This window comes from Streptomyces sp. CWNU-52B, assembly GCF_047444975.1.
Taxonomy (GTDB): domain Bacteria; phylum Actinomycetota; class Actinomycetes; order Streptomycetales; family Streptomycetaceae; genus Streptomyces.
The window spans coordinates 99,574-157,244 of sequence record NZ_JBLFJV010000021.1 but is presented as its reverse complement, the minus strand read 5'-3'; the positions used below and the strand labels follow the sequence as shown (position 1 = coordinate 157,244).

General features: G+C 71.3%; 43 protein-coding genes. 28 read left to right on the top strand and 15 right to left on the bottom strand.

What is annotated here, in order from left to right:
* Positions 1–3 precede the first annotated feature (3 nt).
* Positions 4–2,682: a cellulose binding domain-containing protein gene (locus tag ACLVWQ_RS21620; RefSeq protein ID WP_414110725.1), complete on the bottom strand. Its 2,679-nt coding sequence runs from the start codon at positions 2,680–2,682 to the stop codon at positions 4–6.
* Positions 2,683–2,876: 194 nt separating this feature from the next.
* Entirely contained in the window at positions 2,877–5,789 is a 2,913-nt protein-coding gene (locus ACLVWQ_RS21615; RefSeq protein WP_414110724.1) for a glycoside hydrolase family 48 protein, read from the bottom strand.
* Positions 5,790–6,317: 528 nt separating this feature from the next.
* Here ACLVWQ_RS21615 and ACLVWQ_RS21610 point away from each other — a divergent pair.
* Positions 6,318–8,039, top strand: coding sequence for a glycoside hydrolase family 6 protein (locus ACLVWQ_RS21610; protein WP_414110723.1), 1,722 nt, complete (start codon positions 6,318–6,320; stop codon positions 8,037–8,039).
* Between the two features lie 207 nt (positions 8,040–8,246).
* Positions 8,247–9,131, top strand: coding sequence for a class I SAM-dependent methyltransferase (locus ACLVWQ_RS21605; protein ID WP_414110722.1), 885 nt, complete (start codon positions 8,247–8,249; stop codon positions 9,129–9,131).
* A 110-nt stretch (positions 9,132–9,241) separates the two neighbouring features.
* Here ACLVWQ_RS21605 and ACLVWQ_RS21600 read toward each other — a convergent pair whose 3' ends face one another.
* Entirely contained in the window at positions 9,242–10,027 is a 786-nt protein-coding gene (locus ACLVWQ_RS21600) for an aldo/keto reductase (protein WP_414110849.1), read from the bottom strand.
* Between the two features lie 325 nt (positions 10,028–10,352).
* Here ACLVWQ_RS21600 and ACLVWQ_RS21595 point away from each other — a divergent pair, with 325 nt between their 5' ends.
* Genes ACLVWQ_RS21595 through ACLVWQ_RS21585 form a run of 3 tightly spaced genes read left to right on the top strand, consistent with a single transcriptional unit; the run spans position 10,353 to position 12,890 of the window.
* Positions 10,353–12,035 (top strand): B12-binding domain-containing radical SAM protein, encoded by a 1,683-nt coding sequence (locus ACLVWQ_RS21595; protein WP_414110721.1) that lies wholly within the window; start codon positions 10,353–10,355, stop codon positions 12,033–12,035.
* A gap of 37 nt (positions 12,036–12,072) precedes the next feature.
* Positions 12,073–12,249: a hypothetical protein gene (locus ACLVWQ_RS21590; RefSeq protein WP_414110719.1), complete on the top strand. Its 177-nt coding sequence runs from the start codon at positions 12,073–12,075 to the stop codon at positions 12,247–12,249.
* A complete protein-coding gene (locus ACLVWQ_RS21585; RefSeq protein ID WP_414110718.1) occupies positions 12,243–12,890 on the top strand; it encodes a LysE family translocator in 648 nt (215 codons plus the stop codon). Before ACLVWQ_RS21590 ends, ACLVWQ_RS21585 begins: the two co-directional genes overlap by 7 nt.
* A 45-nt stretch (positions 12,891–12,935) precedes the next feature.
* Here ACLVWQ_RS21585 and ACLVWQ_RS21580 read toward each other — a convergent pair whose 3' ends face one another.
* Positions 12,936–13,625: an IclR family transcriptional regulator gene (locus tag ACLVWQ_RS21580; protein WP_414110717.1), complete on the bottom strand. Its 690-nt coding sequence runs from the start codon at positions 13,623–13,625 to the stop codon at positions 12,936–12,938.
* A gap of 361 nt (positions 13,626–13,986) precedes the next feature.
* On the opposite strand from ACLVWQ_RS21580, the gene ACLVWQ_RS21575 reads away from it, so the two are divergent.
* Positions 13,987–16,842 (top strand): AfsR/SARP family transcriptional regulator, encoded by a 2,856-nt coding sequence (locus ACLVWQ_RS21575; RefSeq protein WP_414110716.1) that lies wholly within the window; start codon positions 13,987–13,989, stop codon positions 16,840–16,842.
* 46 nt (positions 16,843–16,888) lie between these two features.
* Here the strand turns inward: ACLVWQ_RS21575 and ACLVWQ_RS21570 are convergent, their stop codons facing one another.
* Together ACLVWQ_RS21570 and ACLVWQ_RS21565 are read right to left on the bottom strand one after the other, a co-directional pair.
* On the bottom strand, positions 16,889–18,715 hold the full coding sequence (locus ACLVWQ_RS21570) for an AMP-dependent synthetase/ligase (RefSeq protein WP_414110715.1): 1,827 nt from the start codon (positions 18,713–18,715) through the stop codon (positions 16,889–16,891).
* A gap of 257 nt (positions 18,716–18,972) precedes the next feature.
* Positions 18,973–19,839 carry a LysR substrate-binding domain-containing protein gene (locus tag ACLVWQ_RS21565; protein ID WP_414110714.1) on the bottom strand — a complete coding sequence of 289 codons (867 nt, stop codon included), beginning with the start codon at positions 19,837–19,839 and terminating at the stop codon, positions 18,973–18,975.
* A 171-nt stretch (positions 19,840–20,010) separates the two neighbouring features.
* Here ACLVWQ_RS21565 and ACLVWQ_RS21560 point away from each other — a divergent pair, with 171 nt between their 5' ends.
* The gene (locus tag ACLVWQ_RS21560; protein WP_414110713.1) at positions 20,011–21,069 is read left to right on the top strand and encodes a bile acid:sodium symporter family protein; all 1,059 of its coding nucleotides are present in this window, start codon (positions 20,011–20,013) and stop codon (positions 21,067–21,069) included.
* On the opposite strand, the gene ACLVWQ_RS21555 is transcribed toward ACLVWQ_RS21560, so the two are convergent.
* The 4 genes from ACLVWQ_RS21555 to ACLVWQ_RS21540 form a co-directional block, all read right to left on the bottom strand.
* Complete coding sequence (locus tag ACLVWQ_RS21555) at positions 21,008–22,249, bottom strand: DUF4185 domain-containing protein (protein WP_414110711.1); 1,242 nt, start codon at positions 22,247–22,249, stop codon at positions 21,008–21,010. The genes ACLVWQ_RS21560 and ACLVWQ_RS21555 overlap by 62 nt on opposite strands.
* Positions 22,250–22,259: 10 nt before the next feature.
* Complete coding sequence (locus ACLVWQ_RS21550; protein WP_414110709.1) at positions 22,260–24,194, bottom strand: exo-alpha-sialidase; 1,935 nt, start codon at positions 24,192–24,194, stop codon at positions 22,260–22,262.
* A 195-nt stretch (positions 24,195–24,389) separates the two neighbouring features.
* Complete coding sequence (locus ACLVWQ_RS21545; RefSeq protein ID WP_414110708.1) at positions 24,390–25,142, bottom strand: collagen-like protein; 753 nt, start codon at positions 25,140–25,142, stop codon at positions 24,390–24,392.
* Positions 25,139–25,411 (bottom strand): hypothetical protein, encoded by a 273-nt coding sequence (locus tag ACLVWQ_RS21540; RefSeq protein WP_414110707.1) that lies wholly within the window; start codon positions 25,409–25,411, stop codon positions 25,139–25,141. The genes ACLVWQ_RS21545 and ACLVWQ_RS21540 overlap by 4 nt, the downstream gene beginning before the upstream one ends.
* Positions 25,412–25,679: 268 nt before the next feature.
* Between ACLVWQ_RS21540 and ACLVWQ_RS21535 the strand changes: the two genes are divergently transcribed.
* Entirely contained in the window at positions 25,680–26,225 is a 546-nt protein-coding gene (locus ACLVWQ_RS21535) for an isochorismatase family protein (protein WP_414110705.1), read from the top strand.
* Positions 26,226–26,310: 85 nt separating this feature from the next.
* Here the strand turns inward: ACLVWQ_RS21535 and fdhD are convergent, their stop codons facing one another.
* The 5 genes from fdhD to ACLVWQ_RS21510 are packed head-to-tail and all read right to left on the bottom strand — an operon-like array spanning position 26,311 to position 32,762.
* On the bottom strand, positions 26,311–27,174 hold the full coding sequence (gene fdhD, locus ACLVWQ_RS21530; protein WP_414110703.1) for a formate dehydrogenase accessory sulfurtransferase FdhD: 864 nt from the start codon (positions 27,172–27,174) through the stop codon (positions 26,311–26,313).
* Positions 27,175–27,181: 7 nt separating this feature from the next.
* A complete protein-coding gene (locus ACLVWQ_RS21525) occupies positions 27,182–28,042 on the bottom strand; it encodes a 2Fe-2S iron-sulfur cluster-binding protein (RefSeq protein ID WP_414110702.1) in 861 nt (286 codons plus the stop codon).
* Entirely contained in the window at positions 28,039–29,862 is a 1,824-nt protein-coding gene (locus ACLVWQ_RS21520) for an NAD(P)H-dependent oxidoreductase subunit E (protein WP_414110700.1), read from the bottom strand. Before ACLVWQ_RS21520 ends, ACLVWQ_RS21525 begins: the two co-directional genes overlap by 4 nt.
* Positions 29,863–29,868: 6 nt before the next feature.
* Positions 29,869–31,794, bottom strand: coding sequence for a molybdopterin oxidoreductase family protein (locus tag ACLVWQ_RS21515; protein WP_414110698.1), 1,926 nt, complete (start codon positions 31,792–31,794; stop codon positions 29,869–29,871).
* Positions 31,791–32,762, bottom strand: coding sequence for a 2-dehydropantoate 2-reductase (locus ACLVWQ_RS21510; protein ID WP_414110697.1), 972 nt, complete (start codon positions 32,760–32,762; stop codon positions 31,791–31,793). Before ACLVWQ_RS21510 ends, ACLVWQ_RS21515 begins: the two co-directional genes overlap by 4 nt.
* Positions 32,763–33,141: 379 nt before the next feature.
* Between ACLVWQ_RS21510 and ACLVWQ_RS21505 the strand changes: the two genes are divergently transcribed.
* The 20 genes from ACLVWQ_RS21505 to ACLVWQ_RS21410 all read left to right on the top strand — a co-directional run bounded on the left by ACLVWQ_RS21505 (position 33,142) and on the right by ACLVWQ_RS21410 (position 57,657).
* Positions 33,142–34,470 (top strand): OFA family MFS transporter, encoded by a 1,329-nt coding sequence (locus ACLVWQ_RS21505; RefSeq protein ID WP_414110695.1) that lies wholly within the window; start codon positions 33,142–33,144, stop codon positions 34,468–34,470.
* On the top strand, positions 34,442–34,618 hold the full coding sequence (locus ACLVWQ_RS21500; RefSeq protein ID WP_414110693.1) for an MFS transporter small subunit: 177 nt from the start codon (positions 34,442–34,444) through the stop codon (positions 34,616–34,618). The genes ACLVWQ_RS21505 and ACLVWQ_RS21500 overlap by 29 nt, the downstream gene beginning before the upstream one ends.
* Before the next feature lie 203 nt (positions 34,619–34,821).
* Positions 34,822–35,760 carry a beta-ketoacyl-ACP synthase III gene (locus ACLVWQ_RS21495; protein ID WP_414110691.1) on the top strand — a complete coding sequence of 313 codons (939 nt, stop codon included), beginning with the start codon at positions 34,822–34,824 and terminating at the stop codon, positions 35,758–35,760.
* 140 nt (positions 35,761–35,900) lie between these two features.
* On the top strand, positions 35,901–36,578 hold the full coding sequence (locus ACLVWQ_RS21490; RefSeq protein WP_414110689.1) for a GntR family transcriptional regulator: 678 nt from the start codon (positions 35,901–35,903) through the stop codon (positions 36,576–36,578).
* 457 nt (positions 36,579–37,035) lie between these two features.
* On the top strand, positions 37,036–38,217 hold the full coding sequence (locus tag ACLVWQ_RS21485; RefSeq protein ID WP_414110687.1) for an ROK family protein: 1,182 nt from the start codon (positions 37,036–37,038) through the stop codon (positions 38,215–38,217).
* A 171-nt stretch (positions 38,218–38,388) separates the two neighbouring features.
* Positions 38,389–39,906: a sugar ABC transporter ATP-binding protein gene (locus tag ACLVWQ_RS21480; protein ID WP_414110685.1), complete on the top strand. Its 1,518-nt coding sequence runs from the start codon at positions 38,389–38,391 to the stop codon at positions 39,904–39,906.
* Positions 39,903–40,922 carry an ABC transporter permease gene (locus tag ACLVWQ_RS21475; RefSeq protein ID WP_414110683.1) on the top strand — a complete coding sequence of 340 codons (1,020 nt, stop codon included), beginning with the start codon at positions 39,903–39,905 and terminating at the stop codon, positions 40,920–40,922. The genes ACLVWQ_RS21480 and ACLVWQ_RS21475 overlap by 4 nt, the downstream gene beginning before the upstream one ends.
* A gap of 160 nt (positions 40,923–41,082) precedes the next feature.
* Positions 41,083–42,120 (top strand): substrate-binding domain-containing protein, encoded by a 1,038-nt coding sequence (locus ACLVWQ_RS21470; protein ID WP_414110681.1) that lies wholly within the window; start codon positions 41,083–41,085, stop codon positions 42,118–42,120.
* 175 nt (positions 42,121–42,295) lie between these two features.
* Entirely contained in the window at positions 42,296–43,516 is a 1,221-nt protein-coding gene (locus ACLVWQ_RS21465; protein ID WP_414110679.1) for a Gfo/Idh/MocA family protein, read from the top strand.
* Positions 43,517–43,530: 14 nt separating this feature from the next.
* Positions 43,531–44,535: a sugar phosphate isomerase/epimerase family protein gene (locus ACLVWQ_RS21460; RefSeq protein WP_414110677.1), complete on the top strand. Its 1,005-nt coding sequence runs from the start codon at positions 43,531–43,533 to the stop codon at positions 44,533–44,535.
* Between the two features lie 144 nt (positions 44,536–44,679).
* The gene (locus tag ACLVWQ_RS21455) at positions 44,680–47,196 is read left to right on the top strand and encodes a PQQ-dependent sugar dehydrogenase (protein WP_414110675.1); all 2,517 of its coding nucleotides are present in this window, start codon (positions 44,680–44,682) and stop codon (positions 47,194–47,196) included.
* Between the two features lie 12 nt (positions 47,197–47,208).
* The gene (locus ACLVWQ_RS21450) at positions 47,209–48,594 is read left to right on the top strand and encodes a ThuA domain-containing protein (protein ID WP_414110673.1); all 1,386 of its coding nucleotides are present in this window, start codon (positions 47,209–47,211) and stop codon (positions 48,592–48,594) included.
* Positions 48,595–48,727: 133 nt separating this feature from the next.
* Positions 48,728–49,936 carry an inositol-3-phosphate synthase gene (locus ACLVWQ_RS21445; RefSeq protein WP_414110671.1) on the top strand — a complete coding sequence of 403 codons (1,209 nt, stop codon included), beginning with the start codon at positions 48,728–48,730 and terminating at the stop codon, positions 49,934–49,936.
* Positions 49,933–51,093, top strand: a complete 1,161-nt coding sequence (locus ACLVWQ_RS21440) for an SCO3242 family prenyltransferase (protein ID WP_414110669.1) — start codon at positions 49,933–49,935, stop codon at positions 51,091–51,093. The genes ACLVWQ_RS21445 and ACLVWQ_RS21440 overlap by 4 nt, the downstream gene beginning before the upstream one ends.
* Positions 51,090–52,082 (top strand): sugar phosphate isomerase/epimerase family protein, encoded by a 993-nt coding sequence (locus tag ACLVWQ_RS21435; RefSeq protein WP_414110668.1) that lies wholly within the window; start codon positions 51,090–51,092, stop codon positions 52,080–52,082. The genes ACLVWQ_RS21440 and ACLVWQ_RS21435 overlap by 4 nt, the downstream gene beginning before the upstream one ends.
* A complete protein-coding gene (locus ACLVWQ_RS21430; protein WP_414110666.1) occupies positions 52,079–52,807 on the top strand; it encodes an EboA domain-containing protein in 729 nt (242 codons plus the stop codon). Before ACLVWQ_RS21435 ends, ACLVWQ_RS21430 begins: the two co-directional genes overlap by 4 nt.
* Positions 52,807–53,703 carry a TatD family hydrolase gene (locus ACLVWQ_RS21425; RefSeq protein WP_414110665.1) on the top strand — a complete coding sequence of 299 codons (897 nt, stop codon included), beginning with the start codon at positions 52,807–52,809 and terminating at the stop codon, positions 53,701–53,703. Before ACLVWQ_RS21430 ends, ACLVWQ_RS21425 begins: the two co-directional genes overlap by 1 nt.
* Before the next feature lie 3 nt (positions 53,704–53,706).
* Positions 53,707–54,876: a metabolite traffic protein EboE gene (gene eboE, locus ACLVWQ_RS21420; protein ID WP_414110664.1), complete on the top strand. Its 1,170-nt coding sequence runs from the start codon at positions 53,707–53,709 to the stop codon at positions 54,874–54,876.
* Entirely contained in the window at positions 54,873–56,297 is a 1,425-nt protein-coding gene (locus ACLVWQ_RS21415) for an alkaline phosphatase family protein (protein ID WP_414110663.1), read from the top strand. Before eboE ends, ACLVWQ_RS21415 begins: the two co-directional genes overlap by 4 nt.
* A gap of 166 nt (positions 56,298–56,463) precedes the next feature.
* Positions 56,464–57,657, top strand: a complete 1,194-nt coding sequence (locus ACLVWQ_RS21410) for a sugar phosphate isomerase/epimerase family protein (RefSeq protein ID WP_414110662.1) — start codon at positions 56,464–56,466, stop codon at positions 57,655–57,657.
* Positions 57,658–57,671 lie beyond the last annotated feature (14 nt).

Genomic DNA, 57,671 nt, shown 5'->3' with positions numbered 1-57,671 from the left:
GTGTCAGGTCACCGAGCAGGACTGCTCTGCGAGCCGGAACGCCGCAGGAGTTCCGTTCGTGCCCGACCAGGTGCCCGTGAAGCCGAAGCTCACGGACGAACCCGCCGCCACGTTCGCGTTCCAGCTCACGTTCTTCGCGGTGACCGCCGTGCCGGACTGCGCGGACTCGGCGTTCCACGCCTGGGTGACGGTCTGCCCGTCGGCGAAGGACCAGCCGAGCGACCAGCCGGTCCAGTCCGCCGAGCCGGTGTTGGCGAGCCGCACCTGTGCCTGGAAGCCGCCCGACCACTGGTTCGTGACCTCGTACGTGACCGCGCAGGCGCCGGTCGGCGTCGGATCCGTACCGCCGCCGTCCCCGCCGTCCCCGCCGCCCGCGTCGGACGAGTCGCCGTAGACGACCCCGCGCCCGTTCGTCGACACGTACACGCGCCCGTAGACGCGCGGGTCGCCGGTGATGGCCGCGCCGGTCCAGCCCCACTGGTGGGCGTCGTCGTTGATACGGGTCCAGGTCGCGCCCTTGTCGGTGGAGCGGAAGATCCCGCGTACGCCGCCGATCTCGGCGCTCGTGTAGAGCGTCTGGTACGACGCGCCCGGCGCGGCCTTGCCGAAGCCGATCGTGTCCGCCTGCTCGACGCCGGACAGCTTGGTGAAGGTCGCGCCGGAGTCCGTGGAGTGCCACAGCCCGTACGCGCCGTCGCTCGCCCCGCCCGCCAGCCAGACGTCACCCTTGGCACCGGGCAGCGCCTTGAACCGTACGCTGTCGCCGCTCGGCAGCCCGGTCGCCGACGAGGCGGTGAAGGTCGCGCCGCCGTCCGAACTGACGTAGAACTTACCCGACTTGAAGCCGTAGAAGGTCTTCGGGTCGACGCGGTCGGACTCCACGACCGCACCGGCCGGGATCCCGCTCGACGCCGTCCACGACGTGCCGAACCCGGTCGCGTAGTGCACCCCGGTGCCTTCGGGGCTCCACACGAACCGGCCGCCGTCGGAGGCCGAGGCGACCGTGCCGCCGCCGCTCACCCCCGAAGGGTCGGTGCCCGCGAACCAGTTGGCGCCGTTGTCCGTCGAGAACGCCACGTGCGGACCCGAGTCGAGGTTGCCTGCCCGCACCACCGTGCCCGGGTTCGACTCCGCGAAGTCGAGGCTCGTCGTACTGGTGAAGTTCGGCGAGGTGAACATCATCGACGGCACCTGGGTCAGATCCGTGTGCCGGAAGCCGCCGATGTCCCCCAGGGCGCTGAGGAGTCGGGCGCCGCCGGACGGGGGAGCGGCCAGGTCGTTCACGGCCGTCTCCTCCAGGCCCCGCACCATCGGCTCGATGGTGAACTGGCCGCCGCTGTCCCACTGACCCAGGTTCTCGGTGCCGTAGACGGTCGCGCCCGTCCCGTACATCATGCGTGCCGAGTCGAACGGGTCGATCTCCAACGCCTCGGTCATCCAGCCGAGTTTGGGCGTCTGTTCGGGCGGCGACGGATAGACGCCCCAGGACAGCCAGGGTGAGGACGAGACGTCCATGGTGAAGCGGTTCGAGCGGTTGGGGTACGACGTGTAGTCCCACGCCTGCGTCCAGGTGCCGCCGCTGTTCGTGGAGCGGAAGATCTGGGTGTCCGGCCACCAGGAGCTGTACGCGGTCGCCATCACCGTGCCCGGGTTCTGCCGGTCGACGGTCAGCCCGCTGAAGCCGTAGTAGGTGTCGGCCTCCGCGACCGGGCTGATGTCCGTCCAGGTGCCGCTCGCCGTCGCGTACCGCCACAGCCGGCCCTTGCCGCCGTCGTACGGGCCGCCCTTGTCGCTGTACGCGAGATACAGGTAGCCGTTCGTCGCGTCCAGCACACCCTTGTGGGCCAGGTACCCGGTGGGCTGCCCGGCGAGCCGGGACCAGGTCACGCCCGAGTCGGTGGAGCGGTAGACCGCGTTGTCCTTGTCGGCGACCCCGACGTAGACGGTCTTCGTGGCGTCGGTGCCCGTGCTGCTCGACTCGTCGAAGGTGACCCAGGCGATCCCCTGGTTGTCGGAGGCGTACCCGCTGGTGTCGGTCGGGTCCTGCACGTAGTTCCCGACGTTCGGGAAGCTCGTCACCTGCGACCAGGAGGCCCCCGAGTCGGTGGACCGCCACAGGCCCTTGCCGCTCGGCGCGCCCAGGTACAGCACGCTGTTGCGGTGCGGGTCGACCGCGAGGCGCTCACCCATGCCGCGTCCTGGCATGTTGCCGCCCAGCTTGAACGGCAGGTCGGCCTTCTGCCAGGTCGCGCCCCGGTCGGCGGATCTGAGCACCGCTCCGTTGCCGGGGTCCCAGCTGTTCGTGTACGTGCCGACGGCGGCGTACACCTTGCTGGGGGCCACGGAGTCGGAGGCGAGGCTCACCACGCCGGTGTGCCCCCAGTGGTCCCAGCCGACCGAGTCGAGCAGCGGCGTCCAGCTCTTCGACGCCTCCTGCCAGCGGTAGGCGCCGCCGATGTCGGTCCTGGCGTAGGCGAGGTTCTTCTCGGACCGGTTGAAGACGATGCCAGGGACGAAGCCGCCCCCGTCGATGCGGGCGTTCTTCCAGGTGTACGTGTCGGCGGCGACGGACACGGCCGGCGTGGCCTTTTCGGGGGGCTGCGCGGCCAGTGCGGGGGGAGTGCCCGCGAGCAGCCCGGCCGCGAGCCCGAGCACAGCGGTGAGGACGGAGGTTCTTCGCACGGTGACCCTCTCCTTGCGTGGGGGGAGGCGGGGAGACGCGAAAGGCCGGGCGGCCCCCGGTGCGGGTGGGGACCGCCCACGGCACGTTCTGTCGCTGCCCGAGCCCCGTCCCTTCAGGGGCGCGTGGAACCGCGCGACCAGCCACGACCGAGCCGCGGCCGACGTGCCGGCCTTCCCGCGGAGCTACTACGGGGCTATTCGAGAAGCTCCGCGTACGAGCCCATGGCGAGGGCGATGTCCGCCTGGGCCCAGAACCGGTGATACGTGAAGGAGGGCACGGCCCCGCCGGCCAGATAGGACTCGATCTTCGACCACGCGGGGTCGTCCTCGTAGAACGAGCGGATCGAGTCGAAGGTCGACGACGCGTTCACGGCGTCCCCGTTGGGCATCGTGCCGGTCCAGCCGCTCGGGACGTACACGGCGTCGTCGAAGCGGTTGTAGTCGGCGCGGGTCTCCGGGACCGCGATGCCCAGCGCGTCCTGGTTGTTCGCCCACATGCCGTCCAGGAGCGCCTTGGCCGTCGTCCCGGCTGCGGTGTCACCGGACCGGTCGGCGTAGTACGTCAGGGTCTTGGCGTACGCGGCGGCCACTCCGACGTCGTTCGTGTAGTCGGCGACGGTGACGTGAAGTCCCGTGTTGGCGCCGGGACTCGACGCGTTCCAGGTGTCGGGCCTGCCCGACCACTGGAGGGTGTTGGGGATGCGGTAGGAGCCGTCGGGGTTGACCGTGGTGTTGGCCAGGGCCCAGTCGACCCACTTGTCGAGGACGGTCTTGGCGTCCGCGTCACCCGTCTGCTGGTAGTACTCGGCCACCCGCTCCATCGACCACGCCTGGAAGCCGAACCACTGGTTGGACGGCGGGTCGTGGTAGACGGGCTTCTCGTCGTAGTACATGCCGTAGAAGGTCGGCGTCCCGGAGGGCGGCGTCGCGTAGCGGCCCTGCCAGCTGTTGGTGGCGCCGCCCGCGATGGCACCCTCACTGGACTGCAGCCAGCGGTAGAACTCCAGCTGCCGGTCCAGGGACTTGGCCCAGTCCGCCTGCCCCGTCGCCGACTTGGGCTTCAGGTCGGCGTACGAGCTGAGCGCGTAGGCGGCCAGCGGGTTCTGGTAGCCGCCGTGGGTGTGGCTGGAGCCGATGCGCCAGGCCCAGCCGGCCGAGGCGTCGGTGGCGCCGCCCCACGCGTAGTACCAGTTCAGCAGGTAGTGCGAGGCGTCCTTGCCGGTGCCGGCCGGGCAGGTCGACGGACCCACACAGTTGCCGATCTTCTTGAAGTACTTGTCGTACATGGAGTAGCGCAGATAGTCGCCCATCTTCGCGGCCTTGCCGACGGTCGCCGACACCTCGGAGCCCTTGCCCTGCGCCTCCGCCCAGATGTCCGCCCAGTACGCGGCCTGCACGGCACGCGCGTCGGCGTCGGGGGCGTTGGTGAACTTCCACTGCCTGGCGTAGGACGCGTCCTTGGTGAACAGGTCCAAGTAGCCATTGGTACCGCCGTACTTGAAGGCGTCGCAGGTCGGCTGCGGCACCGTCTCCCACACGGACTCCTGCGCGCCGCGCTGGAAGGTGTTGATGTAGGAAGGACCGGTGTCGGTGGGGCCCGCCTCGCACTTGCCGGGCGCGTTGCCGTACCCGTAGACGTTGTCCACGTCCTGCAGCCAGTGCATGCCGTACACGTCGTCGGTGCCGTACGCGCTCTTCAGTTCGGCGGCGATCGGGTCGGGACCGACGGAGATGCCCGAGTCGAGCTGCGCCGGATACTCGTTCGGGGTGTCGAGCTCGGGTGCGTACGTCGCCGGCTTCGAGGCGTTGTAGAACGAGTTGGTCGGCTGGTCGGCGTGCGTGGGGATCATGAACTTCTCCATGATGTCCCAGGCGCCGTTGAACTTGGTCCAGTCACCCGTCACCTTGCCGTACATGGCCTGCAGCCACAGCAGATAGCTGTACGCCTCCGAGGTCGTCTCGTGGCCGTGGTCGGGCGCCTCGACGATCAGCGTCTCCACCGAGTGGTACGGGATGCCCTCCGGCGAGAAATAGCCGTTCGCCGGGTCGGTGATCTTCCCGTAGAGAGCGAGGAAGCGGGCGTCGTACTCCTTCGACGCGGCGAGCTGGGTGACGGTGACCGTGCCCTTCGCGTGTCCGGTGGCGGTCGACTCGAAGGACGCCGACCCGGTGCCCGTTGCGTCGGCGGTGACCGTCACCTTCTGCGCGGTGGCCCAGTTCGACGGGGTGAAGGTGAGCGAGGCCCCGCCGGTGACGGACAGCCCCGTGTTGCCGCTCGCCCGAGCGGTCGTCACGGTCACGTTCGCCGACGGCTGGGTCGACAGCTTCACGTCGTACGTGCCCGTCTTGCCCTGCTGGACGCCGAGCTGGGCCGGCGAGACCACCACGGCGGGACCCGAGGCGACCGTGATGCCGACCGGTGTGGACTCCGCCGACGCGCCCAGGCTGTCGTACGCCTTCGCGAGCAGCGAATGGCTGCCCACGGCCAAGCCGGTGGCCGAGAGCGAGTAGGGCGAGCTGGTGTCGGTGCCCAGCAGCGTCGTGTCGTCGTAGAACTCGACCTTGCCGACCGTCGCGCCGTCCGCCGCCGCGGCGGTCGCCGCGAGCGGGACCGCGGCGCCCTGGGAGTAGACGGCACCCGCCGCGGGGCTGGTCAGCACGGTGATCGGCGGCTGGTGGGCGCCGGCGCAGGTGGTGCCGTTGATCGCGAAGGAGGTGGGTGCGGCGTTGGTGCCGCTGTAGGTGAACTGGGCGCCCGTCGTCACGGCGGCGCCGGCCGCGATCGTCCCGTTCCAGGACGCGTTGGTCGCGGTGACCGTCTTGCCCGACTGCGACCAGGTGCCGCTCCAGCCGCTGCTGAGCTGCTGGTTGCCCGCGTAGGCGTAGCTCAGGGTCCAGCCGCTGATCGCCTCCGTGCCGCGGTTGGTGAGCGTGAGCTCGGCGGTGAAACCGGAGCCCCAGTCGTTCGTCGTGTAGTCGACACTGCACTGAACCGCGGCCGCTTGTGCAGGAGTTGTACCGGTCGCCAGCGTGGCCAACGGGAGAGCGAGGGCCGCCACCACGGCGGTCCATATCCGCCGCGCACGGCGATTGCGTCTGGGTGCCATGTTCTGGTTCCTCTCCTTGCGGCTCGGAGATGGGGGCGGAGCAACAAGCCTTGAACCAGTGGGAGCGCTCCCATATTGGAGAGAGGGGTGCAAGGGGTCAAGGTGCTTGAAGAGTCGAAATGATTCGATAGATCAAGAGCGCGACTCCTCTGTTGTTTACCAACACTTGGCGCTACCTTCGTCGGCACCAGTGGGAGCGGTTCCATCAGTCGACGCGTCCGTCTCGGCGTGTCCGAACTGCAAGGAGTCGCTCATGCGACACCCCCCGCCCTACGTCCCGCGGCACCCTCCGCGTGACCCCTGCGCCGCCCCGTGCGTGCGCTCCCCTCAGTGGTCGGCGCCACCGTACGAGCCGCCGTGGGCGGCGGCTCGGCAATAGCGCACGTCTCCACCTGGGCCGGACCCGGAGCACCTGGGACTGAGACTCCCGCCCGGCCCCGAGTTCTCTCCACGACGGCACACCCACGTCGTTCGGCATCGGGCAGCGTGCACATCGGCGCGCCCTCGACGGAATAGGACACCCCGCACATGAGCCGTACCAGAACTGCACTTCTCGCGGCGCTGGCGCTGGTCGCCGGCACCGCGGGCGCCGCCGCCGCGGCGATACCCCGGGACGTCGGCGTGGCCGCCGTCCCCTGCACCGTGGAGTACAAGGTGCAGAACCAGTGGGACACCGGCTTCACCACCGCGGTGACGGTCACCAACAACAGCACGGCCAAGTCGAGTTGGGCCGTGAAGTGGTCGTACGCCGGGAACCAGAAGGTCACCAGCGGCTGGAACGCCAAGCTCAGCCAGAGCGGCACCGCGGTCACCGCCGCCAACGAGAGCTACAACGGCGCGCTCGGCACCGGGAGTTCGGTCAGCTTCGGCTTCAACGGCACCTACAGCGGCACCAACGCGCTGCCCACGACGTTCACCCTCGACGGGGTGACCTGCAACGTCGACGACGGCGGCACGGACCCCACCGATCCCACCGACCCGACCGACCCGGGTACGGGCAGCAGGGTCGACAACCCGTACGCCGGCGCCAAGGTGTACGTGAACCCGGAGTGGAAGGCGAAGGCCACCGCCGAGACCGGTGGCAGCCGCATCGCCGACCAGCCGACCGGCGTGTGGCTCGACCGGATCGCCGCGATCAACGGCGTGAACGGCGGCATGGGGCTGCGCGACCACCTGGACGCGGCGCTGGCGCAGAAGGGCTCGGACGAACTGGTCGTCCAGCTGGTCGTCTACAACCTGCCCGGCCGTGACTGCGCCGCGCTGGCGTCGAACGGTGAACTCGGCGCGACGGAGATCGACAAGTACAGGACCCAGTACATCGACCCGATCGCGGCGATCCTCGCGGACACCAAGTACGCCGGTCTGCGCATCGTCACCACCGTCGAGATCGACTCGCTGCCGAACCTCGTCACCAACGTCTCGCCGCGCGCCACCGCCACCGCCAACTGCGACACGATGAAGGCGAACGGCAACTACGTGAAGGGCGTCGGCTACGCGCTGAACAAGCTCGGTGACGTGCCCAACGTCTACAACTACGTGGACGCCGGACACCACGGCTGGCTCGGCTGGGACGACAACTTCGCGCCCTCCGCGGCGCTCTTCAAGGAGGCCGCCTCCGCCGAGGGCGCGACGGTCGCCGACGTGCACGGCTTCATCGTGAACACCGCGAACTACAGCGCCACGAAGGAGGACCACTTCACGATCGGCGACTCCGTGAACGGGACCTCGGTGCGGCTGTCGAAGTGGATCGACTGGAACCGGTACGTCGACGAGCAGTCGTACGCGCAGGCCATGCGTACGCAGCTGGTCTCGATCGGTTTCCCCGCCGGGATCGGCATGCTGATCGACACCTCCCGCAACGGCTGGGGCGGCACGGCACGGCCCACCGGGCCCGGGGCGACGACCACCGTGGACACGTACGTCGACGGTGGGCGCTACGACCGGCGGATCCACCTCGGGAACTGGTGCAACCAGTCCGGGGCGGGACTCGGTGAGCGGCCGCAGGCGGCGCCGGCGGCCGGTATCGACGCGTACGTGTGGATGAAGCCGCCGGGGGAGTCGGACGGGTCCAGCACCGCGATCCCCAACGACGAGGGCAAGGGCTTCGACCGGATGTGCGACCCCACGTACACCGGCAACCCGCGGAACAACAACAACATGTCGGGGGCGTTGGCGAACGCGCCGTTGTCCGGGCACTGGTTCTCTTCCCAGTTCCAGGAGCTGATGAGGAACGCGTATCCCGCGCTGTGACCCCCGCTCTTCGTGGGTCACGTGGCTCGGAGGGTGCCCGCGGGTGAGCTGTGGCCGGTCGAACGGTTCCCCACGCCCCTGAAAGACCGCGCGGTTCCCCGTGCCCCCTCAAGGGGGTGCGGGGAACCGCTTGCTGGTTCGGCAAGGTGAGTGGCTGATTCTGGGAGAGGGGAGCAGGCTGGGGGTATTCCGAACGAGAGGCGCGCCATGGGCCACGATCACTCCCCTTCCCACTCCCCTTCCCACACTCATATCGACTTCGCCGAGATGCTTCCGATGCTCGTGCAGGAGGCCGAGCTGTTCTCACCGCTCTACGCGCAGGCCGCGGAGTGGTTGCGGGAGGCGCAGCCCGAGCCCGGGCTGATCGTCGACGCGGGGAGCGGTCCCGGTGTCATCTCCTGTCTGCTCGCCGACGCGTTTCCCGCGGCCCGGGTCATCGCCGTGGACGGATCGGAACCCCTCCTGGAGAAGGCCCGTGAGCGGGCCGCCCAGCGGGGGATCGCCGACCGGTTCAGCACACTGGAGGCCGAACTGGGCGACGGGCTCGGCGACCTGGAGTATCCGGTCGACCTGCTGTGGGCGAGCCGGTCCCTGCACCACGTCGGCGACCAGCGGGGCGCCCTCACCGGCTTCGCGGAGCGGCTCGCGCCGGGCGGCACCCTCGCCCTGCTGGAGGGCGGCCTGCCCCCGCGCTATCTGCCGCGTGACTTCGGCATCGGCCGTCCGGGGCTGCACTCCAGGATGGACGCCGTCGAGCAGGAGTGGTTCGCCCGGATGCGGGCCGAGCTGCCCGATGCCGTCGTCGAGGAGGTCGAGGACTGGCCGGCGCTGCTGACCGCCGTCGGGCTGCGCCACACCAGGACCCGTACGTTCCTGCTCGACATCCCCGCTCCGGTGTCCGACGCGGGCCGCGCCTTCGTCGCCACCGCCCTCGCCCACCGCCGCGACGGGCTCGCCGAGGGGCTCGACGCCGAGGACCGCGCCACCCTCGACCGGCTCCTCGACCCGGACGACAAGGCGAGCGTGTTCCAGCGGCCGGATGTGTTCGTGCTCACGGCGCTGACGGTGTACGTCGGTGTGAAGCAGCCCTGACACGGGGTGCCGGAGCACCCGGAGCACGAGGAGGCCGCCACCCGATCGGGTGGCGGCCTCCTCACGCTCGGTCCGGCACAGGCGTGCCGTGCCGCGCCTCGTGCCGTGCGTCAGTTGACCGTCGCGGGGTCGGAGCCCAGGCGGCGGTCCTCGTTCAGGGCGCTGATCGCGGCGATGTCCTCGGCGTCGAGGGTGAAGCCGAAGACGTCGATGTTCTCCTTGATCCGGGACGGGGTCACGGACTTCGGGATCACCACGTTCCCCAGCTGGAGGTGCCAGCGCAGGACGACCTGGGCGGGCGTGCGGTCGTGCTTGCGGGCCACGGCCACGATCGCCGGGACCTCCAGGAGACCCTTGCCCTGGCCGAGCGGGGACCAGGCCTCCGTGGCGATGCCGTGCTCCGCGTGGTACGCACGGGCGGCGGCCTGCTGGAGGTGCGGGTGCAGCTCGATCTGGTTGACGGCCGGGACGACGGACGTCGCGTCGGTCAGCTTGTCCAGGTACTCCGGCAGGAAGTTGGAGACGCCGATGGACTTGGCGCGGCCGTCCGCGTGGATCTTCTCGAAGGCCTTGTACGTGTCGATGTACGTGCCCTTGTCCGGCAGGGGCCAGTGGATGAGGTACAGGTCCACGTAGTCGAGGCCGAGCTTGGCCAGGGACGCGTCGAAGGCACGCAGCGTCGAGTCGTACCCCTGGTCGGCGTTCTGGAGCTTGGTGGTGACGAAGAGGTCCTCGCGGGCGATCCCGGAGGAGACGAGGCCCTTGCCGGTGCCCTCTTCGTTGCCGTAGGCCGCGGCGGTGTCGATGCTGCGGTACCCGGCCTCCAGCGCGGTGGCGACGGCTCGCTCGGCCTCGTCGTCCGGCACCTGCCAGACACCGAAGCCCAGTTGGGGCATCTCGACGCCGTTGTTCAGGATGATCGGGGGGACCTTGCTCACGAGCTCTCGATCCTTAAGTCGTCGGGTGGTACTCCATCGTCAACGATCACGGGCTGTTGTGCATTCCTGTCCCGTACGTTCGCGGGCCGAACGGGAGATTGGCCGGAAAGGATCCGCTCAGATGTCCAGGTACGCGTCCCTCGCCGACCACGCGTCGCAGGACGCCTCCCGAGCCGCCCCGGGGCCTCCCGACGCCGGTCCGCTCACCGGAACGGCGCGTGACACGGGCCTGGCAGGGTGACGAGGCTGATGCTCCTTGGTGCCGTCGGCGGGGGGAGATGTCATGGAGATGGGCTTGGAACCGGTGGAGGAGGTCGTCGGCATCGACGGTCGGTTCCAGTGGGAGTTCCCGCCACCCGGCGCGGCGGGCCCCGGCGGCGGACCTCGCCCGGCCGCCGCCGCCCTGTCGGTCTGGTACGTCGCGCTGCCACTCACCTCGGCTCACCGAGGCGGCCACTCGGGCGGCGGTGCCCTCGTCGACGGGGTGGACGGTCAGGAGCGGTACCAGAACGAGGGAACGGTCTACCCGCACTCCGGTCTGGTCGAGATGATCACCTATCAGCAGCGGTTCCTGCCCGACCTCTCCTGGACCTACCTCGACCTGAGCCATGTCGCCTGGGAGGACGTACGCGCCGCCATCGCGGCCGACCCGCCGGACGTGGTGGCGTTCACCGTCTACACCTCCACCGCGCTGTGGGCATTCGTCGTCGCCGCGGAGATCAAGCGCGTGAATCCCGAAGCTGTGATCGTGTTCGGCAACGACCATGCGGGAATTCTCCATCGAGAGATACTCACCGGCCATTACGGTCACCGCCTCGTTGATTTCGTCAGCACCGGAAACAACGGCCCCTTCACCATGCTCGGTCTCCTGTACGCGCTGCGTGGGCAACTGGACCTGAAGCGCGTCCCCTCCCTCGCCTATCGCGAGAACTCGCGAGTCGTCAATCAGCCCACCCCCACCTATCCGCTCGACCGTCGCATCCTCCCCGACTACACACTGATCGAGGACCAGCTCGAGCGGTACTACGACAGGGCCTTCGACGTCTGGTACGCCCATCACTACGAACTCAAGCGCATGGTCACCTTGCCGCTGGACGCCGGCTGCACCTGGGGGAAACGCCCGGGACGCCGCTGCAAACACTGCTCGATCCAGGGACTCACTCCGAAGTTCGCCCGGATGGACACGATCGTCCCGGCGCTCGAGACGGTGGTGGGCGGCCTCGGCGCCAACGTCTATGCCGCCGGGGACTCCACTCTGGGGTTCTCCCGGGCGCAGTGGTCCGGAGACATCGGATACCTCGACGAACTCGCCGAACGCTGCGCCGCCTCACCGGTTCTCCGGGACCACCGGTTCCTCCTCGCCTACGGCCTGGTCTTCGAGTTCCTCCAGTCGGCGAAGCTGTGCCAGGGCTTCGTACGCACCTGGAACGTCGGCCTGGAGGCATTCGACCCGAAGCTCCTCAAAGGCGACTCCAAAGGAATCAACAAGGGGCCCGATCGGGTTCTTGAGGCGCTCGAACTCGCCCAGGAACTGGACTACAAGATCTATGCCTCGGGAATTCTCGGGCTGCCCGGTACCACCCGGAAACAGCTTCGCGAAGAGGTCGACTCCTGGCTCTCCCTCGCGGAGACCTACCGGGACACCATCACCACCGTCTCGGTGGCGGCACCTGGGGTGATACCAGGCTCGCGCATGTATTGGGAGAGCTTCCACGCCCACCCCGAAGTGCGTGCCGCACACGGCGAGATCATTCCGGCCCGGCGCCTCACCGAGCTGTACGTCCACGAGAACACCGAGGTCGAACTCGTCGATGTGGAAGCCGCGATAGCCGACGTCGGCCGGGGCGTGATCGCTCTCGGCCGGGAGCGCGGACACATGAAGTTCGGCGGTTACATGCTCGGCGGGGTCGACGAGGACGAGGCGGCCGAGCGACGACTGCTCGACGACATCTGCGCACGCCTCTGACAGGAGCGCGGAGTACGGGAAATGACACGGGGGACCGATGAAAGAGAACAGCAGGAACAACAGGAGTAAGAGGGAAAAAGGGAAAAAGAAGAAGGCGGCGAAGGCGGCGAAGGCGGCACGGATGAAGTCCGTGCTCACGGCGGGGGCTCCTCGCGCGGTCACCGTCGCCGGCGGGGCGTGGCCCTGCCGCGTCGTGGGGGAGCACCCGTGGTGAACGTGAGCGACGGGGCCAGTGTGGCGGTGATATCCCTGGGCCTCGTGGTGACTCCCGGACCGAACATGATGTACATGGTGTCCCGGAGCATCGCCCAGGGGCGCCGCGCCGGAGTGGTGTCGCTGGGCGGGGTCGCGGCCGGTGCCCTGGTCTTCGTGGTGGTGACGAACCTCGGTCTGCTGACCGTGCTGCGGACCGTCCCCGCGATGTACACGTCCTTCAAGATCGCAGGCGCCGTCTATCTGGGATGGCTGGCCGTGCAGGCGTTCAGGTCGGACGGGGGGTCCGTCTTCGCGCCGCGTGAGACGGCGGACGCCTCGACCCGCCGGTTGTTCGGCATGGGGCTGGTCACGAACCTCCTCAATCCCAAGATCGCCCTGTTGTACCTCTCCCTGATCCCGCAGTTCGTCGATCCCCGGGCCGGGGATGTCCTGCTCCAGGGCCTTGCCTTCGGCGGTATCCAGATCGTCGTCAGCGTGACCGCGAACTTCGTCATCATCATGGCCGCGGGGGCTCTGTCGGAGTTTCTCGTGGCACGGCCCACCTGGCTTCGAGTGCAGCGGTACGCCACCGGATCCGCCCTCGGTGTGCTGGCCCTGCTGCTGGTGATGGACCAGTCACAGCCGCAGGCCCCGGCCTGAGGGGCAGCGCCGTCCGGGCGGGGCTGTCTCCGGCCGACCAGGTGATCAGCCGGTCGGCCGGAGACAGCCCCGCCCGAGGCGCGCGCTGATCGCTGCGCTGGTCCGCCGTACGACATCGGCGAGCCGCTCCGGCCGGTGTGCGGGGGCGGTCGCGGCGAACAGCGACGCGACCGGCGTGCCGCTCGCGTCGTACAGTGCCGCGGCGACAGAACACACACCGGGTGTCAGTATCTCCCGGTCGACCGCGACACCGCTCTCCCGGATCGCCCGGCCCTCCCGGGGCCATGAGGCGGGCACGGAACTCGGCGGGAAGCGGTACTCCGGCGCCGCGGCGAGCACCTTGCCGGCGGCGGTGTACCACGGCCACGCCGACCGGTTCCGTAACGCCGTGAACGGCGCGGTCGCACCGGGCGCCCAGTCCAGCACGAGCGTCTGGTCGTGCCGCAGCACCGCGATCCCCACGGCCGCGCCGGTGACCGCCGCCAGACGGCGGGCCGGCTCGGCCGCGGTGGCACGCAGTTCCGGATGCGGCTGCCACCCGTTCCCGAACTGGAACATCCGCGAGCCGATCCGGTACCCGTCCGCGTACCGCTCCACCGCTCCCAGGCCGATCAGCTGTTCCAACAGCCGGTAAGCCGTGGCCTTCGGCAGCCCGCTCTCGACGGAGAGCCGGGTCAGTCCCGCTCCCCGGGTGCGGTCCATCGCGGCCAGCAGCTCGAATGCTCCTTTCAACACACTCCGCCCTCCGGTACGCACCCGAGCAGGCTCAGGGACGGACCGGCCCGCACCGCGCGGCCGGTGTCGGCCCGGCTCCGGCGGAACACCCCTGGGCGCCTGCCCGCCGGTGCTCCCGACCGCGCTGGGTTTGTCGTCGCCGCGCACCCGTATGGACTTGCTGTTCTTCCGCATGGCTCCCCCGTGTTCCCACGTCCCCGTGCGACGCGTCCGATGAACCGCCCTTCGCGTGTACTCCCATGGTGAAAGTCGTGTCTGGGCCAGAATGTTGTCGATAGGTTGTCGGCTTCGTCGCTGCTGCCGTCGCTCGCCGCGGGGGCGTGGGCAGACTTCCGCGACGCGGAGCACCACGGGGGCCACCATGCTGCAGGTGCGATTACTCGGATCCGTCGAACTGGCCCTGCCCGGGCGGACGATCGAGGTGGGCCCGCCGCAAAGGCGCGCTGTGCTGGCGGCGTTGGCGGTGGACGTCGGCCGCCCTGTGGCGGTCGACGTGGTGATCAAGCGGGTCTGGGGCACGGCCCCGCCGGAAGGGGCCCGGCGCTCGGTCTACGCGCACATCGCTCGCATACGTCAGATCTGCGAGCGGACCGCTGACGCCGCGGGCGAACGACCGCGGCTGATGCGCCGGTCCGGCGGATACGTGCTGGAGATCGATCGGGAACAGGTCGACGTGCACCGCTTCCGGCACCTGGTGGATCAGGCTCGGGCGGCCGGGTCGCCGGACGCCTCACGCGCGTCGCTGCTGAGCGAGGCCCTAGGTCTGTGGCTCGGGGAGCCGCTGAGCGGACTGGACGGCTCGTGGGCGGAGCAGACGCGGGAGACGTGGCGCCGGGAACAGGTGGACGCGACCGTCGAATGGGCCGGCGTCCAGGTGCGTGTCGGTGACTCCGCCGCCGCGATCGGTCCGCTCTCCACGCTCCTCGGCGAACAGCCGCTGGTGGAGCCACTGGCGGAGGCGCTGATGCGGGCGTTGTACGCCACCGGGCGGGGCGCCGAGGCGCTGGAGTGCTACGCCTCCGTCCGGCAGCGGCTGGCGGAGGAACTGGGGACGGACCCCGGCGGAGCGCTGCGCGACGTGCACCAGCTCATCCTCCGGGGACAGGCACTCGCCCCCTCGGTGCCGGTGAAGCCGGCCCCGTCCCGTCCCACCGGTTCCCGGCGGGGCGTGGTGCCCGCGCAACTGCCCGTCGGGATCCGCGGCTTCACGGGCCGGGGCGAGGAACTGTCGATTCTGGACACGTTTCTCGCCCCGACGTGGCTGTCGGCACCCGTGGTGATCTCGGCGGTGTCGGGCACGGCCGGGGTGGGCAAGACCACGCTGGCCGTGCACTGGGGGCACCGGGTGCGCGAGCACTTCCCCGACGGACAGCTGTACGTGAACCTGCGCGGCTTCGATCCGAGCGGCTCGCTACGGGACCCGGCGGAGGCGCTGCGCGGCTTCCTGGACGCCTTCGAGGTGGCCCCGACCAGGATCCCCGTGGGTCTGGAAGCGCAGGCGGCCCTCTACCGGAGCCTGCTGGCCGACCGGCGGGTGCTGGTGGTGCTGGACAACGCCCGGGACGCCGAACAGGTACGTCCGCTGCTGCCCGGCGCGCCCGGCTGCCTCGCGCTGATCACCAGCCGCAACCGGCTCACCAGCCTGGCCGCGGCCGAGGGCGCCCACCTGCTCGCCCTCGACGTGCTCCCCTTCGCCGAGGCCCGGTCCCTGCTGATCGACCGCCTCGGTGTCAGCCGCACGGCGGCAGAGCCCGCCGCCGTCGCCGCCATCGCGTCCCGGTGCGCGGGCCTGCCGCTGGCGCTGGCGGTCGTGGCCGCCCGCGCCGCCGCCGAGCCGCACAGTCCGCTCGCCACCCTCGCCGACGAACTGCTCGACGCCACCGGCCGTCTGGACGCACTCGACGGAGGTGATCCGGCCAGCCGGGTACGGACCGTCTTCTCCCGTTCCTACGACGCCCTCAGCCCGGCCGCCGCCCGGCTCTTCCGGCTGCTCGGCCTGCATCCCGGGCCCGATGCCACGGCGGCGGCCGCGGCGAGCCTGGCCGGTGTGCCGCCCGCGCGGGTCAGGGCGCTGCTGGCCGAACTGACGCGGACCCATCTGCTCGACGAGCCCGTTCCGGGCCGGTACTCCTTCCATGATCTGCTCCGCGTCTATGCCGGGGAGCTGGCCCACACCGAGGAAGAGGAGGACGACCGCCGTCACGCGACGCACCGGCTGCTCGACCACTACCTGTCCACCGCGCTGGAGGCACAACGCCTGCTCGGGCCACCGGCCGACCGGATCCTTCCCGCCCCGGCGCAGCCGCGGGTGACCGCCGAGCGACCGGCCGACCGTGAGGCCGCGATGGCCTGGTTCAGTGCCGAACACCCCGTTCTGCTCGCCGCGGTCCACCTGGCGTTCGAGGCCGGCTTCGACGCGCACGTCTGGCAGCTGGCGGCGGCGCTGACCACCTTCCATCAGCGCCGGGTGCTCTGGTCCGAGTGGACCGCCGTCCATACGACGGGGCTGGAGGCGGCCCGTCGGCTGGCCGACCCCGCGGCACAGGCGTGCGCCCGGCGCAACCTCGGCAACGCCGCCTCGGCGCTCGGCCGGCAGGCCGAGGCCCGCGGGCACCTCGAACGCGCCGTGGAGCTGTACCGGGATCTCGGCGACCTCGGCGGGGAGGCACACACGCGGCTCGCACTCGGCCGGGTCGCGACCCGGCAGGGACTGCGCACCGAGGCGTTGGACCACTCGCGGCAGGCGGTGAAGCTGTTCGGTGCCGCGGGCGACCTCGCCTGGCAGGCCGTGGCCCTGAACAACGTCGGCTGGGACCAGGCCGGCCTCGGTCTCCACGAGGAAGCCATCGTCCACGGCAGGCAGGCGCTCGCCCTGGTGGCGGGGACCGGCCACACCTCCGGCGAGGCCCACACCTGGGACACCCTCGGCTACGCCCATCACCATCTGGGCCAGTACGAGGAGGCGGCCGCCTGTTACCGGCAAGCCGCGTTGCTCTTCCACGAGTTGGAGGACCGCTACTTCGAGGCGGACATCCTCGCCCACCTCGGTGACACCCACCACGCCGCCCGGAACCGCGACGCGGCCCGCACCGTCTGGACCCGGGCCCTGGCACTCTTCGAGGAACTGGGTCACCCCGACGCCGAGCCGCTGCGGGCCAGGCTCCTGCACCACCTCGACAAGGATCCGGCCGACACCGTACTCCCGGAGCGCGACTGACCGGGGCGTCTCCCTGAGGCGTGACCCCTGCCTGCGCACGCCCCCGCTACGCGCGGTAGAGCGCCTCGACCTCCGTCTCGTACGCGTTCTCTATCGCCTTGCGCTTCAGTTTCAGGGACGGTGTCAGCAGGCCGTGTTCCTCGGTGAACTGGTGGGCCAGTATCCGGAACGTGCGGATCGACTCGGCCTGGGAGACGAGGGTGTTCGCCGCGACCACGGCCCGGCGTACCTCCGTCTCCAGGTCGGGGTCCCGGACCAGCTCCGAGGGGGCGAGCTGGGGCTTGCCCCGCATCTGCAGCCAGTGTTCGACGGCCTCCCCGTCGAGCGTGACGAGCGCCGCGATGTACGGCCGGTCGTTGCCGACGACGATGCACTGCGCGACCAGCGGATGGTCCCGCACCCGCTCCTCCAGGACACCCGGCGAGACGCTCTTGCCGCCGGAGGTCACCAGGATCTCCTTCTTGCGCCCGGTGATGGTGAGATAGCCGTCCTCGTCGAGCGAACCGAGGTCCCCGGTCGCCAGCCAGCCGTCGTGCAGCGCCGCGTCCGTGGCCTTCGGGTCGTTGAGGTAGCCCTGGAAGACGTTGTCGCCGTGCAGCCAGATCTCACCGTCGTCCGCGATGTGCACGGTCGTGCCCGGGATGGGCTGGCCGACGGAGCCGTACCGGGTGAGCTCGGGCGGGTTGGCGGTCGCGGCGGCCGTGGACTCGGTGAGCCCGTACCCCTCGTAGATCTGCACACCGGCGCCCGCGAAGAACAGCCCCAGCCGCCGGTCCATCGCGGAACCGCCGGACATCGCGTGCCGCACCCGCCCGCCCATCGCGGCACGGATCTTGGAGTAGACCAGCTTGTCGAAGAGCTGGTGCTGCATGCGCAGCGCCGTCGAAGGGCCGGGGCCGATGCCCCACGCCTTGTTCTCCACCGCGTCCGCGTACCGCACCGCGACCTCGACGGCCTTCTCGAACGGGCCGCCCTTGCCCTCCCGCTCGGCCTTGCGGCGCGCAGCGTTGAAGACCTTCTCGAAGATGTACGGCACGGCCAGGAAGAACGTCGGCTGGAACGCCGCCAGGTCGGGCAGCAGGGCCGACGCGTTGAGCTGCGGCTGATGGCCGAACTTGACCTTGCCCCGGATGGCCGCGACCTGCACCATCCGTCCGAAGACGTGCGCGAGCGGCAGGAACAGCAGGGTGGCCGCCTCGTCGCCGCGCTTGGAGTGGAAGAGGGGTTCCCAGCGCCCGATCGCGGTGTCCGTCTCGAACATGAAGTTGGCGTGCGACAGGACACAGCCCTTGGGACGGCCGGTGGTGCCGGACGTGTAGATGATCGTCGCGGTGGACTCCGGGGTGACCGCGCGCCGGTGCCGGTGCACCACCTCGTCGTCGATGTGGCCGCCCGCCTCGTACAGCTCCTGCACGGCGCCCGCGTCGAGCTGCCACAACTTGTGCAGCGTCGGCAGCCGGTCGATGACCGTGGCGATGGTCATCGCGTGGTCCTCGTGCTCCACCATCGCCGCCGACACCTGCGCGTCGTGCAACATCCAGAAGACCTGCTCGGCCGACGAGGTGGGGTAGATCGGTACGACCTGGGCGCCGATCGACCACAGCGCGTAGTCGAAGAGGGTCCACTCGTACCGGGTACGGGACATGATCGCGACCCGGTCGCCGAACCGGATGCCGTGGGCCAGCAGGCCCTTGGCCAGTGCGAGGACCTCGTCACGGAACTCGGCGGACGTCACGTCCCGCCACCTGCCGAGATCGTCCTTGCGGCCTAGTGCGATGTAGAGAGGATCCTCCTGGGCATACTCGAAGACGGCATCGGCCAGGCCGCCCACCGGCGGTGCCGACGCCAGGGGAGGGTTGGTGAACTCGCTCAATCCCCGCTCCTTGTGGTGCTCCGCAGCGCGGTGAAAGCTACCCCACCCAAAGCCGCTGCGGGAGGGGCGGCGAATGGCCCCGGGGTCGGGTGTCCGCACAGGTCAACCCCTGAAATCCGGCCACAAGGGGGAAGGCCGGGACAGAATCCTTACCCAGACGTAAGTTTCGGTTCCGCAATCTCCACGGAATCTGTACCACCCGCTTACGCGGTACCGGGCGGGTCGCCGGACCGCCCCGGGAGGTACCCGCGAGGGGCTCAGCGGGCGCGGTGCAGCCGGTCTCCCGCCGACAGGATCGAGCCCGCCAGCGCGTCCGCCGCGCCCCGGGCCGCCGTGTGGCGTCTGCCGTGGATCAGCACGAACTCCACCTCGCCCAGCTCCGGCAGGCCCGCACGGTCGGGAACCCGGACGAGCCCCGGCGGGATCAGCCCCCGCGCGTGGGCCATCACGCCGAGCCCCGCACGGGCCGCCGCGACGAGGCCGTTGAGGCTGCCGCTGGTGCACGCCACGCGCCAGGACCGGCCCTGCCGCTCCAGCGCCTCCAGGGCCAGCGCCCGGGAGATGCCCGGAGGCGGGTACACGATCAGCGGGACCGGGCGGTCGGGATCCAGCCGCAGGCGTTCCGTACCGATCCAGACCAGGCGGTCGTGCCAGACCAGCTCGCCCCGCGGGTCCTCGGGGCGGCGCTTGGCCAGCACCAGGTCCAGCTTCCCCTCGGCCAGCCGCTCGTGCAGGGTGCCGGAGAGCTCGACCGTCAGCTCCAGGTCGACCTCGGGGTGGTCGTGGCGGAATCCCTCCAGGATCTCCGTCAGCCGGGTCAGGACGAAGTCCTCCGAGGCGCCGAACCGCAGCCGGCCGCGCAGCCGCGTCCCGGTGAAGAACGCCGCCGCCTGCTCGTGCGCCTCCAGGATCCGGCGCGCGAACCCGAGCATCGCCTCACCGTCCTCCGTCAGCTCCACGGAGTGGGTGTCCCGGGTGAACAGCTGCCGCCCCGCGGTGGCCTCCAGCCGGCGCACATGCTGGCTGACCGTGGACTGACGCAGCCCGAGCCGCCGGGCCGCCCGGGTGAAGCTCAGCGTCTGGGCCACGGCGAGGAAGGTGCGCAGCTGCGCGGGGTCGTACACACCGGCCACGCTATCGCGGTTCGTGATGACAGTCAGAGCGGTGTGACGGATTCCCGATCACGGCCACGGGGAGGACGATGGAGAGGGCACGAGCCGGCCCCTGATCCGGCGCGTGATCCGGTACGCGAACCAACCAGCACACGCACCACCGAGACTCAGCAACGGAGCACCGTGAAACGCCTGAAGTGGCCGTCCTGGCTGCCGATCGACCCGTACATACTGGTGCTGCTCGGGACGGTGGGTCTCGCCGCGCTCCTGCCCGCCCGGGGCACCGGCGCGGAGGTCGCGTCCGGCGCCTCCACCGCCGCGATCGCCTTCCTCTTCTTCCTCTACGGGGCGCGGCTGTCCACCCGCGAGGCGATGGACGGCGTACGGCACTGGCGGTTGCACCTCACGGTCCTGGCCTGCACGTTCCTGCTGTTCCCGGTGCTCGGCCTGGCGGCCCGCGGCCTCGAACCGCTGCTCCTGGACCACTCCCTCTACACCGGACTGCTCTTCCTGACCCTCGTCCCCTCGACGGTCCAGTCCTCCATCGCCTTCACCTCCATGGCGCGCGGCAACGTGCCCGCAGCGATCTGCGCGGGCTCCTTCTCCTCCCTGGTGGGCATCGTGCTCACCCCGCTGCTCGCCGCGGCGCTCCTCGGCGGCACCGGCGGCGGGTTCTCCGCCGACTCGCTCCTGAAGATCGTGCTCCAGCTGCTGGTGCCGTTCCTCGCCGGACAGCTGCTGCGCCGCTGGATCGGGGGGTTCGTCGCCCGCCACAAGAAGGTCCTCGGCCTGGTGGACCGCGCCTCGATCCTGCTGGTCGTCTACACCGCCTTCAGCGAGGGCATGGTGCAGGGCATCTGGCACCAGGTCAGCCCGCCGCGGCTGGGCGCCCTGCTCGCCGTCGAGGCCGTGCTGCTCGCCGTGATGCTGGCGCTGACCTGGTACGGCTCCAAGGCCCTCGGGTTCGGCCGGGAGGACCGCATCGCCATCCAGTTCGCCGGTTCGAAGAAGTCCCTGGCGTCCGGGCTGCCCATGGCGAGCGTGCTGTTCGGCGCCCACGCCGCGTTGGCCGTGCTGCCGCTGATGCTCTTCCACCAGATGCAGCTCATGGTCTGCGCGGTCATCGCCAAGCGCCGCTCCCGCGACCCCGAGGCGGCACCAGCCCCCACCGCGCCGGACCTCACCCGGGACCCAGCCGCAGCGTCACGAATCGCGGTCGGTACAGGGACACGTTCCGGCTGAGGTTCGCCTGCGCCGACACCCCGCCGTCCGCGTCCAGCCAGTTCACGTCGTAGCTCAGCACGAGCCGGCCCCGGCCGACCGCGGGATGGACCTGCGGGTTGTACGCGGCCACCCCCGCCCGCTGCTCCGGCAGGGGCGGACTGAAGCCCTTGCCCGGCCCGTGCCAGGGCCCGGTGGGCGAGCACGCCCAGTACGAGGTGACGGTGGTCAGCCCCGCGGTGCCCGCCGCCATCGTGAACAGGACGTACGTCCCCCCGTCGCGGGCGACCGTGAACGCGCTGCCCACCCCGGTGCGCTCGCCGTCCCCCAGCACGGGCTGCATGAGCGAGGGGACGGTCCACCGCTCGCCGTCCCAGTACCGCCACGCCGCCGGGTCCGCGAGCCGCCCCCGCGGCACCCGCGCGACGTACGCGTGCGACGCCGGCCGGGCCGCGGCCCGCGCGTCGTCCCCGCCGAACACGTACGTCCAGTCCTCGTCGTGGGTCAGCGCGGCCGTGCCGAACAGCACCCGCCGCGCCGGATCGCGGACCTGCCGCTGGTCGAGGACCCGGGTGATGCCTTCGAGCCGCAGACCGGGCAGCGACAGCGTGGCGACCTCGGTGGCGGTGGGCACCCCGTAGATCCAGGGGTACGCGCCGGTCGTACGGGTCCACAGCACGACCCGTACGACCTGCTCGGACGAGCCGGGGGAACGGGGCTCGACCCGCGCCGCCACCGGCCAGCGCCACTGTCCGGGCGCCGGGTCGGCGAACAGCGGCGCGGGCAGGGTGCGCCGCAGTCGTCCGTCCTCCATGACCACGGCCGAGTTGCGCACCAGCGGCGCGGTCGTGTCCCGCCAGGCGTACGACTCGCCGGCCGGGTTGGGCGGGCGGTACACCTGGCCGAGATACGTGTCCGAGAACAGCCAGAGCACCCGGCCGTCCGGCAGCCGCACCGAGTGGGTGCCGTCGCCGCCGGTCCAGTCGTCGGCCCGCGAGGCGTCGTCCCCGTACCGTGCGAACTCCTCGGTGACGTCCGTGTCCGCGGTCCAGGAGCGGACCGTACGGGCCCGGCAGGCACCCGCACCGCCCTCCCCGTCGTCGTCGGGGAGGGCGGTGAGCAGCACGGCTCCGAGGACCAGTGCCAGGAGCAGACCCAGGCCGGTCCCCGTGCGCTGTCGTGCTCGTGCGGCGTCGGGCACGCCCGGGACGTTAGTGGCCGGCGCTCACCCGGTCCATGGGCAGCCATAGGACGGTGCCCCGGGGAACCGCCGCGTCCGACGCCCGTACCCCGGCCAGTTCGGTGTCGCCCAGGGCCCGGTCCCAGACCCGGACGTCGTCGATCGCGCCGGTGAAGTGGGCGCGGCTGTCGAGTTTCTGGCCGACGTGCACACCGAACGGCGAGTTGCGGCTCACCGATCCCGGTACGTCCGCCGTGCCGGTCGCGGTCCCGTCGACGAACAGCGTCAGCGCTCCCGCGCCGCGGCGCAGCGCCAGATGGTGCCACTTCCCGTCGTTGTACGCGCCGCTCGTGCGCACGGACACCGACCGCGGGGCGCTCGCGCCGTCCCGGACGGTGATCAGCCCCTGGATCCGGTCGTTCGCGGGCTCACCGCGCAGCCACACCTGCGGCTGGGTGGTGCCGACGCCGCCCATCCACAGCAGCGGCTGCTCGCCCGTCGTGGCCGTGTAGCGGAACCACAGCGACGCCGTGAAGTCCTTGGTCCCCAGGGGCAGCGCGGCGCGGTGCGGCAGGCGTACGGCGTCGTCGGTGCCGTCGAACGCGAGGGCGCCGCCGAACTTCCCGTCCGTCTCCCGCGCCCCGCCGAGGACCGCCGCGCCGGGTGCGCGCGGGGCGAGGTCGGCGGTGGTCGGGTCGGGGCCGCGGCGCGGGGTGAGCCAGTCCTCGGTGAACCGCGCGAAGCGGATCTCGTCGCGGGCGTCCACGGCGCCGCCCTCGTACAGCAGGCCCGCCGTGTCGCCCGCGACGGCCACCAGGTCGGAGTAGCCGGACCAGTCCGTGGTGACCACCGTGCCCCGGTCGACGCTGTCCCAGGTGCGCCCCTGGTCGTAGGAGGAGCGGATCGTCATCGTGCGGCGGCGGTCCGGATCGGCGGGGCAGGCGAGCAGGATCCGGTCGCCCAGGCGCAGCGTGGAGCCCTGGACCTGGGGCGTGTAGAGGTCGGGGAGAGCGCGGAAGCGCGCGGTGAAGCTGTCGCCGCCGTCGGTGCTGAACGCCTGGGTGCGGTGGCCGAGGTCGGTGCCGTCCTGCTCGCGCCCGCTGACGAGGACCGTCCCGTCGGCGCGCTCGGTCACGGTCATCTCGGACGGCTTCTGCCGGAACGTGCCGTCCTCGGCGATCGGCCACGAGTCCGTCGCGCCGACGCTCCAGTGGTCGCCGCCGTCGTCGCTGACGACGAGCGCGGCGTGGTTCGCGCTGACGCGGCTGCCGTCCCACGTCTCGGTGTTGACGGCGAGGACGAGGCGGCCCGGGTGCCGGCCGCGGGTCAGCTGGACGCCGTGCACCGGTCCGGTCGCGTACCAGGAGTTCCAGTGGGCGGGCAGGATCTCGGCGCTGAGGTCGCGGGGCGCGGACCAGGTGAGTCCGTCGTCGTCGCTGTGCTGCAGATGCGGGGTGCGGTCGCACGGGACCTCGCAGTTGTGCCCGTCGGTGCGGCCCGTGTTGTACGTCTCGGCCAGCAGGATCCGGCCGCTCTCGCGGTCCACGACCGGCGCGGGGTTGCCGTGGGTGTCGCCCGCGCCCTCGTTGACGACCTGGAGGGGGCCCCAGGTGCGGCCGCCGTCGGTGGAGCGCTTGAGCACGAGGTCTATGTCGCCGGCGTCGCTGCAGTCGTTCACCCGGCCCTCGGCGAACGCCAGCAGGGTGCCCTTGACCGTCTTCACGACCGCCGGGATCCGGAAGCAGGCGTATCCGGGATCCTGGGAGGCCTTGAAGAGCACCTGCTGTGTGAACTGTTCGGGTGCGGCGCTCCCGCCGGGCTCGACGGCCGGCCGGGCGTGTCCGGTGCTCGGCAGCGCGAGCAGCGCGGTGGCGGTGAGGACCGCTGCGAGGACGGTCCTGAGGGGGGTTCTTCTTCGCCCGGCGGAGCCGAGCGTTCGGGAGAGTGCGCGACGACCTGACGGCATGGTGCGACCTGCCCTTCATAAGTCTGGACATCCGGACATCCCACGTCCAATGTGCGCGCCACAGACGCTACTTGGGCTCTCAGGCACCTCACAAGAAGCGTGCACCGGTCGTGCTGGTCGTGATGGTCGTGGTGGGGGAAGGTCGCACACGGCGGCCGGGGGATCGCGGTGCCGCGCGGACGGAGGGCGACAGCCCTAGCGGAGTTCCCTCCGTCGGAGCAGGGGCGGCGGCAGCGGGAGGAAGCCCGAGGGCTCGGGAGAGGGCGCGTCGGCGCCGCGTCTGCGGCAGATCAGGGCGTCGGGGTCGTTCGCGGGCACCTGGAGGCTGTAGCCCGCCGGACAGGCGGGCCCGGGATCGCCCTTCTCGCCCTTCTCCCCCTGTTCTCCCCGGGAGCCGCTGTCCCCCCGGATGCCCTGGTACCCCTTGGCACCGTCGGGACCGGGCGGCCCCGCCGGTCCACCGGCGCCGTCGGTCCCGTTCGTGCCGTCGGTCCCCGGGGGGCCCTGGTCGCCGGAGTGCCCGGACGCTCCCGGCGAACCCGACGGCCCCGGCGACCCGGACACGCCACGCACGCCGCGCTCCCCACCGGGTCCGGTCTGCCCGCCCGCCCCCGTCGCGCCCCGCTCGCCCTTGGCGCCCGGTTCGCCGTGGGCGGCGGTCGGCACCCGCACCCGGTCCAGCAGGTCGTCCACCGCGTCGGAGGGGTCGGGGGCCGCCGGAGTGCCGCCGCCGGCCTCGACCTGGGCGCGCAGCGCGCGCACGTCGTGCGCCAGCGTCGACACGGCGTCGCCCCGCCGGTCCGACTCGGCCCGCAGTTCGTCGGCCCTGCGGTCACCGGAGTCGATCCGGGCCCACAGGATCACCGCGACACCACTGAGCGCGATCAGCACACAGACGAGGAAGAGGCTGCGCCAGCGCACAGCCAGTACCCGTTGGACCCTGGTCACGGCGCTCCTCCGAGGCGGTGGATGTCGAGCCGCAGCCGCGCGATCTCCGACTGGTCGGCGGCGTGCAGCGAGGACAACTCGTCGATGCGCGAGTCGCGTTCGGCGATCTGGCGCTCAAGGCGGTCGCGCTCCGACTGAAGCTTTTCGGTCAGGCTCGAAAAGCCGTTCAGGGCGTTCTCGCCCCGCTTTCCCAAGTACGCCACGAGAGCCGCGCCCAGCACGCCCGCGCAGGCGAGTGACGAACCGAGCAGGGTCGTGCCGGCATCCAAGTAACCGCCTCCTACCTGGACGACGGGCCGGCTGAGGGCCCGTTCGAGGTCGTCAGGGAGAACGAGCCGGGGCCCGCCGGGGTACGCGCCTGCCGCGGTGTACGTCCGGATGAGTGCTGACGGAGCGTCACACCGGCCTGTACCACCTCCTCGCGCGTCAGGCGGCGAGCCCCCGGGGCCATCGGCGAAGGGGCCGAACGCGACTGGTTCTCCGCCCCGTTGATCCGGATCTCCCCTACGGAGGGCTCGCGCGGGCTAACGTTCCGTCATGAACGCACCCGGCATGGAACCCCGTTCCGCCCTCGACCCCGCCCGCACCGCCCTCGTCCTCGTCGATCTGATGGACCGCATCGTGGGACTGCCCCTGGAGCCCCGCAAGGGCACCGAAGTGCAGTCCGTCGCCGAAGAGTTGGCCGGCGCCTTCCGCGCGGTGGGCGCGCCCGTCGTGCTCGTCCGCGTCGAGCGGTCCGGCGTCCCCGAGCAGCCGCCCGGCAGCGGACTGGTGGCGGGGCTCGCGGCCGACGGCGACATCGAGATCGTGAAGCGGACCATCGGCGGTTTCCAGGGCACGGGGCTGGACGAGCGGCTGCGCGAACGCGGCGTCACCACCGTGGTGTTCGGCGGGATCGCCACGAACCTCGGCGTCGAGTCCACCGCCCGCGCCGCCGGCGACCTCGGCTACGACCTCGTCTTCGTCGAGGACGCCATGGCGGCGCTCACCGCCCCCGAGCACGAGGCCTCGGTGAAGCTGGACTTCCCCCGCCTGGGCACGGTCGTCACCGCCGAAGAGGTGCGCTTCACGGAGAGGAGCTGAGCACCGGACACAGCAGGGCCCCTCCGGCGCAGGGGGCGCTCCCCGCCAGGAAGGGGCCCCGCCGCCGTGCCGCGGGGGAAACCGGTCAGCGCTGGGCGGCCGCGGCCTGCAGAGCGATGCGGTGCTCACCCGCGTACACGTTCATGGAGGTGCCCCGCAGGAAGCCGACCAGGGTCAGGTTCGACTCGGCGGCCAGGTCCACCGCCAGCGAGGACGGCGCCGAGACCGCCGCGAGCACGGGGATGCCGGCCATCACCGCCTTCTGCGCGAGCTCGAAGGAGGCGCGCCCCGAGACCAGCAGCACCGTGCGGGAGAGCGGCAGAGTGCCGTTCTGGAGGGCGCGGCCGACCAGCTTGTCGACCGCGTTGTGCCGGCCGACGTCCTCCCGGATGTCGACCAGCTCGCCGTCCTCGGTGAACAGCGCCGCCGCGTGCAGACCCCCGGTCCGGTCGAACACGCGCTGCGCCGCGCGCAGCCGGTCGGGGAGGCTCGCGAGCAGGTTCGGTTCGAGCCGTACCGGGGGAGTCGTGTCGCCGTGCGTGTCGTCGATCGTCCACCGGGCCGTCGTACGGACCGCGTCCAGGCTCGCCTTGCCGCACAGACCGCAGGACGACGTCGTGTACACGTTCCGTTCGAGGGTGATGTCGGGGATGACGACGCCGGGCGCCGTCCGGACGTCGACGATGTTGTACGTGTTCGAGCCGTCCACCGTCGCGCCCGCGCAGTAGACGATGTTCTGCAGCTCGTCGGCCAGCCCCAGGACCCCCTCGCTGACCAGGAAGCCCGCCGCGAGCGCGAAGTCGTCGCCCGGGGTGCGCATCGTGATCGCCAGGGGTTTTCCGTTGAGCCGGATCTCCAGTGGCTCCTCGGCGACGAGCGTGTCCGGGCGGGTGGAGACCGCCCCGTCCCGGATGCGGATCACCTTGCGTCGTTCCGTGACTCGTCCCATGTCCTGATCAGTCCCGGTTCTGTACGTGCTGGTAGCCGAAGCGGCCCTTGATGCAGAGGTTGCCGTGGGTCACCGGGTTGTCGTGCGGCGAGGTGACCTTGACGATCTCATTGTCCTGCACGTGCAGGGTGAGATTGCAGCCCACTCCACAGTAGGCGCACACCGTGGTCGTCTCGGTCTGCGCCGACTCGTTCCACGTACCCGCCGCGCGCATGTCGAACTCCGATTTGAACGAGAGAGCACCGGTCGGACACACCTCGACGCAGTTGCCGCAGTACACACAGGCCGAGTCGGTGAGGGGAGCGTCGTGCTCGACGGCGATCCGGGCGTCGAAACCGCGCCCGACCACGGAGATCGCGAAGGTGTTCTGCCACTGGTCGCCACAGGCGTCCACGCACTTGTAGCAGAGGATGCACTTGCCGTAGTCGCGCACGTACAGGTCGTTGTCGACCCTCGGCTCCTCGTCCACCCGGGCCGCGTCGGGACCGAACCGGCCGGGCTTCGCCTCGTACTCCTTGAGCCATCCGGCGACCTCCGGTGTGGTCGACAGGTCGACCGAGGACGCCAGGAGTTCGAGGACGACCCTGCGGCTGTGCCGGGCCCGCTCGGTGTCGGTGCGCACCTCCATGCCGGCCTCCGCCCTGCGGGAACAGGCCGGGACCAGGGTGCGCGCGCCCTCGACCTCGACGACGCACACCCGGCAGGCGTTCTTCGGGGTCAGGGTGTCGCCCTGACACAGCGTCGGGACGTCCTTGCCCGCCGACCGGCAGGCGTCGAGGATCGTCGAGCCCTCCGGTGCCCGCACGGGCGCGCCGTCGATGGTGAACTCCAGGAGCCGACGCGGGATCCCCAGCGGTGTCACGGTCATTCGTACGCCCCCAGACGGTCGATGGCGGATTCCACGGCGTTCCACGCGGTCTGCCCGAGACCGCAGATCGAGGCGTCCTTCATGGCCCGGCCCACGTCCCGCAGCAGCGTGATGTCGGCGGCGGCGTCCGCGCCGGTCCGCTCGACGATGCGGTGCAGCGCCTCCTCCTGGCGCACGGTCCCGACCCGGCACGGCACGCACTGCCCGCACGACTCGTCCCGGAAGAACTCGGCGATCCGCAGCAGCAGCCGGGGCAGCGGCACGGTGTCGTCGAAGGCCAGCACGACCCCGGAGCCGAGCGTCGTGCCCGCCTCCCGCGTGCCCTCGAAGGTCAGCGGGATGTCCAGCTCGTCGGGCCGTACGAAACCACCGGCCGCGCCGCCGAGCAGCACCGCCCGCAGACGCGTGCGCACGCCCGCCAGAGCGAGCAGCTCACCCAGCGTCGCGCCGAACGGCAGCTCGTAGACCCCGGGCCGGTCCACACTGCCCGACACACAGAACAGCTTGGGCCCGGTGGACCTGCCGGTGCCGATCGCCGCGTACGCCGGGGCGCCCATGGTGAGGATCGGCAGCACGTTGACCAGCGTCTCGACGTTGTTCTCGGCGGTGGGCTTGCCGAACAGGCCCTTCTCCACGGGGAACGGCGGCTTGGACCGCGGTTCCCCCCTGTACCCCTCTATGGAGTTGAAGAGGGCGGTCTCCTCGCCGCAGATGTACGCGCCCGCGCCGCGCCGGATCTCGATGTCGAACGCGTACCCCTGGCCGAGGACGTCGTCCCCGAGCAGCCCGCGCGCGCGTGCCTGCCCGATCGCGTGCTCCATGCGGCGCAGCGCCCGCGGGTACTCGCCGCGCAGGTACAGATAGCCCCGGTGCGCCCCGACCGCGTACGCCGCGATCGTCATCGACTCCACGAGCGCGTACGGGTCGCCCTCCATGACCACCCGGTCCTTGAAGGTGCCCGGCTCCGATTCGTCCGCGTTGCACACCAGGTAGTGCGGACGGTCGGGCGCCGACGCCGTGGCCTGCCATTTGCGGCCGGTGGGGAAGGCGGCGCCGCCGCGCCCGACCAGACCCGCGTCGGTGACCTCGCGGATGACCCCGGCGGGGCCCAGCGCGAAGGCCTCCCGCAGGGCCGTGTAGCCGCCGTGCGCCCGGTAGTCGTCCAGGGACGCCGGATCCACCACGCCGACCCGGCTCAGCAGCGTCAGGGCGGGGTCCCCGGCCTGCGGGACCGCCAGCACGGCCGACGGCTCCTCGGGCACCGAGTCGGGCGCGCTCGCCGCGAGCACGGCCCGCTCGACGGTCGTGGGCGCGGACACGGCCGTCCGCACCGGGTCCCCGGCCTTGACCGCGAGGGCGGCCGGGGCCCGCTCGCACAGGCCCAGACAGGGGCTGCGCTCGACGCTCACCCCGCTGCCGGGGCCGAGCCGGGCCTCGATCCCGGCGCACAGCTCCGGTGCGCCCGCCGCCGCGCACGCCAGGTCCGTGCACACGTGCAGGACCGTCGCGGGACGCGGCTTCACCGAGAACATCGCGTAGAAGGTGGCGACCCCGTACGCCTCCGCGGGCGGCACGGTGAGCCGGCGGCACAGGTAGTCGAGGGCGCCCTCGCTGATCCAGCCGATCCGGTCGTTGACCGCGTGCAGCCCCGGCAACAGCAGGTCACGGCGGTCCCGGGCCGCCCGCCCGCCGCGTGCCCACCTGAGGTCGGCGTCGGAGCGGTCCGCGCCCTCCCACGAGGACTCCGGAGGGCCGAGCAGCGTGTCGATGGCCGCCCGTTCCTCGTCCGTCGGTCTGCTGTCACCGAAGTGCAGGTCCACTTGACATCACCTCACTCGAATCGCAACCGGCAGCTTCTCGATCCGGATCGCCGACGCCTTGAACTCCGCCGTCCCCGCGATCGGGCAGTTGGCCTCGATCGTCAGCTGGTTGGTGTCCACCTCGTCGGGGAAGTGCATGGTCATGAAGGCGAGGCCGGGCCGCAGCGCGGGGTCCACCCACACCGGGGCCACCACCGCCCCGCGCCGCGAGGAGACCTGGACCTCCTCGCCCACCGCCACGCCGTAGCGCTCCGCGTCCTCCGGGCACAGCTCGACGTACTCGCCGCGCCGCATCGGTGAGGCGAAACCGCCGCTCTGCACCCCGGTGTTGTACGAGTCGAGCCGCCGCCCGGTGGTCAGCCGGATCGGGAACTCCTCGTCCGTCAGATCGACGGGCGGGTCGTGCTGGACCAGACCGAACGGCGCGAGCCGGCCCCGCGCGGCCGGGTCGGACTCCCACAGCCTGCCGTGCAGATAGGTCGGTTCGAGCCGGTCGGTCTCCGGGCACGGCCACTGGATGCCCTGGTGCTCCTCCAGCCGCTCGTACGTCATCCCGTGGTGGTCCGGGGACACCGACCGCAGCTCGTTCCACACGGCCTCGGAGTCCGCGTACTTCCACTCGTGGCCCAGCCGCAGGGCGAGGTCGCAGAGGATGTCGATGTCCTCGCGGGCCTCACCGGGCGGCGTGACGGCCCGGCGCACCCGCTGGACCCGCCGCTCGCTGTTGGTGGTGGTGCCCTCGGTCTCGGCCCAGCCGGCCGTCGCGGGCAGGACCACGTCCGCCAGCTCGGCCGTCTTCGTCAGGAAGATGTCCTGGACGACGAGGAAGTCCAGGCCCCGCATCCGGCGTACCGCCTGCTCGCTGTCGGCCTCCGACTGCGCGGGGTTCTCCCCGATGCAGTAGACGGCCCTGAGCGAGCCCTCCTCCATCGCCTCGAACATCTCGGTCAGGTTCAGCCCGTAGTGGGGCTCCATGACCGTGTCCCACGCCGACTCGAACTTCAGCCGGGTGTCCGGGTCGAGGATGTCCTGGAAGCCGGGCAGCCGGTTCGGGATGGCGCCCATGTCACCGCCGCCCTGCACGTTGTTCTGCCCGCGCAGGGGCTGGAGCCCCGAGCCGAAGCGCCCCACGTGGCCCGTCAGGAGCGACAGGTTGATGAGCGCGCGGACGTTGTCCGTGCCGTTGTGGTGCTCGGTGATGCCGAGCGTCCAGCACAGCTGGGCGCGCTCGGCGCGGGCATAGGCGTGCGCCAGCTCCCGGATCGCGGCGGCCGGGACGCCCGTCACCTTCTCGGCGAGCGACAGCGTCCACGGCTCGACGAGCTCGCGGTACTCCGCGAAGCCGGTGGTCGCCCGTTCGATGAACGCGTCGTTCGCCAGACCCGCCCGGATGATCTCGCGGCCGATCGCGTGGGCCATCGGGATGTCCGTGCCGACGTTCAGCCCGAGCCAGCTCTCGGCCCACTCGGCGGTGGAGGTGCGGCGCGGGTCGACCGCGTACATCCGGGCGCCGTTCCTGATCCCCCTCAGGACGTGCTGGAAGAAGATCGGGTGCGCGAAGCGGGCGTTGGAGCCCCACATCACGACCAGGTCGGTGTGCTCGACCTCGGCGTACGAGGAGGTGCCGCCGCCCGAGCCGAAGGCCGCCGACAGGCCCGCCACGCTGGGCGCGTGACAGGTGCGGTTGCAGGAGTCGACGTTGTGGGTGCCCATGACCACGCGGGCGAACTTCTGCGCCACGTAGTTCATCTCGTTGGTCGCGCGGGCGCAGGAGAACAGGCCGAACGCGCCGCGCGCCGCGCCCAGGCCCCGGGCGGTCCGGTCCAGGGCCTCGTCCCAACTCGCCCTGCGGAAGGGCTCGTCACGGGAGTCACGGATCAGGGGGTACTCGAGTCGGGTGTAGGTCTTGGGAGTTCGGTCGCGTTTCTTCATGCGGCGGTCCTCAGTGCGAGCAGGTCCGAGATGGCGTGGACGGTGCGGAGCGTGGGCACCGGGACGTCGGTGATCTCCGCGAGTTCGACGACGGCGGCGAGCAGCACGTCGAGTTCGAGCGGCTTGCCGCGCTCCAGGTCCTGGAGCGTCGAGGTGCGGTGGTCGCCGACGCGCTCCGCGCCGGCCAGCCGCCTCTCGATGGAGACGCCCACCCGGCAGCCCAGTGCCTCGGCGACCGCGAGCGTCTCGGTCATCATGATCTCGATGACCCGTCGGGTGCCGCCGTGCAGACACATCTGCCGCATGGTGGCGCGGGCCAGGGCGCTGATGGGGTTGAAGGAGATGTTGCCGAGCAGCTTGAGCCAGATGTCGTTGCGCAGATCGGGCTCCACCGGGCACTTGAGTCCGCCGGCGACCATGGCCTCGCCGAACCCGGCGCAGCGCACCGAGACCGTGCGGTCGGGCTCGCCGACGGAGAAGCGGGTGCCTTCGAGATGGCGGACCACGCCCGGCCCCGCCAGCTCGGTCGCCGCGTAGACGACACAGCCGACGGCCCGGGAGGGCGCGATCACCGCACTGACCGCGCCGTCCGGGTCCACGCTCTCGACGCGATGGCCGTCGTACGGGCCGCCGTGCCGGTGGAAGTACCACCAGGGGATGCCGTTCTGGGCGGCGACGACCGCCGTCGTGTCGTTCAGGAGAGGCTCGATGAGCGGCCCGCACGCCGCGTACGAGTTGGCCTTCAGGCCCAGGAAGACGTAGTCGACCGGGCCGACCTCGGCCGGGTCGTCGGTGGCGTGGGCGCGGGCGGTGAAGTCACCGCGCGGGCTGAGCACGCGCACTCCGTGCTGCCTCATGGCCGCGAGATGCGGTCCACGGGCGATGAGGTGCACATCGGCACCCGCGCGATGCAGCGCGGCACCGACGTAGGCGCCGATCGCACCGGCGCCGAGAACTGCGACCTTCACTTGAGGGGCTCCGTTCGGTCGAGGGTACCGAGGAGACGCTGAACAGCGGTGAGTCGGGATGAGCGTTGTCGACTGAATATTGTCTACAGTATGGGAGTTGGGGCAGCAAGGGTTCGCGCAGCACCTGGCACACGGCGGCCCCCGCCCTCGTGATCCCTCCTCGTCGCGATCCCTCCCGGGAGGGATCGGGCCGCCCCGGGGCTCGCTGTGTGTCGCGCCCCGAACACCCTTGGTAGAGATGCGGAGCCTGGCTGGAAATGCCGTTCGTCGGCCGGAACCGACCGTTCACCGCACGCCGCATACCGTTCACCGCATACGGTCGACCAGTTGGGGTGGACCGCCTTCCCAACCGAACAACCGGTTCCTATCGTCCGGGATCATGAGTCCCCCTGTAGCCCCACCGGGCTGGAGCCGCTGGCTGGTCCCGCCCGCGGCCCTTTCGGTCCACCTCTCCATCGGACAGGCCTACGCCTGGTCCGTGTTCAAGCCCGCCCTGGAGTCCTCGCTCGACCTCAGCGGAACCCAGAGCGCCCTGCCCTTCCAGCTCGGCATCGTGATGCTCGGCCTGTCCGCCGCGTTCGGCGGCACGCTGGTGGAGCGCAACGGGCCGCGCTGGGCGATGACGGTCGCCCTGATCTGCTTCTCCTCGGGCTTCCTGCTCGCCGCGCTGGGCGCCGCCACCGAGCAGTACTGGCTGATCGTGTTCGGCTACGGCTTCGTCGGCGGGATCGGCCTGGGCATCGGCTACATCTCACCCGTCTCGACGCTCATCAAGTGGTTCCCGGATCGGCCGGGCATGGCCACCGGCATCGCCATCATGGGCTTCGGCGGCGGCGCGCTGATCGCCTCGCCGTGGTCCGCGCAGATGCTGGAGTCCTTCGGCTCCGACAGCTCGGGCATCGCGCTGGCCTTCCTCGTGCACGGACTGACGTACGCCGTCTTCATGTCGCTCGGTGTGCTGCTGGTGCGCGTGCCGCGGCCCGCGAAGACCGCGGCCGACGGCACCCCGGCCCCGCTGGAGGGCGTACAGGTCTCCGCGAACAACGCGGTGCGCACCCCGCAGTTCTGGCTCCTGTGGATCGTGCTCTGCATGAACGTGACCGCGGGCATCGGCATCCTGGAGAAGGCCGCGCCGATGATCACCGACTTCTTCGCGGACACCTCGACACCCGTCTCGGTGTCGGCGGCGGCCGGTTTCGTCGCGCTGCTCTCGGCGGCCAACATGGCGGGCCGTATCGGCTGGTCGTCGACGTCCGACCTGATCGGGCGCAAGAACATCTACCGCGTCTACCTGGGCGTCGGCGCCCTGATGTACGCGCTCATCGCCTGGGTCGGGGACTCCTCGAAGCCCGTGTTCATCATCTGCGCACTGGTGATCCTCTCCTTCTACGGAGGCGGCTTCGCGACCGTCCCCGCCTACCTGAAGGACCTCTTCGGCACCTACCAGGTCGGCGCGATCCACGGGCGGCTGCTCACCGCCTGGTCCACGGCCGGCGTCCTCGGCCCCCTGATCGTCAACTGGATCGCGGACCGGCAGGAGGAGGCCGGCAAATCCGGAGCGTCCCTCTACGGACTGTCACTGATCATCATGATCGGGCTGCTCGTGGTCGGATTCGTCGCCAACGAACTGGTCCGGCCGGTGCACGCCCGCCACCACATCGCACCGAAGGAGGCCGCGGATGTCCACGAGCGACAGCAGTCCGCCTGACAGCACCGCGCCCGACGCCGCCGTGCCGGACGGCGGCTCGCCGGACCGGCGCGCACTGATCGCCTTCGCGTGGGTGTGGGTGGGAGCGCCACTGGCCTATGGTCTGTACGAGCTCGTACGGAAAGCCACCCAGTTGTTCACGGGCTGAGCGGCCCCTCGCCACCGGGCGGACGCCCGGACACCGCAGGGTGGACGCCCGAACGTCCGCAGGGTAGGTGTTCGGGCGTCCGAAGGTCTGACGGAAGCCGACAAGGGTGGGCCGCCATTCCTGTGACTTTACGTGCCCTCATACCCGTGAGTACCTGATCAGACTGGTGAGTCCCGTTAGCCAGGCAACCAAGGGGACCACCCATGAACGGCTCACGCATCGCCGCTGTCGGCCACTACCAGCCCGCCAGGATCCTCACCAACGAGGATCTGGCCGAGCTGGTCGACACCAGTGACGAGTGGATCACGAGCCGGGTGGGCATCCGTACGCGCCACATCGCCGGACCCGACGAACCGGTCGACGAGCTGGCCGCGCACGCCGCCGCCAAGGCCCTCGCGGCCGCCGGTCTCGCCCCCGAGGACATCGATCTCGTCCTGGTGGCCACCTCCACCGCCATCGACCGGTCGCCGAACATGGCCGCCCGGGTGGCGGCGCGCCTCGGCATCCCGTCACCGGCCGCCATGGACATCAACGTGGTCTGTGCGGGCTTCACCCACGCGCTGGCCACCGCCGACCACGCGGTGCGGGCCGGCGGGGCGCGGCGGGTGCTGGTGATCGGCGCCGACAAGATGTCCGACGTCTGCGACTGGACGGACCGTACGACCTGCGTGCTCGTCGGGGACGGCGCGGGCGCCGCGGTCGTCGAGGCCGCCGAGGAGAGCGCCATCGGGCCCGTGCTCTGGGGCTCGGTGCCCGAGATGGGGCACGCGGTACGCATCGAGGGCACCCCCTCGCGGTTCGCCCAGGAGGGCCAGAGCGTCTACCGGTGGGCGACCACCAAGCTGCCGGCCATCGCGCGCAAGGCCTGCGAGCGCGCCGGGCTCACCCCCGAGGACCTCGCCGCGGTCGTGCTGCACCAGGCGAACCTGCGCATCATCGAGCCGCTCGCCGGGAAGATCGGCGCCGTGAACGCCGTCGTCGCGCGCGACGTCGTCGAGTCCGGCAACACCTCCGCGGCCAGCATCCCGATCGCGCTGTCCAAGCTCGTCGAACGCGGCGAGATCTCCACCGGGGACCGGGTCCTCCTCTTCGGCTTCGGCGGCAACCTCTCGTACGCGGGACAGGTCATCCACTGCCCGTGACCTGCGTGTTCGTCGCAGTGTGACCGGATCGACTCCCCCTCGGGCTGGCCATTGTGCGCCGTAGACTGTAGACGAAAGACAATCAATACTGGTTGCCGAGGCTGCTGTCGTGGCGCTGCCGCCCAGGAGGGGGACACGCGATGTTGTCGACCGGACTGCCGCAGGGGGCGGTGCCGAAGCTGGAACGGCCCGGCCCGCTCAGGGACCGCGTCTACGAGGCCCTGCTCGAACTGATCACGACGCGCGCTCTTCAGCCCGGCCAGCACCTGGTCGAGAGCGAACTGGCCGGGCACCTCGGGGTCTCCCGGCAGCCCGTACGGGAGGCGCTGCAGCGGCTGAACACGGAGGGCTGGGTCGATCTGCGGCCCGCGCAGGGCGCGTTCGTGCACGAGCCGACCGAGGCGGAGGCGGACCAGCTCCTCACCGTGCGCACGCTCCTGGAGGCCGAGGCGGCGCGGCTCGCGGCGGCCAACACGGGCACCTCGGGCATCGCGGCCCTGGAGGCGCTGTGCGCCGAGGGCGAGGAGGCGGTCGGCGCCGACGACGTGGACGCCGCGGTCGCGACGAACGCCCGCTTCCACGCCAAGGTCATGGAGCTCGCCGGCAACACGGTCCTCGCGGAACTGGCCGCGCAGGTCGACCGGCGCGTGCGCTGGTACTACACGCCCGTCGCCCGGCAGCGCGGCCGCCAGTCCTGGATCGAACACCGCGACCTGATCGCCGCGATCTCGGCCCGAGACGAACAACGAGCCACAGAAATCATGCGAGCCCACACAGAACACACCCGCAGGACCTACCACGCCCGCCCACGAGACTGACCCCCACGGAGGGTCGCGGGATGTGCGAGGGGTGGCTGGCGCTCTACTGTTCGGCTGCGCCCCGCCGGGCCCCGTAAGGGGCGCGGGGAACTGCGCGCTCAGCCCCCACGGGCGGTCGCGGGACGTGCGGGGGTGGCTGACGCTCTACTGTTCGGCTGCGCCCCGCCGGACCCCGTAAGGGGCGCGGGGAACTGCGCGCTCAACCCGCACGGGCGGTCGCGGGACGCGCGACGGTGAGTGGCACCTCGCTGTCTGGCCCCCGGCAGGAGCCCGTCGTGCTGTTTCACGTGATAAGTACCGTTTCACGGTACTACTCCACTGCTCTTTGTCCTCTGAGTGGAAGAAGTCGTAGGTAATTCCTGCGCAACTTCTTCCCAGTCCCGGCAGCCACTGCTACGTTCCCCTCGAAAGACAACGACGGCGGTGCCGATGAGGCGGGGAGGGGCTCGTGAGACGTATGACAGCGCGACCCGGGAACGCCCACCAGGCGCGGCTGCTCACCCTGTTGCGTGACGGCGGCCCCAACTCACGGGCCCAGCTGGGAGACCAGGTCGATCTCTCGCGGTCCAAGCTGGCCGTGGAGGTCGAACGCCTCCTGGAGACAGGCCTGGTCGTGGCCGACGGACTCGCCGCCTCCCGCGGCGGCCGCCGGTCCCACAACATCCGCCTCGCCCCCGCCCTGCGCTTCCTGGGCGTCGACATAGGGGCCACCTCGATAGACGTAGCGGTCACCAACGCGGAGCTGGAGGTGCTGGGACACATCACCCAGCCCATGGACGTACGCGAAGGCCCGGTCGCGGTCTTCGAGCAGGTCCTGTCCATGGCGGCCAAGCTGAAGGCATCCGGCCTCGCGGAGGGATTCGACGGCGCCGGCATAGGCGTCCCCGGACCCGTCCGCTTCCCCGAGGGCGTCCCGGTCGCCCCGCCGATCATGCCGGGCTGGGACGGATTCCCGGTGCGCGAGGCGCTGAGCCAGGACCTCGGCTGCCCCGTCATGGTCGACAACGACGTGAACCTGATGGCGATGGGGGAGCAGCACGCGGGCGTGGCCCGCTCCGTGGGCGACTTCCTCTGCGTCAAGATCGGTACCGGTATCGGCTGCGGGATCGTCGTCGGCGGAGAGGTCTACCGCGGTACGACAGGCAGCGCGGGCGACATCGGCCACATCCAGGCCGTACCGGACGGCCGCCCGTGCGCGTGCGGCAACCGGGGCTGCCTGGAAGCCCACTTCAGCGGCGCCGCGCTGGCCCGCGACGCCACGGAGGCCGCCCAGCAGGGCCTCTCCCAGGAACTCGCGGCACGCATGGAGGCGGCGGGCGCGCTCAGCGCCATCGACGTCGCCGCCGCGGCCGCCGCGGGCGACGCCACCGCCCTCGACCTGATACGTGAGGGCGGCAACCGCACCGGCCAGGTCATCGCCGGACTCGTCAGCTTCTTCAACCCGGGCCTGGTGGTGATCGGCGGCGGAGTGACCGGCCTCGGCCACACCCTGCTCGCCGCGATCCGCACCCAGGTCTACCGCCAGTCGCTGCCCCTCGCGACCGGCAACCTCCCCATCGTCCTGGGGGAGCTGGGCCCCACCGCCGGAGTCATCGGCGCGGCCCGCCTCATCAGCGACCACCTGTTCTCACCCGCGTAACACCCGCACCCCGAGCCGCACCGACGCCACACCTCTCCGTACCGACGCCCCACCGCCCAGAGCCGACACAGAGCCACACCCGTACCCACCCCTGACCACACACCCTGCCTCGCCCTGCCTCACTCAGCCCTGCCCTGAGACCGGCCGGCCCGTACGCCGAGGGGAACCGTCATGGCACCCGAACCACCCCTTCTCACGATGTCCGGCATCACCAAGTCCTTCCCCGGTGTCCGGGCCCTCGACGGCGTCGACCTCGACGTCCAGACCGGTGAAGTGCACTGCCTCCTCGGCCAGAACGGCGCCGGAAAGTCCACACTCATCAAGGTCCTGGCCGGCGCCCACCAGCCGGACGACGGCACCATCGGCTGGCGCGGCGAGGAGGTCACCCTCCGCTCGCCCATCGCCGCCATGCGCCTCGGCATCGCCACCATCTACCAGGAACTCGACCTGGTGGAAGGCCTGTCGGTGGCCGAGAACGTCTACCTCGGCCACGAACCCACCTCCGCCGGATTCGTCGTACGCGGCAAGCAGGCACGGACGTCGACCGCCGCGCTGCTCAAGCGGCTCGGCCACCCGGAGATCGACCCGTCGCGCCTGGTCGGCGAGTTGTCCGCCGCCCAGCAGCAGATCGTCTCCATGGCGCGGGCGCTCTCCCACGACGTACGCCTCATCGTCATGGACGAACCGTCCGCGGCCCTCGACCCGGACGAGGTCGCCAACCTCTTCCGCATCGTCGGGGACCTCACCGCCGAAGGCGTCGCCGTCGTCTACATCTCGCACCGCCTGGAGGAGATCCGCCGCATCGGCGACCGGGTCACCGTGCTCAAGGACGGCCGCGCGGTGGCCGGCGGACTGCCCGCGGAGTCGACCCCGACCAGTGAGGTCGTCGCGCTGATGACCGGCCGCAACGTCGAGTACGTCTTCCCGGAGCGGCCCGCCCACCCGGCGGTGTCCGAACCGGTCCTCGAAGTCCAAGGGCTGGCCCGGGACGGCGAGTTCGAGCCCATCGACCTCACCCTGCGGCCCGGCGAGATCGTCGGCCTCGCGGGACTCGTCGGCTCCGGCCGCTCCGAGATCCTGGAGACCATCTACGGCGCCCGCAAGCCGACCGCCGGTCAAGTCCGGGTCGGAGGAAAGCAGTTGAGGCCGGGCAGTGTCCGCGCCGCCGTCGCCGCGGGACTCGGCCTCGCGCCGGAAGAACGCAAGGCACAGGCCCTGCTCATGCTGGAGTCCGTCACCCGCAACGTCTCCGTGTCCTCCATGTCCCGCTTCTCGTACGGCGGCTGGCTGGACAGGAGCGCCGAACGGGACGCGGCCCGCAAGGCGACCCGCGAACTGTCGCTGCGCCCCGACAACCCGTCCGCCCTCATCCGGACCCTCTCCGGCGGCAACCAGCAGAAAGCGGTCCTCGCCCGCTGGCTGCTGCGCGGCTGCCGGGTGCTGCTGCTCGACGAACCGACCCGCGGAGTGGACGTGGGCGCCCGCGCCGAGCTGTACGCCGTCATCCGCCGCCTCGCCGACGAAGGCCTGGCCGTGCTGCTGGTCTCCAGCGAAGTACCCGAGGTCCTCGGCCTCGCCGACCGCGTCCTGGTGCTCCGCGAGGGGCGCGTCGTCCATACGGCGCCCGCCCAGGAGCTCGACGAACACCGTGTACTCGACCTCGTCATGGAAGGAAGCCCGGCGTCATGACGCAGCCCGTGTCCCCGCCCAGGGACGCCACCCCGAAGATGTCCCCGAAGACGGAACCCGGTCCGTGGCGGACGGTCGTGGCCCGTGCCGACGTCCGCACCCTGTCACTGCTCGGTGTGCTCGCCGTCCTGATCCTCATCGGAGGCATCACCAAACCCGACGAGTTCCTCGACACCCGCAACCTCCAACTCGTCCTCACCCAGGCCTCGGTGATCGGTGTCGTCACCGTCGGCATGACGTTCGTCATCACCTCCGGCGGCATCGACCTGTCCGTCGGCGCGATCGTCGCCCTCGCCTCGGTGTGGGCGACCACCGTCGCCACCCAGGAGTACGGCTTCGCCGGGATCTTCTTCACGGCGGTCGTCGTCGGGGTCGGCTGCGGCCTCGTCAACGGGCTGCTGATCGCGTACGGCGCCATGGTGCCGTTCATCGCGACCCTCGCCATGCTCGCCTCGGCCCGCGGCCTCGCCCTGCAGATCACCGACGGCAACACCCAGGTCGTCTCGGTCGACAGCATCCTCGACCTCGGCGAGCGGGACTCCTACGTCCTGGGCATCCCGCCCCTCGTCATCATGTTCGCGGTCGTGACCGTCATCGGCTGGCTCGTGCTCAACCGCACCACCTTCGGCCGGCGCACGATCGCCGTCGGCGGCAACGCGGAGGCCACCAGGCTCGCCGGGATCGACGTACGCCGCCAGCGCCTCTACCTGTATCTGCTCTCCGGACTGTGCTGCGGCATCGCGGCCTTCATGCTGATCATCCTGTCCGGCTCGGGCCAGAACACCAACGGCAACCTGTACGAACTGGACGCGATCGCCGCCGCGATCATCGGCGGCACCCTGCTCACCGGCGGCCGCGGCACCATCACCGGCTCGGTGCTCGGGGTCCTGATCTTCACCACGATCACGAACATCTTCGCCCTGAACAACCTGCAGAGCGACGTCCAGCAGATAGCCAAGGGCGCCATCATCGTCGCCGCCGTACTCGTCCAGCGCCGCACCGCGAACACCACGTAACACGAAGACCAGGTAACGCGAGCACCAGGCAGCGCGAACACCAGACAGCGCGCCGCGCGGCACCTCGCCGCACCCACGACCCGGCACATCACGTGAAGCACCACGCACAGCACTCCCCGCACGACCCGAGGGACACGCCTTGAGGAAAGGGACCACCGACATGCCAGAGCTCACGAGCCGCAGAGGACTGCTCTTCGGCACCGCCGCCGTCTCGGCCGGTGTCCTCCTCGCCGGTTGCACCAGCAACGAGTCCGACGACGAGCCGGCCTCCAACGACAAGCCCGCCGCCGACGACAAGCCCGGCAAGCAGGTCACCATCGGCTTCGCCGGCCCGCAGGCCGACCACGGCTGGCTCAACGCGATCAACGACAACGCCAAGAGCCGCGCCAAGAAGTACTCGGACGTGACACTGGAGATCACCGAGGGCTCCAACGACACCGCCGCGCAGATCGGCCAGGTGGAGACCCTGATCAACAAGAAGGTCGACGTCCTGGTGGTGCTGCCCGCCGACGGCAAGGCCCTCACCCAGGTCGGCCTGACGGCCATGCGCGCCGGCATCCCGGTGGTCAACCTCGACCGCATCTTCAACTCCCCGCAGGCGTACCGCTGCTACATCGGCGGCGACAACTACGGCATGGGCTTCAACGCCGGGAACTACATCGGCGAGAAGCTCAAGGACAAGAAGAACGCCAAGGTCATCGAACTGGCCGGGATCGACAACCTGGAACTCACCAAACAGCGCACGGCCGGTTTCGACGCGGCCCTCAAGAACTACCCGAACATCAAGAAGGTGGCCCGCCAGGCCGCCGACTTCACCGTCGAGTCGGGACAGGCCAAGATGTCCCAGCTCCTGCAGGCCCAGTCGAGTTTCGACGCGCTGTGGAACCACGACGACGACCAGGGAGTCGGCGCCCTGCGCGCCATCGAGCAGGCCGGACGTGACGAGTTCCTGATGGTCGGCGGAGCGGGCGCACTGTCCGCGATGCAGGCCATCGAGTCGGACAACAGCGTCCTCAAGGCCACCGTCCTCTACCCGCCGACCATGGCCGCGTCCGCGATCGACCTCGCCCGCGCACTCGGCCAGGGCAAGGGCGTCAGCGGCCTCGCGGAGTTCGAGATCCCCACCTCCCTGACGCTCTACTCGGCGGTCGTCGACAAGGAGAACATCAAGACGTACCTGCCCACCGGCTTCAAGTAGGCCGCAGCCCCGTCAAGGGCGCCCGCCAGGGACGCCCTACCAGGGGCGCGGGGCTGTGACATGTACGGCTCCGCCGTGTGGGCGCGACCAGCCACAGCGAACCCGCACTTCCCCACACCGCGAGCCGGCGGCAGCGCGCCCCCCACCGCGCCACGACGAAGAGGAGGACCTCCGTATGGCACAGCCGCAGCACCCCGACGAGGCACAGGCCGGGGCACAGGCCGGCACGCCCCCACTGGGCGTGGGCATGGTCGGATACGCGTTCATGGGTGCCGCCCACTCCCAGGGCTGGCGCACCGCGGGCCGCGTCTTCGACCTGCCGCGCCGGCCCGTCCTCGCCGCCGTCTGCGGCCGTGACCCTGGTGCCGTCAGAGCGGCGGCCGACCGGCTCGGCTGGGCGGCCGCCGAGACCGACTGGCGGGCCCTGATCGCCCGCGACGACGTCGACCTCGTCGACATCTGCACCCCCGGCGACAGCCACGCCGAGATCGCCGTCGCCGCCCTCGCCGCGGGCAAGCACGTGTTGTGCGAGAAGCCCCTCGCCAACACGGTCGAGGAGGCCGTGGCGATGACCGAGGCCGCCGAGGCCGCCGCGGCGCGCGGCCAGGTGGCGATGGTCGGCTTCAACTACCGCCGGGTGCCCGCGACGGCACTCGCCAGGAAGATGGTCGCCGAGGGCCGCATCGGCGCCCTGCGCCACGTACGGGTGACCTACCTCCAGGACTGGCTCGTCGACCGGGAGTTCCCGCTGACCTGGCGGCTGAGCAAGGAGACGGCCGGCTCGGGCGCGCTCGGCGACCTCGGCGCCCACATCGTCGACCTCGCGCAGTACCTCGCGGGAGAACTGGTGACCGGGGTGTCCGCGATGACCGAGACCTTCGTACGGGAGCGGCCGCTGCTCTCCGGAGCGTCCAGCGGCCTCTCGGCGGCCGGCGGCGGCGAACGGGGGCCCGTCACGGTCGACGACGCGGCCCTGTTCACCGGACGGTTCGCCTCCGGAGCGCTCGCCTCCTTCGAGGCCACCCGGTTCGCGACCGGCCGCAAGAACTCCCTGCGCATCGAACTCAACGGCGAGCGGGGCTCGTTGGCCTTCGACCTGGAGCGCCTCAACGAACTCTCGTACCACGACGGCACCGAACCCGGCACACACGCGGGCTTCCGCCGCATCCTCGTCACCGAACCCGACCACCCCTACCTGGAGGCCTGGTGGCCGCCGGGCCACGGTCTCGGCTACGAGCACACCTTCGTGCACCAGGCCCGCGACCTGGTCCACGCGATCGCGGACGGCGGACAGCCACTGCCGTCCTTCGCCGACGGGCTGCAGGTGCAGCGCGTGCTGGCGGCGGTCGAGGAGAGCGCCGAGAAGAACTCCGTCTTCACCCCCATCGCGAGCTGAGGAGGGCCAGTCCCATGCCACGCACCTTCACGCTGTTCACCGGCCAGTGGGCCGACCTGCCACTCGAAGAAGTCTGCCGCCTCGCCCGCGACTTCGGCTACGACGGACTCGAACTCGCCTGCTGGGGAGACCACTTCGAGGTCGACAAGGCCCTCGCCGATCCCGGGTACCTGGACTCCCGGCGCGAACTCCTCGACAAGTACGGGCTCAAGTGCTGGGCCATCTCCAACCACCTCGTCGGCCAGGCCGTCTGCGACGCCATCATCGACGAACGCCACCAGGCGATCCTGCCCGCCCGCATCTGGGGCGACGGCGAGGCCGAGGGCGTACGGCAGCGGGCAGCGGCCGAGATCGCCGACACCGCGCGCGCCGCGGCGGCCTTCGGCGTCGACACCGTCATCGGCTTCACCGGCTCCTCGATCTGGCACCTGGTCGCGATGTTCCCGCCGGCCCCCGAGTCGATGATCGAGCGCGGCTACGAGGACTTCGCCATGCGCTGGAACCCCATCCTCGACGTCTTCGACACCGAGGGCGTGCGGTTCGCGCACGAGGTCCACCCCAGCGAGATCGCGTACGACTACTGGACGACCCAGGCCGCCCTCAAGGCAGTCGACCACCGGCCCGCCTTCGGGCTCAACTTCGACCCGTCGCACTTCGTGTGGCAGGACCTCGACCCGGTCGGCTTCCTGTGGGACTTCCGCGACCGGATCTACCACGTCGACTGCAAGGAGGCGCGCAAGCGCCTCGACGGACGCAACGGACGCCTCGGCTCGCACCTGCCCTGGGGCGACCCCCGCCGCGGCTGGGACTTCGTGTCCGCGGGCCACGGCGACGTCCCCTGGGAGGACGTCTTCCGGATGCTGCGCTCCATCGACTACACCGGACCCGTCTCGGTCGAGTGGGAGGACGCGGGCATGGACCGCCTCCAAGGCGCACCCGAGGCACTCACCCGGCTCAAGGCCTTCGACTTCGAACCCCCGACGGCCTCCTTCGACGCGGCCTTCGGCGGCAACGACTAGGGCCACTTTCGCAACAGGCCCTGGCCCCCGACCACCAGCCACCCCACGACCAGCCACCCCCCTCGCAGAGTTCACTCCGGGATGACGGCGCACCCCGGCGTATCGCACCCGCATGTACCACCAGCCCCAACTCTGGAGGCACCCGTGCACGCGAACGACCCCACCGGCAGCACCAGAACCGAGAACCACAGACGACGCCCGAGACTGCGACTGCGCAAGTCGCTGGCCCTGCTCACCGGCGCACTCCTCGCCGGTGCCTCGCTGACCCTCGCCACACCCCCGGCGGGCGCCGCCGTCGCGGACCCCGGCGCCGCCCCCGCCACGACGGCCGCGGCGGAGGACTTCCAGCAGGTCACCCTCGCCAAGGGCGAACCCGAGGTCGGCGAGCCCATGTCGCTGGCCGTCCTGCCGGACCGCTCGGTGCTGCACACCTCACGCGACGGCGAACTGCGGCTCACCGACAGCGCCGGGAACACCGAACTGGCGGGCAAGCTCGACGTCTACTCGCACGACGAGGAAGGCCTGCAGGGCGTCGGCGTCGACCCCGGCTTCGCCGACAACCGCTTCATCTACCTCTACTACGCCCCGCCGCTCGACACCCCCGCGGGCGACGCCCCCGAGACGGGCACCGCGGCCGACTTCGCGCCCTTCGACGGAGTCAACCGCCTCTCCCGCTTCGTCCTGAACGCCGACGGCACCCTCGACAACGCCAGCGAGAAGAAGATCCTCGACGTCCCCGCGACCCGCGGCATCTGCTGCCACGTCGGCGGCGACATCGACTTCGACGCGGCCGGCAACCTCTACCTGTCGACCGGTGACGACTCCAACCCGTTCCAGTCAGACGGCTACGCGCCCCTCGACGAGCGAGCGAACCGCAACCCCGTCTTCGACGCCCAGCGCACCTCCGGCAACACCAACGACCTGCGCGGCAAGATCCTGCGCGTCAAGGTGAACGCCGACGGCTCGTACACGGTCCCCGACGGCAACCTCTTCGCGCCCGGCACCGACAAGACACGCCCCGAGATCTACGCGATGGGCTTCCGCAACCCGTTCCGCTTCAGCGTCGACAAGGCGACCGGCATCCTCTACGTCGGCGACTACGGCCCGGACGCCGGCGCGGCCGACCCCGCGCGCGGCCCCGCGGGCCAGGTCGAGTTCGCCCGGGTGACCGAGCCCGGCAACTTCGGCTGGCCGTACTGCACGGGCGACAACGACGCCTACGTGGACTACGACTTCGCGACGGGCACCTCGGGCGACTCCTTCGACTGCGCCGCACCGAAGAACACCTCGCCGAACAACACCGGTCTGACGGACCTCCCGCCGGCCCAGGCCGCCTGGATCCCCTACGACGACGGCTCCGTGCCCGAGTTCGGCACCGGCTCCGAGTCCCCGATGGGCGGACCGGTCTACCACTACGACGCCGCGCTCGACTCGCCGGTCAAGTTCCCCGAGAGCTACGACGGGGACTTCTTCGCCGGGGAGTTCGGCCGCCAGTGGATCAAGCGGATCACGTCGGACGGCAGCGGGACCGTGCAGTCCATCAACGACGTGCCGTGGACCGGCACCCAGATCATGGACATGGCCTTCGGCCCGGACGGCGCGCTCTACGTCCTCGACTACGGCCTCTCCTGGTTCGGCGGCGACGAGAACTCCGCCCTGTACCGAATAGAGAACGCCACCGACGGACACTCGCCCGTGGCCCAGGCCACCGCCGACCGCACCTCGGGACAGGCGCCGCTGAAGACGAAGTTCTCCTCCGCGGGCTCCACCGACGCCGACGGCGACACCCTCACGTACAGCTGGGACTTCGGTGACGGCGGTACGTCGACCGCGGCCAACCCGACGCACAAGTACCGGACGAACGGCACCTACACCGCGACACTGACGGCGAAGGACGCGGACGGCCGCACCGGCAGTTCGAGCGTACGGATCGTCGTCGGCAACACCGCGCCGAAGGTGACACTCCAACTCCCCGCAGACGGACAACTGTTCAGCTTCGGTGACGCGGTGCCCTTCAAGGTGAAGGTGACCGACCCGGAGGACGGCACCATCGACTGCGCCAAGGTCAAGGTCACCTTCGTCCTCGGCCACGACAGCCACGGCCACCCGGTGACCACCGCCAACGGCTGCTCCGGCACCATCCAGACCAGCGCCGACGGCGGCCACGACGAGGACGCCAACATCTTCGGTGTCTTCGACGCGGAGTACACCGACGGCGGAGGCGGCGGCCAGGAGGCCCTCACCACCCACGGCCAGTCCGTCGTCCAGCCCAGGCACCGGCAGGCCGAGCACTTCGGCACCTCCGAGGGCGTCACGGTCACCACGAGGGCCGGCGCACACGGCGGAAAGACCGTCGGTGACCTCCACAAGGGCGACTGGATCGCCTTCGAGCCGTACGTCCTGAGCAACGCCAAGAAGCTCACGGCACGCGTCTCCTCCGCCGGCGCGGGCGGCAAGCTCGAGGTCCGCGCGGGCTCGCCCACCGGCCGGCTGCTCGGCACCGCGACCGTCCCGGTGACCGGTGACTGGGAGACCTTCCAGGACGTCGACGCCCCACTGACCCGCGCCCCGCGCGGCACGACCACGCTCTACCTCGTCTTCAAGGGAACCGGCACCGGACCCCTGTACGACGTGGACGACTTCACCTTCACGACCGGCTGAGGGAGGTCCGCCATGCAAGCAACCACCCGCACGGCGACCGCCGTCGTCGGCGCCGCCCTGCTCATCGGGTGCGTGTCGGGACCGGCCGCGTCCTCGCCCTCCGCGTCGCAGCCGAAGCCCTCGGGGCACGCGACGGGTGAGCGCGTCCTGGTGTTCTCCAAGACCGCCGGGTTCCGCCACGACTCCATCCCCGAGGGGATCGCCGCGGTCGAGTCCCTCGGCGCCGAACACGGCTTCGCGGTGGACGCCACCGAGGACGCGCGGGCCTTCTCCGCCCGCAACCTCGCCCGGTACGACGCCGTGGTGTTCCTCTCCACGACCGGGGACGTCCTCGACAAGCCCCAGCAGAACGCGTTCGAGCGGTACATCGGACACGGCGGCGGTTACGTGGGCATCCACGCGGCCGCCGACACCGAGTACGACTGGGAGTTCTACGGCGGCCTCGCCGGCGCCTACTTCGACTCGCACCCGGCGATCCAGCCCGCCCGGATCGAGGTCGAGGACCGGTCCCACCCGGCCACCTCGCACCTGGAGGAGTCCTGGAACCGCACGGACGAGTGGTACAACTACCGCTCCAACCCACGCGACCGGGCCCATGTCCTGGCCTCCCTCGACGAGTCGTCGTACACCGGCGGCACGATGAGCGGCGACCACCCGATCGCCTGGTGCCAGGAGTACCGGGGCGGCCGCTCCTTCTACACCGGCAGCGGCCACACCAAGGAGTCGTACGCCGATCCCGCCTTCCGGCAGCACCTGCTGGGCGGCATCCGCTGGGCCGTCGGCGACACACAGGCCGACTGCCGTCCGGAGAAGGGCTACACACCGCTCTTCGACGGGACCGCCGAGTCACTGGCGCGGTGGAAGCAGGCAGGACCGGGCTCGTTCTCGCTCGCGGACGACGGAACGCTCACGTCGTCCGGCGGCCTGGGCCTGCTCTGGTACCCCGCCTCGGAGTTCACCTCGTACTCCCTGAAGCTCGACTGGAAGATGGCGAGCGCCGGCGGTGACGACAACTCCGGTGTCTTCGTGGGCTTCCCGGCCTCCGACGACCCCTGGTCGGCCGTCGACAACGGGTACGAGATCCAGATCGACGCGTCCGACGCCCCCGACCGCACCACCGGGGCCGTGTACAGCTTCCAGTCCGCCGACCTCAAGAAGCGCGACCGCGCGCTGAACCCGCCGGGGGAGTGGAACACGTACGAGATCCGCGTGGAGGGCGAAAGGCTCCGCGTCTGGCTCAACGGCGTGAAGGTCAACGACTACACCAACACCGATCCGGCGCGCAGCCTGCGGGACGGTCACATCGGCCTCCAGAACCATGGAGCCGAGGACCAGGTGTCCTTCCGCGACGTCCGGATCAAGCACCTGCCGGTGCGACCCACCGCGCAGGGCGAATGAGCGGCGGCGGGCGAGGGACGCCGGACCCCCGCCCGCCGTCTTTTCCCCCTCCTCCGGCACCGTCCGAATTCCCCGGATTTCCCGGACCGCGTACGACCGCGCCTCCGGTTCGCGTATGAGAGGGAGGCTGCCCATGTCCGCCGAACCGTCTGTTTCCCCTTCTCGGATCGGAGTGTGGCTGATCGGAGCGAGGGGCTCCGTCGCCACGACCGCCGTCGCGGGCTGCGCGGCCGTCACGGCCGGGCTCCATCCACCGACCGGCATGGTGACCGAGACCGGCGCCTTCCACGAAGCGGGCCTGCCCGCCTTGTCGTCACTCGTCTTCGGCGGCCACGACGTGGTGGACTGCCCGCTGCCGAAACGGGCCGAGAGCCTCGCCGCAGGCGGCGTCCTGCCCCCCGACCTGCCCTCCGCCGTCACCGCCGAACTGGCCGCCGCGGACCGCGAGATCAGGATCGGCGGCCCGCTGCGGGGCGACACCCGCAGCGAGGACGAACTGATCGAGGACCTCGCCCGCGACATACGCGACTTCGTGAACCGGTGCGACCTGACCGGGGCCGTCGTGGTGAACGTGGCCTCCACGGAGCCGGTGCCCGAGGGCGCCGCGCTCCCCGCCAGCTCGCTCTACGCGGCAGCCGCGCTGCGGGCCGGCTGCCCGTACGTCAACTTCACCCCGTCCATGGGCCTGCACCACCCGAGCCTCGCCCCGGCGGCGGCCGCGTCCGGACTGCCGTACGCGGGCCGCGACGGCAAGACCGGCCAGACCCTGCTGCGCTCGGTCCTCGGCCCGATGTTCGCGCAGCGCGCGCTGGCGGTCCGCGCCTGGTCCGGTACGAACCTGCTGGGCGGCGGTGACGGCGCGGCCCTGGCCGACCCGGCCGCCGCCGCCGCGAAGAACGCGGGCAAGGAACGCGTCCTCGCCGACACCCTCGGCACGGTCCCCGAGGGCGAGACCCACATCGACGACGTACCGTCCCTCGGCGACTGGAAGACCGCCTGGGACCACATCGCCTTCGACGGTTTCCTCGGCACCCGGATGGTCCTCCAGACGACCTGGCAGGGCTGTGACTCCTCCCTCGCCGCTCCGCTGATCCTGGACCTGGCCCGGCTGGTGGCGCGGGCCCACGAGGTCGGCCTGTCGGGCCCGCTGGCCGAGCTGGGCTTCTACTTCAAGGACCCGGTGGGGGAGGGGCCCGCCGCCCTGGGGGAGCAGTACGCGGACCTGGTGGGCTTCGCCGACCGGCTGCGGACCCCCGGGGGAGGGCCGGGGGCCGGACAACCCCGGGCGGGCCGCGGGGACCCGGAAGGCATCTCGCAGGAACGACGAGGGGAACGACGATGAGCGGCCTGCGCGGCCGCCCGCGCGGCCTCGGAGGACTGACCGGCCTGAGTGTGCTGAGCGGACTGCTGCGGCCCGGTCGGACCACCGGCCCGGCTCGGGCGACGGCGGCCTCGTCACCGGAGCCGAGCGCGCGTGCGGCGAGCGAACAGGAACAGGTGGAGAGCGCGCGTCCCGAGCGTGCGCGCGCGGCGGGCGGGGGAGTGCGCGCCTGGGTGGAACTCCTGCGGCTGCCCGCCCTGTTCACGGTCCCCGGCGACGCGCTCGCGGGCGCCGCCGCCGCAGGGGCCCGCCCCACCCCCCGCACCCTGCTGGCCATCGGCTCCAGCCTCTGTCTGTACGAGGCCGGTATGGCCCTCAACGACTGGGCCGACCGCGCCGAGGACGCCGTGGACCGCCCGCACCGCCCGCTGCCCTCCGGCCGGGTCCGGCCGGCCGCCGCACTGGCGGCGGCCGGGGGCCTGACCGCGGCGGGCCTGGCCCTGGCGTCCCGCGCGGGCCGCCGCCCGCTCGCGATCGCCGGCGCCCTGGCGGCCACGGTCTGGTCGTACGACCTGGTCCTCAAGCGCACCCCCGCGGGCCCCCTGGCGATGGCCGCGGCCCGGGGCCTGGACCTCCTCCTCGGCGGAGCGGCCTCGGGCGGTGACACGCGAAAGGCCGTGCCGTCCGCGCTGACCCTGGCCACGCACACCCTGGCCGTCACCACGGTCTCCCGCCAGGAGACCCAGGGCGGTTCCCCATGGGCCCCGCTGACAGCCCTGGCCACGACAACGGCCCTGACCTGGACCCTGACCCACGACGCCCGCACGCACGACAGCGGAGCGAGTGACGACGGAGCGAGCAACGGCAGGGAGGGCAGCGGCAGGCAGAGGCCGGCCGTCTCCGGGGACCTCGCTTCCCGGCGGGCCGCCCCGAACACCGCGCCCCTGGTCGGAGCGCTCGCCGCCCTCTACGCCGCGACCTCGGCCGTCCCCCTCTTCCACGCCGCTCTCAACCCGTCACCCCCACTCACGCAGAGAGCCGTCGGCGGCGGCATCCGAGCCATGATCCCGCTCCAGGCGGCCCTCGCCGCCCGCTCCGGAGCACCCGTCACGGCCCTGCTGACAGCCGCCCTCGCCCCGGCCGCACGCAGGTTCAGCCGAAAGGTGAGCGTGACATGACCCCTCAGCCGAGCCCGCGTCCCACCACCGGGTGGGCCCCCCACCCCCACCCCCACCCCCTCCGTTTCTCCTACGGCACCAACGGCCTGACCGACCTGCGCCTGGACGACGCCCTGGCCCTGCTCGCCGACCTCGGCTATGACGGCGTGGGGCTGACCCTCGACCACATGCACCTCGATCCGCTGGCCCCCGACCTGGCGGCCCGCACCCGCCGGCTCGCCCGCCGGCTGGACGAACTCGGCCTGGGCGTCACCCTGGAGACCGGCGCCCGCTACGTGCTCGACCCCCGGCGCAAGCACGGCCCGTCCCTGCTGGACCCGGACCCGGACCAGCGAGCTCGCCGCGTCGACCTCCTCATCCGTGCCGTCGAGATCGCGGGCGACCTCGGTGCCCACGCGGTGCACTGCTTCAGCGGCATCCTCCCGAAGGAACCACCGGGCCGGGCGGACGGCGCGATGGCCGAGGAAGCCGCCTGGAAGCGTCTCGCCGAAGCCCTCACCCCCGTCCTCGACGCCGCCACCGCCGCCGGGATCCCGCTCGCCGTCGAACCCGAGCCCGGTCACCTCCTCGCCACCCTCGACGACTTCCACCGGCTGCGCACCACCCTCGGCAGCCCGGACGCCCTCGGACTGACCCTCGACATCGGCCACTGCCAGTGCCTCGAAGAGCGGTCGCCCGCCGACTGCGTACGCGCCGCCGCTCCCTGGCTGCGGCACGTCCAGATCGAGGACATGCGCCGCGGCGTCCACGAACACCTCCCGTTCGGCGACGGGGAGATCGACTTCCCGCCCGTCCTCGAAGCCCTGGCCGCCACGGGCTACGAGGGACTGGTCTCCGTCGAACTGCCCCGCCACTCCCACGCCGGCCCTCAACTCGCCCAGCGGTCCCTCCCCTTCCTCCAGTACGCGGCCTCGTCCGCCGCCCAGCGGGCCGCCGGGCCGGCCGTCCCCGGTGAGGGCCCCGTCGCCGCCGAAGGGAGCACCCCGTGAACGACCTCCACGACGTCCCCGGCACCACCGCGCCGGAGGCCCCGCCCGCCCTGACCGCCCTGCACACCCGCCTGAACTCCCTCCTCGACGGCGCCGCCCGCGCCTGGCTGGACCAGGCCCTCGACGAGGCGGCCGCCGACCAGGGCGCCCACGCCCGCCCCGTCCCCGGGTGGGAACTGCGGATCGCCGAGGCGGGCCGCCGCTGCGGACCCGAGCACGCCGAGGCGGCCCGCGTCCTCCTCCTGCACGCGGCCCGCGCCGACGCCCCGGCCCTCACCCGCGTCTACCGCCAGGGCACCGCCGACGAACGCCGCGCCGTCCTGGCGGCCCTGCCCCACCTCGTGTCCGGGCCCGAGGCGCTGCCGGTCGTCGAGGACGCCCTGCGCACCAACGACACCCGGCTGGTGGCCGCCGCCGTCGGCCCGTACGCCGCCCGGCACCTCGACGTCCACAACTGGCGGCACGCCGTCCTGAAGTGCCTGTTCACCGGTGTCCCCGTGGACGCGGTGGCCGACCTCGCCCGCCGGGCCCACGCCGACACCGAACTGGCCCGGATGCTCGACGACTACGCCGCCGAACGCCGGGCCGCCGACCGGCCCGTCCCGCACGACCTGCACCGCGTCCTCGCCCTCACCGGGCACCCGGCCACCCCCACCGGAACCGCCGCGCCCCAGGGCCCGACCGCCCCCGACGGCACGCACGGCCCCGACGGCAAGGAGTCCTGATGCGCATCTTCGACCCCCACATCCACATGACGTCACGGACCACCGACGACTACGAGGCCATGTACGCCGCCGGCGTCCGAGCCGTCGTCGAACCCGCCTTCTGGCTCGGGCAGCCCCGCACCTCACCCGCCTCCTTCTTCGACTACTTCGACGCCCTCCTCGGCTGGGAGCCCTTCCGCGCGGCCCAGTACGGCATCGCCCACCACTGCACCATCGCCCTCAACCCCAAGGAGGCGAACGACCCGCGCTGCGTGCCCGTCCTCGACGAGCTGCCCCGGTATCTCGTGAAGGACCACGTGGTGGCCGTCGGAGAGATCGGCTACGACTCGATGACACCGGCCGAGGACACCGCGCTGGCCGTCCAGCTCCAGCTCGCCGCCGACCACGCGCTGCCCGCCATGGTCCACACACCGCACCGCGACAAGCTGGCCGGCCTGCGCCGCACCCTGGACGTGGTCCGGGAGTCCGCACTGCCCCCGGACCACGTCCTGATCGACCACCTCAACGAAACCACGGTCAAGGAGGCCAAGGACGGCGGCTGCTGGCTCGGCTTCTCCGTCTATCCCGACACCAAGATGGACGAGGAGCGGATGGTCGCGGTCCTGCAGGAGTACGGACCGGAGAAGGTACTGGTCAACTCCGCGGCCGACTGGGGCAAGAGCGACCCGCTGAAGACCCGCAAGGTCGCCGACGCCCTGCTGAAGGCAGGATTCACCGAGGACGACGTCGACCGGGTGCTGTGGCGCAACCCCGTCGCCTTCTACGGCCTCAGCGGCCGCCTCGAACTCGACGTCGCGGACACGGACACCACCCACGAGGGCAACTCCATCCTCCGCGGCCTCCCCAAGTCCGCCCCGCAGTCCTCTCCCGCCTCTCCCACGACCACGGAGGCGTGACGCATGCGCTTCCGGCACCCCGACGGCTCCACCGTCCACCTCGCCTACTGCACCAACGTCCACCCCGCCGAGACCCTCGCCGGCGTCCGCGCCCAGCTGCGCGACCACTGCGAACCCGTGCGCAGACGACTCGGCCGCGACCGGCTCGGCATCGGCCTGTGGCTCGCCAAGGACGCCGCCCACGCCCTCGTCACCGACCCGTCCGCCCTCCGCGGCCTGCGCACCGAACTCGACCGCCGCGGCCTGGAGGTCGTCACCCTCAACGGCTTCCCGTACGAGGGATTCGGCGCCGAGGAGGTCAAGTACCGCGTCTACAAGCCGGACTGGGCCGACCCCGAACGCCTCGAACACACCACCGCCCTCGCCCGTCTCCTCGCCGGACTCCTCCCCGACGACGTCACCGAGGGCACCATCTCCACCCTCCCGCTCGCCTGGCGCACCGCGTACGACGACGACCGCGCCGCCCTGGCCCACACGGCCCTGCGCACGCTCGCCGAACGCCTCGACGCGCTGGAGGAGCTGACCGGGCGCTCCATCCGCATCGGCCTGGAGCCGGAGCCCGGCTGCACCGTCGAGACCACCGCCGACGCCATCGCCCCGCTGACCGCCATCGGCCGCGACCGCATCGGCGTCTGCGTCGACACCTGCCACCTCGCCACCTCCTTCGAAGATCCGCACACCGCCCTGGACCGGCTGGCCGCCGCCGGCGTCCCCGTCGTCAAGTCCCAGTTGTCGGCCGCCCTGCACGCCGAACACCCTCACCTCCCCGAAGTCCGCGAGGCACTCGCCGCCTTCGACGAACCCCGCTTCCTGCACCAGACCCGCACCCTCACCGCGGCCGGACTCCGCGGCACCGACGACCTCGGCGAAGCCATCGAGGAGGACGCGCTGCCCGACGCCTCCCCGTGGCGCGCCCACTTCCACGTACCGCTGCACGCGGCCCCCGCCGCACCCCTCACCTCCACCCTGCCCGTGCTCAAGGACACGCTGGCCCTGCTGGTCGGCGGCCCGCACCCGCTCACCCGCCATCTGGAGGTCGAGACCTACACCTGGCAGGCCCTCCCGCCGGAACTGCGCCCCCGCGCCCGAGCCCAGCTCGCCGACGGCATCGCCGCCGAACTCACCCTCGCCCGAGACCTGTTGACGGACCTCGGCCTGAAGGAGCTGCCGTGAGCACCCCCGAGACCCCGACCGGGCCGGCCCCCGCCGAAGGCCCCGCGTCGCCCACTCCCCTCCTCGTCCTGGACGTCGTCGGCCTCACCCCCCGTCTCCTCGACCACATGCCGCACCTCAAGTCCCTCGCCCAGTCGGGCTCACGGGCCCACCTCGGGACCGTGCTGCCCGCCGTCACCTGCGCCGCCCAGTCCACGTTCCTGACCGGCACCCACCCCTCCGAGCACGGCATCGTCGGCAACGGCTGGTACTTCCGCGACCTCGGCGACGTACTTCTGTGGCGCCAGCACAACGGCCTGGTCTCCGGGGACAAGATCTGGGACGCCGCCCGACGCGTCCACCCCGGCTACACGGTCGCCAACATCTGCTGGTGGTACGCCATGGGCGCCGACACCGACATCACCATCACCCCCCGTCCGGTCTACTACGCCGACGGCCGCAAGGAACCCGACTGCTACACCCGGCCCCCGGCCCTGCACGACGAACTCACCGAGAAACTCGGCACGTTCCCGCTCTTCCACTTCTGGGGTCCCGGCGCCGACCTCGTCTCCAGCCAGTGGATCATCGACGCCACCCGTCACGTCATCCGCACCCGCCGTCCCGACCTGACCCTCTGCTACCTCCCTCATCTCGACTACGACCTGCAGCGCTTCGGCCCCGACGACCCGCGCGCCCTGAAGGCGGCCGCCGACCTGGACGCGGCCATGGCTCCCCTGCTCGACGACGCGCGCGCGGAGGGCCGTACCGTCGTCGCCCTGTCCGAGTACGGCATCACCCGCGCGGACCGCCCCGTCGACATCAACCGGGCACTGCGCCGCGCCGGACTCCTCGAGGTGCACACCCAGGACGGCATGGAGTACCTCGACCCGATGACCTCACGGGCCTTCGCCGTCGCCGACCACCAGATCGCCCATGTCTACGTACGCCGTCCCGAGGACATGGAGGCCACGAAGGCGGCGCTCGCCGATCTGCCCGGCATCGAGCAACTCCTCGACGACGAGGGCAAGAAGACCCATCACCTCGACCATCCGCGCTCCGGCGAACTCGTCGCCGTCGCGGAGCCGGACGCCTGGTTCACGTACTACTACTGGCTCGACGACGCCCGCGCGCCCGACTTCGCGCAGCTCGTCGAGATCCACCGCAAACCCGGCTACGACCCGGTCGAGCTCTTCATGGACCCGCTCGACCCGTACGTCAAGGTCAAGGCCGCGGGCGCGCTGGCCCGCAAGAAGCTCGGCATGCGCTACCGCATGGCGGTCGTGCCCCTGGATCCCTCACCTATTCGGGGCAGCCACGGCCGCCTCCCCCTGAGCGACGACGAAGGTCCGCTCATCATCTGCTCCACCCCCCGCGCTGTCGGCGACCGCGTCGCGGCCACCGATGTGAAATCCCTGTTGCTCGACCTGGCCGGCCTCGGGTGACACCACCCGGGAAGGTCCGGACGAGCGATTACGAGAAGTGAAACACACGGCACCGACACCGTGTTCGGCCTGTGGATAACTCGTCCGCCGCTCGTCACCGCCACGGCCGGACACCCACCGCACACCCACCGCACATGGCTGTACACCTACCCGAAAGAGAGACACCGTGACCGCGTTCAACGACGAATCCGGAACCGGCGAGGCCCTGCGCCGCACGCTCGGCGTCAACCGCCGCCGCTTCCTCAGCACCTGCACCGCCGTCGCCGCCGGGGCGATCGCCGCCCCGGTGCTCGGAGCCTCACCCGCCCTGGCCCAGGACCGGGGCAGAGACCACGACCACGGCCATGGCCACGACCAGGGCAAGGGCAAGGGCAAGGGGCACGTACTCGTCCCGGCGGGCAAGCGCGGCATCATCCTCTACACCGTCCGTGACGCCACGGCCCGTGACCCGCTCGCCTCGGACCTGCCCTCGGGCTTCCGCGAGGTCTTCAAGCAGCTCTCGCGCCACGGATACCGCCAGGTGGAGTTCGCCGGCTACAACCAGCACGCCAACGCGCCGGGCGGCGCCAGCCTGGAGTCCGTCGCGGGCGCCAGGCTGCTGCGCTCCTGGCTCGACGACTACGGCCTGCGCGCCCAGGGCAACCACGGCTTCATCCCGTCCTCCTGGCCGCTGACCACAGCGGACAAGGAGACCTTCAAGAAGCACCTGGAGATCGCCAACATCCTCGGCATGGACCACATGGGCACCGGTGGCGACCCCACCGGCAGCGAGTACCGCGCCGACTGGGACGTGGCCGCCGACAAGTGGAACGCCCTCGGCGCGATCGCCCACCGGGAGGGCATCAAGCTGTACACCCACAACCACGACGGCGCCTACGGCTTCCTGCTCGACGGCGGCCCGCTGGACGCCCAGGGCCGGCCGACCCGCAGCTCGGGCATCCGGAAGCTGGAGTACTTCCTCAAGGTCACCGACCCGCGGGTGGTCTGGCTGGAGATGGACATCTTCTGGGCGCACGTGGCCCAGTACAAGTTCCCCACGTACACCGCCCACGACGGCTCCACCCGGACGAAGGTCTTCGACCCGGCCGGTCTGGTCGTCCGCAACAACAAGCGGTACCCGCTGTTCCACGCCAAGGACGGTGTCGTGAGCACCACCAACGGCATGGGCTACGACATGGTGCCGTTCGGAACAGGCGTCATCGACTACACCACGTTCTTCTCACGGGTCGGGGAGCGGAACTACCACAACCCGATGATCGAGGACGACAACTCGCCCAGCGCCACGGACCCCGCGCAGTCGCTGCGCGAGGCCAAGATCAGTTACGACAACCTGGCGGCCCTTCGCTCGAAGCGCCACTGACCCCTCGACGCACA

Bases quoted from the DNA above. Each gene is read 5' to 3' on its own strand.
- ACLVWQ_RS21615 (WP_414110724.1), bottom strand. From the start codon at position 5,789: ATGGCACCCAGACGCAATCGCCGTGCGCGGCGGATATGGACCGCCGTG.
- ACLVWQ_RS21610 (WP_414110723.1), top strand. From the start codon at position 6,318: ATGAGCCGTACCAGAACTGCACTTCTCGCGGCGCTGGCGCTGGTCGCC.
- ACLVWQ_RS21605 (WP_414110722.1), top strand. From the start codon at position 8,247: ATGGGCCACGATCACTCCCCTTCCCACTCCCCTTCCCACACTCATATC.
- ACLVWQ_RS21600 (WP_414110849.1), bottom strand. From the start codon at position 10,027: ATGCCCCAACTGGGCTTCGGTGTCTGGCAGGTGCCGGACGACGAGGCC.
- ACLVWQ_RS21595 (WP_414110721.1), top strand. From the start codon at position 10,353: ATGGAGATGGGCTTGGAACCGGTGGAGGAGGTCGTCGGCATCGACGGT.
- ACLVWQ_RS21590 (WP_414110719.1), top strand. From the start codon at position 12,073: ATGAAAGAGAACAGCAGGAACAACAGGAGTAAGAGGGAAAAAGGGAAA.
- ACLVWQ_RS21575 (WP_414110716.1), top strand. From the start codon at position 13,987: ATGCTGCAGGTGCGATTACTCGGATCCGTCGAACTGGCCCTGCCCGGG.
- ACLVWQ_RS21550 (WP_414110709.1), bottom strand. From the start codon at position 24,194: ATGCCGTCAGGTCGTCGCGCACTCTCCCGAACGCTCGGCTCCGCCGGG.
- ACLVWQ_RS21535 (WP_414110705.1), top strand. From the start codon at position 25,680: ATGAACGCACCCGGCATGGAACCCCGTTCCGCCCTCGACCCCGCCCGC.
- fdhD (WP_414110703.1), bottom strand. From the start codon at position 27,174: ATGGGACGAGTCACGGAACGACGCAAGGTGATCCGCATCCGGGACGGG.
- ACLVWQ_RS21525 (WP_414110702.1), bottom strand. From the start codon at position 28,042: ATGACCGTGACACCGCTGGGGATCCCGCGTCGGCTCCTGGAGTTCACC.
- ACLVWQ_RS21515 (WP_414110698.1), bottom strand. From the start codon at position 31,794: ATGAAGAAACGCGACCGAACTCCCAAGACCTACACCCGACTCGAGTAC.
- ACLVWQ_RS21505 (WP_414110695.1), top strand. From the start codon at position 33,142: ATGAGTCCCCCTGTAGCCCCACCGGGCTGGAGCCGCTGGCTGGTCCCG.
- ACLVWQ_RS21500 (WP_414110693.1), top strand. From the start codon at position 34,442: ATGTCCACGAGCGACAGCAGTCCGCCTGACAGCACCGCGCCCGACGCC.
- ACLVWQ_RS21495 (WP_414110691.1), top strand. From the start codon at position 34,822: ATGAACGGCTCACGCATCGCCGCTGTCGGCCACTACCAGCCCGCCAGG.
- ACLVWQ_RS21490 (WP_414110689.1), top strand. From the start codon at position 35,901: ATGTTGTCGACCGGACTGCCGCAGGGGGCGGTGCCGAAGCTGGAACGG.
- ACLVWQ_RS21485 (WP_414110687.1), top strand. From the start codon at position 37,036: ATGACAGCGCGACCCGGGAACGCCCACCAGGCGCGGCTGCTCACCCTG.
- ACLVWQ_RS21480 (WP_414110685.1), top strand. From the start codon at position 38,389: ATGGCACCCGAACCACCCCTTCTCACGATGTCCGGCATCACCAAGTCC.
- ACLVWQ_RS21475 (WP_414110683.1), top strand. From the start codon at position 39,903: ATGACGCAGCCCGTGTCCCCGCCCAGGGACGCCACCCCGAAGATGTCC.
- ACLVWQ_RS21470 (WP_414110681.1), top strand. From the start codon at position 41,083: ATGCCAGAGCTCACGAGCCGCAGAGGACTGCTCTTCGGCACCGCCGCC.
- ACLVWQ_RS21465 (WP_414110679.1), top strand. From the start codon at position 42,296: ATGGCACAGCCGCAGCACCCCGACGAGGCACAGGCCGGGGCACAGGCC.
- ACLVWQ_RS21460 (WP_414110677.1), top strand. From the start codon at position 43,531: ATGCCACGCACCTTCACGCTGTTCACCGGCCAGTGGGCCGACCTGCCA.
- ACLVWQ_RS21450 (WP_414110673.1), top strand. From the start codon at position 47,209: ATGCAAGCAACCACCCGCACGGCGACCGCCGTCGTCGGCGCCGCCCTG.
- ACLVWQ_RS21445 (WP_414110671.1), top strand. From the start codon at position 48,728: ATGTCCGCCGAACCGTCTGTTTCCCCTTCTCGGATCGGAGTGTGGCTG.
- ACLVWQ_RS21440 (WP_414110669.1), top strand. From the start codon at position 49,933: ATGAGCGGCCTGCGCGGCCGCCCGCGCGGCCTCGGAGGACTGACCGGC.
- ACLVWQ_RS21435 (WP_414110668.1), top strand. From the start codon at position 51,090: ATGACCCCTCAGCCGAGCCCGCGTCCCACCACCGGGTGGGCCCCCCAC.
- ACLVWQ_RS21425 (WP_414110665.1), top strand. From the start codon at position 52,807: ATGCGCATCTTCGACCCCCACATCCACATGACGTCACGGACCACCGAC.
- eboE (WP_414110664.1), top strand. From the start codon at position 53,707: ATGCGCTTCCGGCACCCCGACGGCTCCACCGTCCACCTCGCCTACTGC.